At 72.6% G+C, this 55,602-nt stretch carries 54 protein-coding genes and 1 pseudogene (2 of these 55 cut by a window edge); 33 read left to right on the top strand and 22 right to left on the bottom strand.

What is annotated here, in order from left to right; genetic code table 11:
• Positions 1–588, top strand: the 3' portion of a protein-coding gene (locus tag AB0J21_RS07245) for a glycoside hydrolase family 64 protein (RefSeq protein ID WP_363144851.1). The gene continues 399 nt to the left of window position 1, outside the view; only the last 588 of its 987 coding nucleotides appear in the window; the start codon falls outside the window, past its left edge; its stop codon occupies positions 586–588.
• An 84-nt stretch (positions 589–672) separates the two neighbouring features.
• Here AB0J21_RS07245 and AB0J21_RS07250 read toward each other — a convergent pair whose 3' ends face one another.
• Positions 673–2,427 carry a helix-turn-helix domain-containing protein gene (locus tag AB0J21_RS07250; RefSeq protein WP_363144852.1) on the bottom strand — a complete coding sequence of 585 codons (1,755 nt, stop codon included), beginning with the start codon at positions 2,425–2,427 and terminating at the stop codon, positions 673–675.
• A gap of 132 nt (positions 2,428–2,559) precedes the next feature.
• On the opposite strand from AB0J21_RS07250, the gene AB0J21_RS07255 reads away from it, so the two are divergent.
• On the top strand, positions 2,560–2,790 hold the full coding sequence (locus tag AB0J21_RS07255) for a hypothetical protein (protein ID WP_363144853.1): 231 nt from the start codon (positions 2,560–2,562) through the stop codon (positions 2,788–2,790).
• Positions 2,791–2,820: 30 nt separating this feature from the next.
• On the opposite strand, the gene AB0J21_RS07260 is transcribed toward AB0J21_RS07255, so the two are convergent.
• Together AB0J21_RS07260 and AB0J21_RS07265 are read right to left on the bottom strand one after the other, a co-directional pair.
• The gene (locus AB0J21_RS07260) at positions 2,821–3,015 is read right to left on the bottom strand and encodes a hypothetical protein (protein WP_363145237.1); all 195 of its coding nucleotides are present in this window, start codon (positions 3,013–3,015) and stop codon (positions 2,821–2,823) included.
• Between the two features lie 41 nt (positions 3,016–3,056).
• Complete coding sequence (locus AB0J21_RS07265) at positions 3,057–3,302, bottom strand: hypothetical protein (RefSeq protein ID WP_363144854.1); 246 nt, start codon at positions 3,300–3,302, stop codon at positions 3,057–3,059.
• Positions 3,303–3,482: 180 nt separating this feature from the next.
• On the opposite strand from AB0J21_RS07265, the gene AB0J21_RS07270 reads away from it, so the two are divergent.
• From AB0J21_RS07270 to AB0J21_RS07290, 5 genes are all read left to right on the top strand, one after another.
• Positions 3,483–4,325, top strand: coding sequence for a helix-turn-helix transcriptional regulator (locus tag AB0J21_RS07270; protein ID WP_363144855.1), 843 nt, complete (start codon positions 3,483–3,485; stop codon positions 4,323–4,325).
• Between the two features lie 166 nt (positions 4,326–4,491).
• Positions 4,492–4,722: a DUF397 domain-containing protein gene (locus tag AB0J21_RS07275; protein ID WP_363144856.1), complete on the top strand. Its 231-nt coding sequence runs from the start codon at positions 4,492–4,494 to the stop codon at positions 4,720–4,722.
• Positions 4,723–4,809: 87 nt separating this feature from the next.
• Positions 4,810–5,343 (top strand): chloramphenicol phosphotransferase CPT, encoded by a 534-nt coding sequence (cpt, locus tag AB0J21_RS07280; protein WP_363144857.1) that lies wholly within the window; start codon positions 4,810–4,812, stop codon positions 5,341–5,343.
• Positions 5,344–5,677: 334 nt separating this feature from the next.
• Positions 5,678–5,944, top strand: coding sequence for a hypothetical protein (locus AB0J21_RS07285; RefSeq protein ID WP_363144858.1), 267 nt, complete (start codon positions 5,678–5,680; stop codon positions 5,942–5,944).
• A gap of 105 nt (positions 5,945–6,049) precedes the next feature.
• Positions 6,050–6,904, top strand: coding sequence for a hypothetical protein (locus tag AB0J21_RS07290; protein ID WP_363144859.1), 855 nt, complete (start codon positions 6,050–6,052; stop codon positions 6,902–6,904).
• Between the two features lie 119 nt (positions 6,905–7,023).
• Here the strand turns inward: AB0J21_RS07290 and AB0J21_RS07295 are convergent, their stop codons facing one another.
• From AB0J21_RS07295 to AB0J21_RS07320, 6 genes are read right to left on the bottom strand one after another with little or no spacing between them, the layout of a single operon-like run.
• A complete protein-coding gene (locus AB0J21_RS07295) occupies positions 7,024–8,004 on the bottom strand; it encodes a BadF/BadG/BcrA/BcrD ATPase family protein (RefSeq protein ID WP_363144860.1) in 981 nt (326 codons plus the stop codon).
• Between the two features lies 1 nt (position 8,005).
• Positions 8,006–9,277 (bottom strand): 6-phospho-beta-glucosidase, encoded by a 1,272-nt coding sequence (locus AB0J21_RS07300; protein WP_363144861.1) that lies wholly within the window; start codon positions 9,275–9,277, stop codon positions 8,006–8,008.
• A 2-nt stretch (positions 9,278–9,279) separates the two neighbouring features.
• Entirely contained in the window at positions 9,280–10,188 is a 909-nt protein-coding gene (locus tag AB0J21_RS07305) for a carbohydrate ABC transporter permease (protein WP_363144862.1), read from the bottom strand.
• A 1-nt stretch (position 10,189) separates the two neighbouring features.
• The gene (locus tag AB0J21_RS07310; RefSeq protein WP_363144863.1) at positions 10,190–11,167 is read right to left on the bottom strand and encodes a sugar ABC transporter permease; all 978 of its coding nucleotides are present in this window, start codon (positions 11,165–11,167) and stop codon (positions 10,190–10,192) included.
• The gene (locus AB0J21_RS07315) at positions 11,164–12,483 is read right to left on the bottom strand and encodes an extracellular solute-binding protein (protein ID WP_363144864.1); all 1,320 of its coding nucleotides are present in this window, start codon (positions 12,481–12,483) and stop codon (positions 11,164–11,166) included. The genes AB0J21_RS07310 and AB0J21_RS07315 overlap by 4 nt, the downstream gene beginning before the upstream one ends.
• Positions 12,468–13,286, bottom strand: coding sequence for a 6-phosphogluconolactonase (locus tag AB0J21_RS07320; protein ID WP_363144865.1), 819 nt, complete (start codon positions 13,284–13,286; stop codon positions 12,468–12,470). The genes AB0J21_RS07315 and AB0J21_RS07320 overlap by 16 nt, the downstream gene beginning before the upstream one ends.
• A gap of 153 nt (positions 13,287–13,439) precedes the next feature.
• Between AB0J21_RS07320 and AB0J21_RS07325 the strand changes: the two genes are divergently transcribed.
• On the top strand, positions 13,440–14,180 hold the full coding sequence (locus AB0J21_RS07325) for a GntR family transcriptional regulator (protein WP_363144866.1): 741 nt from the start codon (positions 13,440–13,442) through the stop codon (positions 14,178–14,180).
• A 139-nt stretch (positions 14,181–14,319) separates the two neighbouring features.
• On the opposite strand, the gene AB0J21_RS07330 is transcribed toward AB0J21_RS07325, so the two are convergent.
• Positions 14,320–15,087: an alpha/beta hydrolase gene (locus tag AB0J21_RS07330; protein WP_363144867.1), complete on the bottom strand. Its 768-nt coding sequence runs from the start codon at positions 15,085–15,087 to the stop codon at positions 14,320–14,322.
• A 220-nt stretch (positions 15,088–15,307) separates the two neighbouring features.
• Here AB0J21_RS07330 and AB0J21_RS07335 point away from each other — a divergent pair, with 220 nt between their 5' ends.
• Positions 15,308–15,847 carry a GNAT family N-acetyltransferase gene (locus tag AB0J21_RS07335; protein ID WP_363144868.1) on the top strand — a complete coding sequence of 180 codons (540 nt, stop codon included), beginning with the start codon at positions 15,308–15,310 and terminating at the stop codon, positions 15,845–15,847.
• A gap of 163 nt (positions 15,848–16,010) precedes the next feature.
• On the opposite strand, the pseudogene AB0J21_RS07340 reads toward AB0J21_RS07335, so the two are convergent.
• A pseudogene (locus tag AB0J21_RS07340) lies at positions 16,011–16,463 on the bottom strand (CU044_5270 family protein); the annotation flags it as partial.
• 151 nt (positions 16,464–16,614) lie between these two features.
• Between AB0J21_RS07340 and AB0J21_RS07345 the strand changes: the two are divergent.
• Entirely contained in the window at positions 16,615–17,049 is a 435-nt protein-coding gene (locus tag AB0J21_RS07345) for a VOC family protein (RefSeq protein WP_363144869.1), read from the top strand.
• Positions 17,050–17,097: 48 nt separating this feature from the next.
• On the opposite strand, the gene AB0J21_RS07350 is transcribed toward AB0J21_RS07345, so the two are convergent.
• The 6 genes from AB0J21_RS07350 to AB0J21_RS07375 all read right to left on the bottom strand — a co-directional run bounded on the left by AB0J21_RS07350 (position 17,098) and on the right by AB0J21_RS07375 (position 23,477).
• The gene (locus tag AB0J21_RS07350; RefSeq protein WP_363144870.1) at positions 17,098–17,448 is read right to left on the bottom strand and encodes a hypothetical protein; all 351 of its coding nucleotides are present in this window, start codon (positions 17,446–17,448) and stop codon (positions 17,098–17,100) included.
• Positions 17,449–17,463: 15 nt separating this feature from the next.
• On the bottom strand, positions 17,464–17,943 hold the full coding sequence (locus tag AB0J21_RS07355; protein ID WP_363144871.1) for a hypothetical protein: 480 nt from the start codon (positions 17,941–17,943) through the stop codon (positions 17,464–17,466).
• Between the two features lie 173 nt (positions 17,944–18,116).
• Positions 18,117–20,063: a glycogen debranching N-terminal domain-containing protein gene (locus AB0J21_RS07360; RefSeq protein ID WP_363144872.1), complete on the bottom strand. Its 1,947-nt coding sequence runs from the start codon at positions 20,061–20,063 to the stop codon at positions 18,117–18,119.
• On the bottom strand, positions 20,060–21,499 hold the full coding sequence (locus AB0J21_RS07365; RefSeq protein ID WP_363144873.1) for a trehalase family glycosidase: 1,440 nt from the start codon (positions 21,497–21,499) through the stop codon (positions 20,060–20,062). The genes AB0J21_RS07360 and AB0J21_RS07365 overlap by 4 nt, the downstream gene beginning before the upstream one ends.
• Complete coding sequence (locus AB0J21_RS07370) at positions 21,496–22,296, bottom strand: sugar phosphate isomerase/epimerase family protein (RefSeq protein WP_363144874.1); 801 nt, start codon at positions 22,294–22,296, stop codon at positions 21,496–21,498. The genes AB0J21_RS07365 and AB0J21_RS07370 overlap by 4 nt, the downstream gene beginning before the upstream one ends.
• 134 nt (positions 22,297–22,430) lie before the next feature.
• On the bottom strand, positions 22,431–23,477 hold the full coding sequence (locus tag AB0J21_RS07375; RefSeq protein WP_363144875.1) for a zinc-binding alcohol dehydrogenase: 1,047 nt from the start codon (positions 23,475–23,477) through the stop codon (positions 22,431–22,433).
• 199 nt (positions 23,478–23,676) lie between these two features.
• On the opposite strand from AB0J21_RS07375, the gene AB0J21_RS07380 reads away from it, so the two are divergent.
• The 6 genes from AB0J21_RS07380 (at position 23,677) to AB0J21_RS07405 (ending at position 30,145) form a co-directional block, all read left to right on the top strand.
• Positions 23,677–25,080, top strand: a complete 1,404-nt coding sequence (locus AB0J21_RS07380; RefSeq protein ID WP_363144876.1) for an extracellular solute-binding protein — start codon at positions 23,677–23,679, stop codon at positions 25,078–25,080.
• Positions 25,081–25,148: 68 nt separating this feature from the next.
• Positions 25,149–26,129, top strand: a complete 981-nt coding sequence (locus AB0J21_RS07385) for a sugar ABC transporter permease (RefSeq protein WP_363144877.1) — start codon at positions 25,149–25,151, stop codon at positions 26,127–26,129.
• Entirely contained in the window at positions 26,126–27,010 is an 885-nt protein-coding gene (locus AB0J21_RS07390; RefSeq protein ID WP_363144878.1) for a carbohydrate ABC transporter permease, read from the top strand. Before AB0J21_RS07385 ends, AB0J21_RS07390 begins: the two co-directional genes overlap by 4 nt.
• Before the next feature lie 100 nt (positions 27,011–27,110).
• The gene (locus AB0J21_RS07395; RefSeq protein ID WP_363144879.1) at positions 27,111–28,340 is read left to right on the top strand and encodes an ROK family transcriptional regulator; all 1,230 of its coding nucleotides are present in this window, start codon (positions 27,111–27,113) and stop codon (positions 28,338–28,340) included.
• Between the two features lie 149 nt (positions 28,341–28,489).
• On the top strand, positions 28,490–29,410 hold the full coding sequence (locus tag AB0J21_RS07400) for a Gfo/Idh/MocA family oxidoreductase (protein ID WP_363144880.1): 921 nt from the start codon (positions 28,490–28,492) through the stop codon (positions 29,408–29,410).
• Positions 29,411–29,560: 150 nt separating this feature from the next.
• Complete coding sequence (locus AB0J21_RS07405; protein WP_363144881.1) at positions 29,561–30,145, top strand: hypothetical protein; 585 nt, start codon at positions 29,561–29,563, stop codon at positions 30,143–30,145.
• Positions 30,146–30,263: 118 nt separating this feature from the next.
• Here AB0J21_RS07405 and AB0J21_RS07410 read toward each other — a convergent pair whose 3' ends face one another.
• Positions 30,264–30,494, bottom strand: coding sequence for a hypothetical protein (locus AB0J21_RS07410; RefSeq protein ID WP_363144882.1), 231 nt, complete (start codon positions 30,492–30,494; stop codon positions 30,264–30,266).
• A 228-nt stretch (positions 30,495–30,722) separates the two neighbouring features.
• Here AB0J21_RS07410 and AB0J21_RS07415 point away from each other — a divergent pair, with 228 nt between their 5' ends.
• Positions 30,723–31,424: a DUF4232 domain-containing protein gene (locus AB0J21_RS07415; protein ID WP_363144883.1), complete on the top strand. Its 702-nt coding sequence runs from the start codon at positions 30,723–30,725 to the stop codon at positions 31,422–31,424.
• Positions 31,425–31,594: 170 nt separating this feature from the next.
• Here the strand turns inward: AB0J21_RS07415 and AB0J21_RS07420 are convergent, their stop codons facing one another.
• Positions 31,595–32,182, bottom strand: coding sequence for a hypothetical protein (locus AB0J21_RS07420; protein WP_363144884.1), 588 nt, complete (start codon positions 32,180–32,182; stop codon positions 31,595–31,597).
• Positions 32,183–32,653: 471 nt separating this feature from the next.
• Entirely contained in the window at positions 32,654–34,102 is a 1,449-nt protein-coding gene (gene argG / locus AB0J21_RS07425) for an argininosuccinate synthase (RefSeq protein ID WP_363144885.1), read from the bottom strand.
• Positions 34,103–34,844: 742 nt separating this feature from the next.
• On the opposite strand from argG, the gene AB0J21_RS07430 reads away from it, so the two are divergent.
• The 7 genes from AB0J21_RS07430 to AB0J21_RS07460 are packed head-to-tail and all read left to right on the top strand — an operon-like array spanning position 34,845 to position 41,642.
• Positions 34,845–36,038, top strand: coding sequence for a Gfo/Idh/MocA family oxidoreductase (locus AB0J21_RS07430; RefSeq protein WP_363144886.1), 1,194 nt, complete (start codon positions 34,845–34,847; stop codon positions 36,036–36,038).
• Entirely contained in the window at positions 36,035–37,027 is a 993-nt protein-coding gene (locus tag AB0J21_RS07435) for a PmoA family protein (RefSeq protein ID WP_363144887.1), read from the top strand. The genes AB0J21_RS07430 and AB0J21_RS07435 overlap by 4 nt, the downstream gene beginning before the upstream one ends.
• Positions 37,021–37,806 (top strand): cupin, encoded by a 786-nt coding sequence (locus AB0J21_RS07440; RefSeq protein WP_363144888.1) that lies wholly within the window; start codon positions 37,021–37,023, stop codon positions 37,804–37,806. Before AB0J21_RS07435 ends, AB0J21_RS07440 begins: the two co-directional genes overlap by 7 nt.
• A gap of 5 nt (positions 37,807–37,811) precedes the next feature.
• Positions 37,812–39,131, top strand: coding sequence for an extracellular solute-binding protein (locus AB0J21_RS07445; protein ID WP_363144889.1), 1,320 nt, complete (start codon positions 37,812–37,814; stop codon positions 39,129–39,131).
• A complete protein-coding gene (locus tag AB0J21_RS07450; protein WP_363144890.1) occupies positions 39,128–40,081 on the top strand; it encodes a sugar ABC transporter permease in 954 nt (317 codons plus the stop codon). Before AB0J21_RS07445 ends, AB0J21_RS07450 begins: the two co-directional genes overlap by 4 nt.
• Positions 40,081–41,013 (top strand): carbohydrate ABC transporter permease, encoded by a 933-nt coding sequence (locus AB0J21_RS07455; RefSeq protein ID WP_363144891.1) that lies wholly within the window; start codon positions 40,081–40,083, stop codon positions 41,011–41,013. The genes AB0J21_RS07450 and AB0J21_RS07455 overlap by 1 nt, the downstream gene beginning before the upstream one ends.
• Entirely contained in the window at positions 41,010–41,642 is a 633-nt protein-coding gene (locus AB0J21_RS07460) for a hypothetical protein (protein ID WP_363144892.1), read from the top strand. Before AB0J21_RS07455 ends, AB0J21_RS07460 begins: the two co-directional genes overlap by 4 nt.
• Positions 41,643–41,819: 177 nt before the next feature.
• On the opposite strand, the gene AB0J21_RS07465 is transcribed toward AB0J21_RS07460, so the two are convergent.
• Positions 41,820–42,029 carry a hypothetical protein gene (locus AB0J21_RS07465; protein ID WP_363144893.1) on the bottom strand — a complete coding sequence of 70 codons (210 nt, stop codon included), beginning with the start codon at positions 42,027–42,029 and terminating at the stop codon, positions 41,820–41,822.
• A 315-nt stretch (positions 42,030–42,344) separates the two neighbouring features.
• Between AB0J21_RS07465 and AB0J21_RS07470 the strand changes: the two genes are divergently transcribed.
• From AB0J21_RS07470 to AB0J21_RS07510, 9 genes are all read left to right on the top strand, one after another.
• Positions 42,345–43,364, top strand: a complete 1,020-nt coding sequence (locus AB0J21_RS07470) for a LacI family DNA-binding transcriptional regulator (protein WP_363144894.1) — start codon at positions 42,345–42,347, stop codon at positions 43,362–43,364.
• 84 nt (positions 43,365–43,448) lie between these two features.
• Positions 43,449–44,747, top strand: coding sequence for an extracellular solute-binding protein (locus AB0J21_RS07475; RefSeq protein WP_363144895.1), 1,299 nt, complete (start codon positions 43,449–43,451; stop codon positions 44,745–44,747).
• On the top strand, positions 44,744–45,691 hold the full coding sequence (locus AB0J21_RS07480) for a sugar ABC transporter permease (protein ID WP_363144896.1): 948 nt from the start codon (positions 44,744–44,746) through the stop codon (positions 45,689–45,691). Before AB0J21_RS07475 ends, AB0J21_RS07480 begins: the two co-directional genes overlap by 4 nt.
• A 1-nt stretch (position 45,692) precedes the next feature.
• Positions 45,693–46,577, top strand: a complete 885-nt coding sequence (locus AB0J21_RS07485; RefSeq protein WP_363144897.1) for a carbohydrate ABC transporter permease — start codon at positions 45,693–45,695, stop codon at positions 46,575–46,577.
• 8 nt (positions 46,578–46,585) lie between these two features.
• The gene (locus AB0J21_RS07490) at positions 46,586–47,662 is read left to right on the top strand and encodes a glycosidase (protein WP_363144898.1); all 1,077 of its coding nucleotides are present in this window, start codon (positions 46,586–46,588) and stop codon (positions 47,660–47,662) included.
• Positions 47,659–48,873 carry a Gfo/Idh/MocA family oxidoreductase gene (locus tag AB0J21_RS07495; protein ID WP_363144899.1) on the top strand — a complete coding sequence of 405 codons (1,215 nt, stop codon included), beginning with the start codon at positions 47,659–47,661 and terminating at the stop codon, positions 48,871–48,873. The genes AB0J21_RS07490 and AB0J21_RS07495 overlap by 4 nt, the downstream gene beginning before the upstream one ends.
• Complete coding sequence (locus tag AB0J21_RS07500) at positions 48,870–50,492, top strand: glycoside hydrolase family 13 protein (RefSeq protein ID WP_363144900.1); 1,623 nt, start codon at positions 48,870–48,872, stop codon at positions 50,490–50,492. The genes AB0J21_RS07495 and AB0J21_RS07500 overlap by 4 nt, the downstream gene beginning before the upstream one ends.
• Positions 50,476–51,864 carry a phosphomannomutase/phosphoglucomutase gene (locus AB0J21_RS07505; protein ID WP_363144901.1) on the top strand — a complete coding sequence of 463 codons (1,389 nt, stop codon included), beginning with the start codon at positions 50,476–50,478 and terminating at the stop codon, positions 51,862–51,864. Before AB0J21_RS07500 ends, AB0J21_RS07505 begins: the two co-directional genes overlap by 17 nt.
• A 166-nt stretch (positions 51,865–52,030) precedes the next feature.
• Positions 52,031–52,669: a LysE family translocator gene (locus tag AB0J21_RS07510; protein ID WP_363144902.1), complete on the top strand. Its 639-nt coding sequence runs from the start codon at positions 52,031–52,033 to the stop codon at positions 52,667–52,669.
• A gap of 113 nt (positions 52,670–52,782) precedes the next feature.
• Here AB0J21_RS07510 and AB0J21_RS07515 read toward each other — a convergent pair whose 3' ends face one another.
• Positions 52,783–55,602, bottom strand: the 3' portion of a protein-coding gene (locus AB0J21_RS07515; RefSeq protein WP_363144903.1) for a S8 family serine peptidase. Its footprint extends 918 nt past the window's final position; 2,820 of the gene's 3,738 nt are visible here — the last part of the coding sequence; its start codon lies beyond the right edge, outside the window; it ends in the stop codon at positions 52,783–52,785.

The raw sequence follows: 55,602 nt of genomic DNA on the forward strand, positions 1-55,602 counted from the left end.
ATCGAGTTCACCGTCGGGGACGACGTCTTCAACGGCAACACCACCCGGGTCGACGCGTTCGCCGTCAAGCTGGCGATGCGGCTGCACGCCCACGACGGGTACGACGTCCAGGTCGGCGAGGACTACCAGACCTTCCAGGAGGACCGGGCGACCACCTTCCAGAAGTTCAGGGACGAGGTGCCCGCCGAGTTCAAGGCGCTCGCGGACGACGACACCCGCATCCCCGCCCCGGGCAGCAGCCCGGACTTCCGGGAGGGCGGGAAGTACGCCAACTACCTCAGCGACTACGCGAATTCGGCCGGGATCGACGCCCCCACCTCCGACATCTTCGGCTGCGCGGGCATCCTGGCCAACGAGCCGGGGAAGTGCTCCGCGGTCAACCGCCACGTCGCGGGGCTGCCGGAGGGCGACTGGTCGAAGCCGGAGCTGTACTACAAGGACGCCCCGGCCAACTACTACGCCAAGTTCTGGCACGACCACTCCATCAACAACCTGGCCTACGGCTTCCCGTACGACGACTACGCGGGCCAGTCCTCGTTCGTCTCGCACGGCGACCCGCAGTGGCTGGAAGTCGCGGTCGGCTGGTGACAGTTGGGCCCTGACACCCCACGCAGGGCCCGGCGCGGAGGGACGGCGCGGGCGGGCGGCGGAGCGGAGGGGCGCGGGCGGACCTCAGTCCTCCTCGCGCTCCGCCGTCCCCGCCGCCGCCCCCGCCGCCCGTGGCGGGAGCAGCCCGGCGGCGCGCAGCCCCAGGTCGGCGAGCAGCCGGGTGTCCGGGTCGGCGAGGTCGAGGCCGAACAGGTCGGACAGCCGCCGCAGCCGGTAGCGCAAGGTGTTGGGGTGCACGCCCAGCAGCCGCGCGGTGGCCGGGACGTCACCGAACCGGTCGAGGTACGCGGCGAGCGTGCCCGCGAGGTCCGTGCGGTGCGCCACGTCGTGCGCGAGCAGTTCCCGTACGGGCCCGTCGACGGCCGGGGACAGCGTGGAGACGGCGTCCACGACCCGCAGCGCGTCGAGCGCGGCCCGCACGTCGGCCTCCTCGGCGACCACCGCGGTCCGCTCCGCTCCGCCCGCCGGGTGCCGCTCGCGCAGCACCCGCAGGACGAGGTGGGCGGCGCGGCAGGAGTCGACGGCCTCGTCCAGTGCCTCGCGTACGGCGCCGACGGCGACGAGCGGGCGGAACCCGGCGCCGCGTACCGCACCGGCCAGTTCGCCGCCCAGCCGCCGCGCCTGGAGCGCTGCCGTGCGGTGCCGGCCCGGGCCGTCGGTCTCCGCCGCGCCCTCGGGACCGGGCAGCGGAAGCAGGACGTCGAGCCGGTCCCCGTCGCGCAGCGCGAAGCCCGCCGGGTGGTGCGCGGTCGCCTGGAGCGCCGCGAGGTGCAGCGCCCGTCCGGGATCGGCGGCGGAACCCTCGCCCGGCACGGCCAGGACGCTGAGCACGGCGCACGGGGTGCGCGGGGTGAGCCCGAGCGTCGCGGCGGCCGAGGCCACGTCGGGGGTCCCGTCGAGCAGCGCGCGCACGGCCTGCCTGCGCCGCGTCGACCCGGTGCGGCTGCGCAGCCGGTGGTGCAGGAGGTGCGGCGCGGCGGTACGGGCCGCCTCGCGCAGCGCCTGCCGGGCGCCGTCCCCGAGCGGGGCGCCGTCCGCCGCGACCCAGATCGAGCCGAGCACCTCCGCACCGGCGCGCACGGCGACGGCCAGCCGCTCGGGGAACCGCTCCTCGGCGGGCCGGTGCACGACGTCGTCGGTGGTCCACAGGGTGCGCAGGAACCCGCTCGCGGTCAGCTCGGCGAGCCGCCAGCGCGGCACCTGCTGCCCGAGGATCGTGAGCCGCCGCAGCGGGTCGGCGCCGTTCTCCGACCGCGAGAAGGCCAGCACCCGCGACTCCGGGTCCTCGATGGTGACGGCCCCGCCGACCAGCGTCGCGAAGACGTTGGCGAGCGCGGGCAGGTCCCCGAGGGGCACGTCGGTCGCCGGTTCGGCCGCCCCCGGACCGCCGCCGTACGCGAGACCGGCGCGCAGCAGCCCCACCAGCTCCGTCCACTCGACCCAGGGCGCCCGGGTCAGCAGCGCGGTCGGCACGACCCGCGCCACGTCGAGCAGCCGCTGCGCGGGCCCGGCCGCCCCCCGCCGTACGACGAGCGCGGCGGCCCCGGCCTGGGCGGCGGCCTGGAGCACCCCGGCGGCGGTCGCCGAGGAGGCGTCCACCCCGACCGCGACGAGCACGTGATCGCGGGCCGCGAAGGTCTCCCCGGGGTCGTACAGCCCCACCCCGCGCACCGGCACCCCCGGCCCACCCGGCACGGACACCACCTCGACGGCCTCCCCGGCCCCGGCGGCCAGCACACTCCCGAGGGTCGGGGCATCGGCGGCGGGCGCGGCGTGCTGCCCGGGGGAGGGCTCGGGGTTCGGGACGGGTACGGACATGCCGTCCATTCTCCCGCGTACGGAGCCCGGAAGGGGAGGGCGGCGACGGTGGGGGTTGCCACAGGGCGGGGCGGGGGAGAGTGCCGGGGCGGGGCACCGAGCTCACCTCCTGCCCTCACCGCCGACTGGCCGATGCCGAAGATCGGCTTCGTGTTCGACGGCGGCCGGATCGCCGCGCGCCGGCTCGCGGCGATCCGTCTCGACCCCGAGGAGCACGACGCCTGGGAGGTGCACTCCCTCACCGAGTGGCGACGCGCGATGCGCCCGCCGTCCTACGCCCGCCTGCGCGCGGTGGAGGAGGCCCGAGGGACGGGGCCCGCGTACCTGGTGAGCGGGGGAGGGGCGGGGGCGCCTCCTCCGTGAGGAAACGGCGCGCCCCGCGCTCCTGACAAGTCACCCGTGGTCAGGCGTTCTACTGCGCGCGTTGGCCAAAGCCACCCGGGCGCTGAGCACTTCGGCCGCGCTCATCGGCTCGACCCGGTCGGGCGCCACGTCCCACTCCCGCCCGCCGCCGAGCGGCCGCAGCCACACGTACCGCCCGAGCCGGCCCATGACGACGCCGATGAGCCCCCGTTCGAGGTCCCGCACGGTGTCCCCGACGCGCAGCGGCCCGGGGTCCCGCCCGTCCGTCACCGTGCGTTGCCCTTGGCGACGGCCTCGGCGAGGGCGTGCGCGACCGGCGCGGAGCACACGCCGAGCTGCACGAGCGCGTACCGGCTCTCGTCGCCGTAGGGCTTGCGCACATCCATGGCGGGCAGCTGGATCCCCGCCTCGGTCAGGGCGGCGGCGAGCGCGTCGCGGGCGTCCATCGCCTCCCGGATCTTCGCCTTCGGGTCCTTCTTACCGTCCTGAGCCGTGCCCTGTGAACCGTGCATGAGTGCTGATCTCCCGCCGTATGTCGGTGAATTGGGGCACCGGGCGCAAGGGGGTGCGTTACTCTGCGTGCGCCAGGCGTTACGAGAATGCACGGTGGGAAGTACGTGAAGGCGGTGGACACGGGGATGGTTCCACGTGGCGTGGCCCAACTTCCACACCGGCCACGGAGGGGAGCCCCCTTGCCGAACAGGCGCGTGATCAGCGACCACAGTCAGGAACCGCGTCTCCGGTTCGCGGAAGAACTGAGGCGACTGCGTATCGGCAAGGGCGTAAGCCTGCGCCAGCTCGGCGAGCGCCTGGGCTGGGACTGGTCCCTGTTCGGGAAGATGGAGAGGGGAAAGACGCTGGGCGGGCCCGAAGTGGTCCTGGCTCTGGAGCAGTTCTACCGAACCCGGGGCCTGCTGCTCGCCCTCTGGGAAGTGGCGGCCGGCGACAAGCCGCGATTCCAGGAGCGGTACCGGCGCTACATGTCCTTGGAGTCCGAGGCGGTGAGCCTGTGGCACTTCGGTGTCAGCGTGTTACCGGGGCTGCTTCAGACGCCGGGATACGCGGAGGAGCTTCTGGCTGCGGGCGGCTTTCGGGGGGAGGAGTTGCGGCAACAGGTGGAGGCGCGAGTGGGGCGCCAGGAACTGCTCACCGGCGACTACACAACGCCGTTCCGGACCATCCTGTCCGAGGCCGTCCTCCGTACGGCACTGCGCGATCCGGATTCCTGGCGCGAGCAGTTGGAGTACGTCATGGAAGTGGTGGAGCGCCCGGATGTCACGTTGCACGTGCTGCCGTTCAGTGCGGGAATGTATGGCCTGGTCAGCACGGACGTGTGGTTTCTGAGGCTGCCCGACGGGCGTACCGTCGCGTACACGGAGAACGCCGATCGAGGCCACCTGATCGAGGAGAGTGACGCCGTCGAACATCTGCAACGTTCCTATGACGCGGTCCGCGACCTGGCGCTTCCCCCGGCCGAGTCGCGGGAACTCATTGAGCGCGTCCTGGAGGAAGCACCGGTCTGCGCACGGACCTGACGAGCATTGTCCGTCCCGGGGCGGTCACAGCGACTCCGACGGTGGCGACGGGCGCGTCGAGACCGGCGACAACATCTCTGCCCCCCGGTCTGCCGATTGGCCCTCTTTCGTGAACGCGGTGAAGGCTGGGAAGCTGTCTGCCCAGGCATACTCGCGAGGAGGCACCGTGACTTCCACTGATCTGCCCGGAGTGAGCTGGCGCAAGAGCAGTCACAGCAACTCCGACGGCGGCGAGTGCGTCGAGGTCTGCGACGACTTCCCTTCCGTGGTCCCGGTACGTGACGGCAAGTGCCCGGAAGGGCCCGCCCTGGTGCTCGGGAATGTCCGGTGGTCCACTTTCGTGAACGCGGTGAAGGCCGGGACGGTGTCCGACCAGGCTGTGTCGCTGGTGCTCTGACCGTGAGGGTTCACCAGGCTGTGGCAGGTGGGCGGCGTTCGCGGAAATCCGTTTCGAGTGTTGCTGCGCTGCCTCTACTGTGGCGCGGTGACGACTGACGTGATCGTTCTCAACGGTGGTTCCAGCTCGGGGAAGTCGGGGATCGCCCGGTGTCTGCAGGCGGTCCTGCCGGAGCCGTGGCTGGCCCTCGGGACCGACACACTGGTCGACGCGATGCCCGCGTCCATGCAGGCGTCGGATGCGGGGATCGAGTTCGCTCCGGACGGACAGGTGATTGTCGGCCCAGAGTTCCGGACGCTGGAAGCGGCATGGATCGAGGGGGTTGCCGCGATGGCCCGTGAGGGCGCCCGGGTGATCATCGATGAGGTCTTCCTCGGTGGAGCGGACTCGCAGAAGCGATGGCAGAGGGCTATGGGCGAACTGCGGGTGCTGTGGGTCGGCGTCCGGTGTGACAGTGCGGTTGCCGCAGGCCGTGAGGTCGCACGAGGTGATCGGGTCGTCGGAATGGCGGCGTCCCAGGCGGATGTGGTCCACCGGGGCGTGGTCTATGACCTGGAGGTGGACACCACGCGTGCCGAGTCGATGGAGTGCGCACGGACCATCGCCGCACATGTCAGCTGATCGGCGGCCCGACTGTCTGCCGCTAGGACTGCAGTGCGGGGACGGACAGGCCGCTGCGGCCAGGGGCCCGTCCTCCCCACGTTGTCCACCGGACGTTGCCTGCCGGGCATTCCTCACGGGCCGGGTAGGTCAGTGAGCCGCCGTTGACCCGAATCGCTTCGCGCGCCGGTGGTGAGATCGGAGGGGATCGGGTGTTATGCCCTGAATCTGTAACGTGGTCAGCAGGGCGCAACGAGCGGGACGGCCGGCCCGTCTCGGTGATCGGCAAGGCACGCCGGGTGCCTTCGGCAGGGCCGGGTCTCGCCGTGTGGGGAGATCCGGGAAAGGGGAGTCCATGACCAGGACGAAGGCGCACGGCGACGACGACACCGCCGGGAACCTGCACCAACTGTGCCTGGAGGAAAACGGCTTCGGTCAGGGCCGGCACCAGGAGACGTGCAGTACCCCGGCCAAGGGCGATGCGCGGGTCACCGCGCAGGGCACGTCCGCGCGGCGCGGCAACCTGAGGTTCCGCGCGGTGCTGTACGGCCTGACCAGCAAGCACGACCAGAAGCCCGTCCGTCTGGCCGCCTCCGAGGTGGTGACGGTGCGCGTGCGCTGAACAGCGGTGGCAGTGCGGTGGCGGACGTTTGTCGCGCGCTGCCGTCCGGTCGGCAGGCGGACAGGGCTCACCCCAGGACGCGCGAACCGAAGTGCGAGGTACGAGATGGCGCAGGACGCGGATGACGCGGTCGACTGCGGGATGACCGTGGGCCTTTACGGCCGGTTGCGGCCGTACCCCTGGACCGGCGGCGAGGGCGGCGCCGACGACGGCGGCGAGGAACTGCGGGAGCGGCTGGTGAACCTCGCGCTGTCGCGGGCCGAGGCCTATGACTGGTACGCCCCCGCAGGGCTGCGGATGCGTGGCGGCAGGAGCGCCCATCCGGTGCCGGACCGCTGGTTCCTGTGCGATCAGGGCGGCGCCGACTGGACGGTGGGCGAGGACGAGACGGGCCCGGCGCGGGAACTCCTGTGGATGAGGGCCGACCTGCCGCGACGGATCGCGTCCGCCCGGCTTCCGCTGCTGCCGATGACCCGCACCGCCTCGGACGCCCTGCACCGCGCCGGGGACTTCCGGCTCGCCGCCCTGCGCGCCCACCTGCCGCTCCACGTCACGGCGGGCGAGGCGGACGGCGACTGGGAGGACATGCGCGACTGGTTCTCCCTGGCCGCCCCGGCGCCCACCGTGACCGTGCGGTGCGCCGTCGCCGTATCCGGTGAGGAGACGACACCGCCCGCCTGGCGATCCGGCGGGACGGCCGCAGAGGTCGGGGCCGTGTGGCAGACACTCCTGGGCGAGGCCGTCACCGTCGCGCCCGGCGCCCCGCCCGCCACCTCCGCGGCCGGTGGCGGCGTGCGCTACCGGCCGTACCTGGAACCGGCCCGGCCCGTGGCCGCGTACCGCTGCCGGGTCCGCGAGTGGACCGCCGACGCGGCCGTATGGCTCCTGGAGACGGCCGGCGAGGCCCTGCGCAGAACGGGGCACCGCGTCCCCGTCGAGCTGACCGCCGCCCTCGCGTAGGGAGACAGAGGGAGACGAGGTACCTCGCGCGTGTTCGTACCTCGCGCGTGTTCGTGACACGGGCACGCGGCGGCCGGGGCACGTCCCGGGGACGTGCCCCCTGACGGGGGGCGGCCCCGTCAGCCCAGCAGGTCGGCGACCTGAGCGGCCAGCGGCTCCAGTGGCACCTCGCGCGCGGCCCCCGGCGTACGCGCTGACGCCTCGTCCAGGGCGAGGGCCAGGGCCCCCACGACGGGCGGGGTGTCGGGCACGACGATGCGCGGATCGGAGTGCGCCGCGTGCAGGGCCTCCCAGATTCCGGTGCGGAGCCGGGCGCACCGTGCCCGCAGCAGGCCGCCGCCCAGGACCAGCGGTACGGAGTCCAGATCGCAGCCGAGCCGCTCGGTCGTGGCCGTGACGAAGGCGACGACCTCGGCGGCCATCCGGTCCACCAGCGTGCGGGCCACGGCGTCGCCCTCGTCGGCCGCGGCCAGGACCAGTGGCGCGAGCTGCACCAGCCGGGTGTGCGACACCTCGCCCCGGTGCACCGCCTCGGCGAGCTCCAGGGGCCGGGTCAGGCCGAAGTGGGCGGGCAGGGAACGTGCCAAAGAGGTCGGGGCGCCGCGACCGTCCTCGGCGCGGCAGGCCGTTCCCAACGCCTCCTCGCCGAGGTCGATGCCGCCGCCCCAGTCGCCGGTGAGCCGCCCCAGCGAGTGGAAACGGGCGGTGCGCTCCCCGTACCGGCCGCAGCAGTTGATGCCCGCACCGGCGACGACGGCGATCCCGTCGCCACGGCCTCCGGTGCGCAGCAGGGCGAAGGTGTCGTTGCAGACGGTGAGATGACGGGCCAGCCCGTGGGCGTCCGCCTCCTCGGCGAGCGCCGCCTCCTCCTCGGGGAAGTCGACGCCCGCCACGGCGAGGACCGCCCCCTCGTACCCGGAGTCCCGGCCGGTGATCTCCTTGGCCAGGGAACGCAGTTGGTCGTGGGCGGCCCTCACCCCGAGGGTCTGGGGGGAGCCGCCGGGCCCGGTGGCGAGGCCCAGGACCCGGCCCGTGGTGTCCGCGACGGCGAGGTGCGTCTTGGAGTTGCCGACGTCGGCGGCGAGCAGCAGTGCGGACATCTCAGCCCTGCCCCCTGCCGAACTGCGGCAGGTACGGCGCGCTGGTCTCCAGCAGGCGCGGCACCAGTTGCGAGACCAGGGGGTACTGGCCGATGAGGGGATGGGCCAGCAGCGCGTTGCGCAGGGTCCGCTCCTCGCCGGTGACGGCGGCCCGGGCGATCAGCCGCTCGTACGCGGTGACGTGCTGGACGGGGCCGAGCAGTTCCTCGGGGACGTGTGGCTGGGGCAGCGGGGTGGCGCCGGAGGCGTCGATGCGGCAGGGGACCTCGATGATGTCCTCGTCCGCGAGACCGGGGACGGTGCCGTTGTTGCGGACGTTGACCACGTGGGTCTCGCCCGCGTCGGAGACGAGTGAGGCCAGCAGGGCCGCCGCCGCCTCGCTGTAGTAGGCGCCGCCGCGCTTTTCGAGCAGCGCGGGGCGCTCGGCCAGGGCGGGATCGGCGTACATGTCCAGGAGGGTGCGTTCGACCTCGGCGACCACTTCTGCGCGGGGCCGCGTGGTGCGCAGCCCGGCCACCGTCTCGTCGTGGAAGTAGTAGTACCGCAGGTAGTACGAGGGGATGGCCCCGAGATCGGCGACCAGGTCCGCGGGGAACTCGTAGCGGTCGACGATGTCGGGCATCCGCTCGGCGAGCATCCGGGGCAGGACGTCGCGACCGTCGAGCAGTACCCGGCGTACCCAGGAGAAGTGGTTGAGGCCGACCGGGTCCACGGCGACCCGCTCCGGGGCGGCCCCGAGCAGCCCGGCGGCCCAGCGCTGCACGCCGATCGCGAAGTTGCACAGGCCGATGGCCCGGTGCCCGGCGTCGAGCAGGGCGCGCGTGACGATGCCGACCGGGTTGGTGAAGTCGATGATCCAGGCGCCCGGGGCCGCCCTGCGGCGCACCTCTTCGGCGATGTCCAGCACCACGGGCACGGTGCGCAGCGCCTTGGCGGCCCCGCCGGCGCCCGTCGTCTCCTGGCCTATGCACCCGCATTCGAGCGGGAAGGTCTCGTCCTTCAGCCGGGCGGCCTGCCCGCCGATGCGGAGCTGGATGAGGACGGCGTCCGCTCCGTCGATGGCGTCGGAACGGTCCGTGGTCAGGCGCAGTTTCGTCGGCAGGCCCTGCGCGGCGAGCATCCGCCCGGCCAGTCCGCCGACGACGTCGAGGCGGGGCCCGTCCGGGTCCATGAGGACCAGTTCGTCGATGGGCATGCGGAGACGGTGCCGGGCGAGGCCCGAGACCAGCTCCGGTGTGTACGTCGATCCTGCTCCGATGACAGCTACCTTCATGGTCAGCCCTTCACTCCGGTCAGTGCGATGCCGCGGACGAACGCCCGCTGGGCGAAGAAGAAGACGGCGACCACCGGCAGCACGAAGAGCAGGGTGGCGGCCATGGCGAGGTTCCACTGCACCTGGTGGACGGTGCGGAACTGGGACAGGGCGATGGACAGGGTCCACCAGTCGGGCCGGTCGCCGACGTACAGCATCGGGTTGAAGAAGTCGTTCCAGCAGTAGAAGAACGAGAACAACCCGCAGGCGGCGATGGCGGGGCGGACCATGGGGAGGAAGGCGGTCCACAGGACCCGCAGTTCCCCGGCCCCGTCGACGCGTGCCGCGTCGAGGTAGTCCTGCGGCACGGTGACGAAGAACTGGCGCAGCAGGAAGATGCTGAAGGCGTCGCCGAAGAGTGCCGGGACGATGAGCGGCAGCGGGGTGCCCGTCCAGTGCAGGTGCGCGTACAGGACGTACAGCGGGATCACGGTCACCTGGGGCGGCAGCATCATCGCCGCGACGAAGGCGATGAACAGAGTGGTGCGTCCCCGGAAGCGGAAGCGCGCGAGGGCGTAGGCGACCGGGACGCTGGAGACGATCGCGCAGATCGTGAACCCGCCCGCCACGAGCAGGGTGTTGAGGAAGTAGCGCACGAGCGGCAGCGTGTGGAAGACGTCCGCGAAGTTGGACCAGTGGAAGGGGTGCGGCCACAGGTTCTGGGTGAGTGCCTGCCGGTCGGTCATCAGCGCGGTGAGGCCGACGAAGACCAGCGGCCCGAGGAAGACGAGCAGCAGGGCGATCAGGATGCTGTGCCGGGCGACCGCCTCCAGGAACCGGCCGCCGCGTGGCCGCCGTCCCGGCCGGTGCCCGGCCCGCTCCGGCCGTGCGGGGGGCGCGGACTTCGCCCGGCGGTTGTCGAGGACCGTCATGTCAGCCCTCCGTCTCGGCGTGCACCAGGGTGCGGGTCGAGCGCAGGATCACCAGTGTGACGGCGAGGGTGCCGAGGAAGAGCACCACCGAGAGTGCCGAGGCGTAGCCCATGTTGAAGTACCGGAACCCCTGTTGGTAGAGCCAGATCGTGTAGGTGAGCGTGGAGTTCTGCGGGTAGCCGAGACTGCTCGCGGTCAGCCCCGACCCGTTGTCGACCACGGTCGAGGCGACGTAGGGCTGGCTGAAGAGCTGGAGGCTCTGGATCGCGCCGGTGACGACCGCGAAGAGCAGGACGGGGGAGATGCTCGGCAGCGTGACGGACCGGAACTGCCGCCAGGCGCCGGCGCCGTCCAGCCGGGCCGCCTCGTACAGGCTGACGGGCACGTCCAGGATGCCCGCCAGCATGACGATCATGGTGTTGCCGACGCCCCACAGGGAGAGCAGGACGAGGGACGGCTTGGACCAGTGCGGGTCGTTGAACCACAGGGGCTGCGGAAGGTGCAGCCACCCCAGGACCGCGTTCATGGGGCCGCTGCCCGGGCTCAGCACGAACGCGAAGGCCAGCGTGGCGGCGACCGGCGGCAGCAGCGTCGGCAGGTAGAAGAGGGTCCGGTAGACGCCGGCCCCGCGCTTGACCCGGGAGATCAGCAGGGCGACCCCGAGGGCGAACAGCAGCTGGATGGGGACGCTGACGACCGTGTACCACAGGGTGTTGAGGACCGCCGTGCCGATCTGGTCGTCCTTGTCGACCATGTACCGGTAGTTCGCGAGGCCGATGAACCGGGGCGGGTTGATGAGGTCGAAGTGGCAGAGCGAGTAGTAGACGTTGGCGACGAGCGGATAGACGAAGAAGACGGCGAGACCGACGAGGCCGGGGCTGAGGAAGGCCAGGACGGTGAGGCGTCGCCGACGCCGGGCACGGCCCAGGGTCGGGACGCTGCGGTCCGCCCGTCGCGGAACGTACGGCGCAGTGGTCACGGGGCGGTCCCCTCCTTGGCCTGGTGGATCTGTCCGTCCACCTGACGTGCCGCGCCGCGCAGTCCCGCGGCCAGGTCGGGGACGGCCCCGGACTGCCATTTCTGGATGAACCCGGTGACCGCCTCCTTCGGGGCCGTGGCGGCGGGCGTGCCCGGGACCGACACGGAGCGCGGGTTCGCGGCGATGTCCAGGAAGGTGTCGAAGGCGGGGTCGTCGTGGACCCTCGGGCTGGCCAGGGCGGCCTTGGTGGTCGGTACGTTGTGGAGTCCGCGCGCCATGGACACCTGCGCGGAGGTGTCCGTCGCGAGGTAGTGGGCGAGCAGCCAGGCGGCCTGCGGGTGGTGGGCCCCCTTGGGGATGCCGACCGTGGTGCCCGCGAGGTAGCCGGAACCGTAGTGCGCGGGCTCGGTGTTCGGCAGGGGCGCCGTCCCGTAGTCCAGGCCGGAGTGTTCGGCGGCGATGAACGAGGAGCGCCACTCACCGTCCACCGAGATGGCCAGCCTGCCCGTGTCGAAGGCGTTCTGGCTGGAGAACTCCTTGCCGACGCCGGTGACGAACCGCTGAAGGTCGCGGTAGCCGTAGAAGTCGATCAGCTTCCTCTGCCAGTGCAGCATCTGCCGCCAGTGCGGGTCGTGGGCCAGCGCCGAAGTGCCGTCGGGGGCGTACCAGTCGAGGTTCCAGCCGGCGGTCACCGTCTGGGCGTTGTTCTCGTAGAAGTCGAGGAAGGGCACGAACCCGGCGACCTTGATGGACCCGTCCGGGTTGCGCACGGTCAGCCGCTCGGCCATCCGCGTCAGCTCCTCCCAGGTCCGGGGCGGGTGGGTGAACCCGGCCTTGGCGAGCAGCGCCTTGTTGTAGTACAGGCCGTAGGTGTCCGCGAGCATCGGCATGGCGCAGCGTTTGCCGCCGCCCGTGGTGTATCCGGCGGTCGCGGCGGGGAACTGCCCGGTGTCGACGTGGTCGCGCCGGAGGTACGGACCGAGGTCCTGCCAGGCGCCGCTGGAGCAGTAGCTGGGCACCGCCTCGGTGACCTGGCCCAGTTCGATGTCGGGCGGGTCGGCCGCGCGCACCGCCTGGATCATGGTGTCGTCGTTCTGGCCGCCCACGTGCTTGACGGTGATCCACGGGTACTTCCGGTGGAAGCCCGCCACGGCCCGGTCGACGACGCCCTTCTCACGGCCGGTGAAGAAGCTCCACAGCTCGATGGTCACCGGGGTGCGGTCGGCGGTCCCGCCCTTCTGGGACACCTCCGCGAGCCCGCCGCAGCCGGTCAGCGTGAGGGCGAGGGCGGTGACGAGGATCAGGAGGCGGCGCATGCGGACTCCGGAGCCAGGTCGCCGGCCGCGGCGCGGTCGAGGTGGAAGGCGTGGCGAGGATGGGTGTGGACGAAGCCGGCGGGCCAGTCCGGAGTGAAGGTGCGCGGACCGGAGAGGGTACGGCGCACGGCCTCGCGCTTGCCCTCGCCGTGTGCGACGACGGCGAGTTCACCGGCACGGAGGATGGTCCCGAGGCCGACGCTGACACCGTGCGCCGGAACCTCGTCGAGGGCCCGGAAACCGGGGAAGGTGGCGAGGTTGTCGCGCCGGGTGGTCTCGGCGAGGGCCACGACCCGGGTACGGCTGTCGAGCGCGGTGCCCGGGGGGTTGAAGGCGACATGCCCGTCACCTGCGCCCAGGGCCACGAGGAAGAACGCCACCCCGGCCCCCTCGGCGAGCCGCTCCTCGTAGCCCTGCGGATCGGCCGGATCGGCCGCCCACACGGCGTCGGCGGGAAGCCTCCGCCCCGGGGGAAGGGCCGCGTTGAGCCGGTCGGCTATCTCCCGGCGGGCGAAGCCCAGACAGCTGTAGTGCGCCTCGGACGACACGGCCCGCCATCCCGCGCCGTCGTCCAGGACGTACTCGTCCATCATCGCGAAGGCGGCGTGGGAGAGGTCGAGCCGGCCCTCCCGCGCCCGCTCGGCCAGCGCGTCGAGCACCGGCAGCGGGGTGCGCCCGGCCGGCCAGCCCAGGACGCAGCGCTCACCCCGTCCGGCGGCCGCCGCGAGGTGGTGGGAGACCCGGTCCGCCACGGCGGTGCCCACCTCGGTGGTGCCCGGATGAATCCAGATGTCCGCCGGCACTTGTCGACCTCCTGAGCGTGACCGGGACGGGGCGGCGCCCCGGGTCTCCCGAAAGAAAAACGTGGCGCTACGTTAAGCGACTGGTCCGAATTGGTCTACGGTTGGTCCACTGGGTGTACCAACTCCTCTTATTGGTCTAGTAGGCAGGCAGACGTGACGGAATCCGCTTCCTCTCCTCCCTCGCTCGGAGCGACCGCCCGGGCCGCCTGCGGGACGCTGCGCTCACGCATCGGGGCCGGGCACTTCTCCGCCGCCGGCCGGCTTCCCGCCGAACGCGTCCTCGCCGCCGAACTGGGCATCAGCCGGGGCACCTTGCGCCAAGCGCTGGCGCAGCTCGCCCAGGACGGGCTGATCCTCCCGGCCCCGCAGTCCGGCTGGCACGTCGTGTCGGCCCCGCTGGGGGAACCGCCCCACACGCTGATCAGCTTCACGGAGATGGCCCGGCGCCGCGGCCTTGAGGCGCGGACCCGGGTGCTCGGCCGGCAGGCGCGGCCGGCGACCCTGGACGAGGCCGAACAGCTGAAGGTACCGCCCGCCTCGGCGGTCCTCGACCTGGAGCGGGTCCGCTCGCTCGGACAGACGCCGGTCTGCCTGGAACGGCAGGTCATCTCCCTGTCCAGGATCCCGGGCCTGGCCGACCGCGAGCTGCGGGACCGCTCGCTCTACGCCGAACTGGCCGCTCTCGGCGTCCGGCCCTACCGCAGCGACTTCAGCGTGCAGGCGGGCGGGGCCGACGCGCGGACGGCGGGGTATCTGGAAGTGGCGGAGGGCTGCCCCGTGCTGATCGGCACCGAGTCCTGCGCGGACGCGTCCGGCCGTCCCCTGATCCTCGGCAGGTCCACGTACCGCGGGGACTCCTACCGGTTCCAGGCGACCTTGTTCCGGCGCGGCTGACACGAGCGGGTGGGTGGCGGTGCGTGTTCGACGGCCGTGGGCGGTCGTCACGGGAACCGGTCCCGTGACGACCGCCCGGCTCGGCGGACGGCGGTCAGCGGCGCCCGGTACGTGAACCGGACGCCGCCGCCGCTCGTCCTCAGGCCGGTGAGGTGACCGGCCGGCCGAGGTGCCGGGCGAGGAACCGGGTCGCGCTGTCGGCCTCGAACCTGGGCAGTTCCCTGTGCTTGCCCGAGTTCACGTGCAACGACTTCTCCTTGGAGGCGAAGGCGTCGAACAGGGCGAGGACGGCCTCGCGCGGGATGTGCTCGTCGTCCCACTGCAGGGCGAGCTCGACCGGGACGGTGATCCGCTTCGCCGCCCCGGTCAGCGCGTCGGGCCACATCATGCCGAAGACTGCGGCCGTGATCCTGGGCTCGTCCGCCACCAGGGGCACGCCGAGCGCGGTGCCCAGGCCGATGCCGACGTAGCCCACCGGCCCCTCGGCGCCGATCTCCGGGAGTTCCTGGAGGGCGTCCAGGGTCGCCCGCCACTCGGGCACGGCGAGTTCCGCGAGGCGGGCGTTGTAGCGGACGACGACCGGGCCTCGCGGCTCGCCCGCCGCCTGCGCCTCGCGCAGTTCGGTGATCTCCCGCTCGTCCTGCGCCGTACGTGGCCGGTCGCCGTGACCGGGCGCGTCGATGACGGCGACGTGGAAGCCGCAGCCGGTCACGAGGAGACGGGCGCGGCCCGTCATCGCCCGGTGCTTCTTGTGGGTGCCGCCGCCGTGGCCCATCAGGACCAGGGGCGCGGGACCGGCCGGGCCGGACACCGGTGACCAGAGGACGCCGGGGACGCCGCCCACGGTGAAGTCGCGCTCGACCATGCCGTCGGAGGAGGACTCGGCGGTGAACTGCACACGATGCATGAGGTGTTGCCTTTCGGGAGTGCCCTGGTGTCGAGGCGCTCCCGGCGACACCTACGTCAGTCGCCGGCCGTGACGGGAAAGGGGGAGCACCCACGTCGATACAGCGTTCATGGGTCTCACCTCCTCGGGCGAAGTCACGGTCGACCGCAAACTACCAGCCGGTTCCTGGTGCCTCCAGTCCCTTTCTCCCGGGGCTCCTGCGCGCTGTTAGCCTGCGCGCATGTCAGATCTGGGAGCCGTCGCCTGGCCGCCTGCGCCGATCAGGACCGGGAGGCTCGTCCTGCGTGAGTCCGAGGCCCGGGACCGTACGGCCTTCGTCGAGTTGCTGGCGTCTCCGGAGGTGCACACCTACCTCGGCGGCCCCCGCTCGCGTGACGCGCTTGAGCACGAGCTGCCCGGGACGCCCGAGCGGTGGCCCGGGAGTCTCGTCGTGGATCTCGACGGGGCGATGATCGGCCACATCCTGCTGCGGCGCGCACCGGAGCACAGTCGCCCGGCTGCCGCCGGGAAGGCCGATCTCGGCTACCTGTTCCTGCCGCGCGTGTGGGGACTCGGATACGCCGCCGAGGCGTGCGCGGCGGCCCTCGACTGGTTCGACGGCGTCCTTCCCGGCGAGCCCGTGGTGCTCACCACCCAGACCGCCAACCTCGGCTCGATGCGCCTCGCGGCGAAGCTGGGGTTCACCGAGGTGGAGCGGTTCCACGCCTGGGACGCCGAGCAGTGGCTCGGCCTGCGGCCTCCGGTGACGCCGTCCGCCTGAGGTACTTCGGCCCACCGGACCGGCGACCGGGGCGGTACGGGCCCGCTTCTGGCGTCGCCGGGGCGCCGGTTGCGCGACGGCTCCACGGATCGTCGGCGGGCCACAGATGAGGCCCGCCGACGTGGCTGTCGTACGCGGCCGGCGAAGGCGACGGCACGCTGGTCTACGAGCGTGCCGCGCCCGGCGTCTGACCCGCCTTGTCGACGACGGCGTGCTCGATCTCCGCGCTGCTGGACAGGAGGGTCCCGGACTTTCCGTACGGGGTGTCCCGCGTCAGGTAGTTGCGGGAGCCGAGGAAGGAGTAGTCGTCCTTGTCGAAGACCCACTCGGTGCGGTTGCCGTACTGGGTGTCCTCGCGGGCGATGCCGAGGCCGCTGCGGCCGATCGCGTCCTTGGCCTCCGGTACTTCCCTGACGCCGGGGATCTTCGCCGCCGCGCGGTAGAGGGCCGCGGCCGTCTTCGGCGGGACGAGTCCGCCGAGCCAGGAACCGACCTGTTCGAAGACGATCTGGTCGGTCTCCTGGCCGGGCTCCTTCCTGACGTGGGCGTACAGGTAGGCCAGGAGCCGGTCCGGGTCGGTGGGCAGTGTCGCGAGCCAGTTGTAGGTGGGGCGGTACGGCCCGGCGGGAGTGCCGTCGTCGTCGCCGAGTTCGGCGTTGACGGGAAGGCAGCCGTCACCCCGGCCCGACCAGGCCGTTTCCGCGCCCGTCCCGGCCTCCTCGGAAAAGGGAGGGCTCGACCCTGGTGCCTCTTGCTATGGTGCGCCGATGTCAGTGATCAGGCAGGTCCAAGTCACCTTCGACTGCGCGGAACCGGAGCGCGTCGCCCGCTTCTGGTGCGAGGTGCTGGGATACGTCGCCCCGCCTCCGCCGGAGGGGTTCGCGAGCTGGGACGCGTACAACCTCACCCTCCCGCCCGAGAAGCGGGACGCGGGATTCGTGGCCTCCGACCCCACCGGCGCGGGCCCGCGCCTGTACTTCCAGCGCGTACCCGAGGGCAAGGTCGTCAAGAACCGGGTGCACCTCGACGTACGCGTCGGGACCGGGCTCAAGGGCGAGGAGCGCCTGGCCGCGCTGGAGGCCGAATGCGCACGGCTGGTCTCGCTCGGCGCGGTACGCGGGCAACTCCTGCTCGCCGACGAGGAGAACGAGTCCTGCCAGGTGATGCAGGACATCGAGGGCAACGAGTTCTGCCTCGACTGAGCCTGCGCCCCGGTGTCCTCCGAACGCTCCGCCCCCGGGGGCCTTCTCTCAGGGCAGCCTGCGCCCCATCTTCCCGGCGCGCCGGTCACCGTCCTTGGTGAACCACCACTCGTCGAACGCGGAGTGCACCAGGTCCAGGAGGAGGGAGAGACGGTCCGGGGAGGGGCTGGGGGAGTCGAAGAGGTCGGCGAAGGCCTTGTCGTCCCAGTGCAGGGTGAACTCCCAGTTCTCGGCAGTGCCACGAGCGGGGACGACGGTCACCGTGTATCTCAGGGTGACGGTGCGGTCGGCGTGGTAGTCCGTTGCCAGGTCGTTGACCCGGTACCCGACCGACTGGTCCCCGCTCCCCGTGGTGAAGGACGCGGCGAGGGCCGCTTCAGCCGGTGATCGAGGGGCCATCGGGGAAGGCACCCTTCAGCACTTCGAGTCGACGCCGCCGCCCGTCCCGCCCGCCCCGCTCGCTGCGGTGGTCACCGGGTAGGCGGTCAGCAGGTCGTTGCGGGCGGCCGGCGTACCGAGGATGGTCCGGAACTTCTCGACCGAAGGGCACTGGGCGGTATACGTGGAGAAGCCGCCCCGCCCGTTCGCCCGGCCCGAGTAGATCGCCGCGCCGATCTTCTTGTCCATGGTGGCGTTCCACCCGTGCCGGAGCTTGATGTGTTTCCACCCCCACGTCTTCGTCCCGCACCGGAGGGTGTAGCGGGCCGGGCCACGGAAGTACTCGCGGACGGTGTACGTCTGCCCGTGGCTCCGGCAGATCGCGTCGATGCTGGGAGCGGACGCGGACGCCGACGCGGACACCTCGGGGGAGGCGGCCGCGACGGTGCCGGAACCCGCGAGGAGCACCCCGGTCAGCACGTGGACGAGGCGCTTGGCGCGGTGTCGTTCCGTCATCACGATCAACCCCTTGCTGGTCCTTGCGTGTGACACCCATCAAGGCGGCAGCGGTACCGAGGGCGCAAGGGTGACGAGGACTCTTCATCCGAAGGGGTGAGAGACGGCCCCTGCCGCCGGGCAGGGGCCGCGTCGCGTCCACTTCCCCACCGGCCGGCGGGAGTGCACCTCGGTCAGGAGCGCCAACTGGTCAGCAGCGCCAGCGGAGTTGCCGCCGCCCACGCCTGCGGGGAGCAGGAGTGCGGGTAGGGGACCGGGCGGGAGTGCTCCGCGCGGCCGTAGCCCGCGAGGACCTCCGGGAGGCGGCCCGCGTGGTGGGTCGCCGCCTCGGTGAGGCCCGTCGTCAGGGCGCGTACCTCCTCGGTCAGGCCGTAGCGGGCCAGGCCCAGGGCGATGACCGCGTTGTCGTGCGGCCAGGCGCTGCCCCGGTGGTACGACAGCGGGTGGTAGCAGGGCTGGCCCGAGGCCAGGGTGCGGATCGCCCAGCCGGAGAAGAAGTCCTCCTCCAGCAGGCGCCGGCCGACCCGGCGGGCGCGCGGCTCGTCCAGGACGCCCGACCACAGCAGGTGCCCCGCGTCCGAGGCGAGGGCGTCCACCTGGCGGCCCGCGCCGTCCAGCGCGAGGGCCGGGAAGTCCTCGTCGGCCATCCAGAAGTCCCGGCCCAGCCGCTCCCGCAGCGCCGCCGCCTCCCGGTCGAGCCGGTCCGCGTACGCCGGGTCCGACCAGGTGTCGCGCGCCAGGCGGGCCGTGCGGACCAGGGCGTCGTACGCGTAGCCCTGCGCCTCGGCCACCGCGATCGGGCCCTTGGCCTGCGTGCCGTCGCGGAAGCAGATCGCGCCCTCGGAGTCCTTCCAGTTCTGGTTCACCAGGCCCTTCGGGTCCGGGCGGTACACGAGATAGCCGCCCTCGCCGAGGCCGCCGTCCCGGAACATCCACTCCACGGCCGCGCGCGCCTGCGGCTCCAGCGCGGCCGCGAGCGAGGTGTCGCCCGTGGTGTCCGTGTACGTGCCGAGCAGGACGAGGAACAGCGGCGTCGCGTCGATCGAACCGTAGTAACGGCCGTACGGGACCTGCCGGAAGTACGCGAGTTCACCGTGCCGGATCTCGTGCACGACGCGTCCGGGCTGCTCCCCGCGCTCCGCGTCGTACACCGTGCCCTGCGTCGCGGCCAGCGCGCGCAGCGTCGCGGCGGCCGGGGCCGGGCGGTACGGCAGGGTGAACAGCGAGGTCAGCAGTGAGTCCCGGCCGAACAGCGTGAGGAACCACGGCACTCCGGCCGCCGGCACCCGCAGCTCCTCGCCGTCCGGTCCCGTGGCCGGCACCCGCAGGCCCGCGAGGTCGGTGAGCCCTTGGTGGCACGCGGCGGCCAGACCGGCCGGAGCGTCCCGTGGGATCGCGAGCGACGCCTGCTCGACGAAGGCCGTCGTGTCCGCGTGGGCGAGCGCCGCCGCCTCCGAGGGACCGGTGACGGGGGAGGGGGCGGGCGCGCCGTGCGGACGTGCCTCGGCGCGCAGCAGGACCTCCGCGCCGCCGTGCGCGGGGAGTTCCAGGTCCCAGACGAGCCGGTGCGCCGTGTCGCCCACCGGTTCGACGGCGGAAGGCGAGGGGGACGCCGTGACCACCGTCTCCGCGTGCCAGGTCCCGGCACGGTCGTAGGCGAAGCGGACGCCGGAGGCGGTGGGGGCCGCCGAACGGCGGGCGTCCTCCTTCGCGTACACCCGGTGGTCCGAGCGCAGTTCGAACTGGTCGGCGAAATCGGCGTCGGCGAGCAGTTCGAGGCGGGCGAGCCCCGGCTGCGGCAGGTTGCTCACCAGCCGCAGCCGCTCCACCAACACGCCCGAAGCGAGGACGAGTTCGCGGAACACGGTGTAGGCGGGCGGCTCGTCACGGGTTCCGGGCGGGGTCAGTACGCAGGTGGCCGCGCCCGCGTCCTCGCGCAGCGGGACGAGGACGAGCGGCGTGGCGCCGTCCACCGTCAGCTCCCAGCGGCTGAGGTGACGCGCGTCGCGGCGGAACAGGCCGTCCGGGGTGCTGCCCCGGCGGCCCGTCAGCCCGCCGTCCGGGCCGAGGACGGCGAAGGTACCGGCGTGGACCAGCGTGGTGTCGGCGGTGACGGTCACAGGTGCACCGAAGTCCTCTCCCGCACACCGGAGTCGGTCGGCGTGCTGTCTCGTTCCGCCGCCCGGGGCGCGGGCGTGGCGGCCGCCCGGCGGGCGGCGAGCAGGTCCAGGGCCAGGGCCGCCGTCCACCCGAAGTCCCGGGTGCCGCGCGCCTCGGCGGTGTACGGATCGACGTACTCGGCGAACCCGCACGCGCCCGCGACGTCCAGCATCGCGTCCCGCAGGCCGTCCGCCTCCTGGCGTGCGCCCTGGACGCGCAGTCCGCGTTCCAGCAGCCAGTTGATGTTGAACCAGGCCGGGCCGCGCCAGTACCGCGAGGCGTCGAAGGCGTGTCCGCGCAGGTCGTACGAGGCGGCCATGGGCAGTTCGCCGAGCCGGAAACCCTCGCCCTTCGCGGTGGACAGCAGCGACTCGACGACCGGGGCGGGCAGGCCCGGCACGATCAGGGGCACGAGACCGGCCGCGCTGCGCTCGGGGACGAGCCGGTCGTCCACCAGGTCGCGGTTGAGGAACATGCCGTGCTCCTCGGACCACAGTCGCCGCACCAGCGCCTGGGTCAGGCGCGCCGCCCGCTCCTCGTGCGGGGCCGGATCGCCGCCCGTCTGGGCCGTGATGCGGGCGAGCGCGTGCTCGGAGGCGATCAGGAGCGCGTTGACGCACGGGTCCTCGACCGCGAAGGCCGACGGCGCCGCCTCCCGGTGGCCCGCGTCGCGGTAACCGCGGTCGCGGTAGTCCGCCGCGAGGCGCACGTACCGCCCGTAGTCGAGGTCGGTGGGACGTTCCGCCGACTGGCCGTGATCGAGGTCCGCGCGCCGGTAGGAGCCCGGGGCGACCGGCTCCACACGGGCCAACGGGCCGTCCCAGGCAGGGCTGTTGTCCATCCCCGGCTCCCAGGGGTGGACCATCGCGGTCAGACCGCCGCCGCCGAGATCCCGGGGCCCGGTCAGGTAGTCGTGCCACGCGGCCAGCCGGGGCCGCAGCCGCTCCAGGAAGCCCCGCCTGCGCGAGGTCTCCGGGTCCGCCGTGTGCACGAGCCACGCGGCCAGCGCGTGCACCGGCGGCTGCACGATGCCGGAGGTCTCGATCGCCGCCGGGGCACCGGCCCCCGCCCCCGCGCGCGAGGAGCGCCAGAAGTCGGGGCTCGGGAAGTACGCGTCCAGCGGCACCGCCGGGTTGAACACGATGTGCGGGACGCGGCCGTCCGCCCACTGGGCGGCGAGCAGCGTCTCCAGCTCCCGCTGCGCCCGGCGGACCGACAGGTGCCGCAGGCCGATCGCGATGAACGCCGAGTCCCAGCTCCACTGGTGCGGGTACAGGCCGCGCGAGGGAATGGTCGAGCCGCCGCGCCAGTTGGCGAGCAGAACCCGTGCCGCACCGCGCCGCAGGGTCAGGTCCGCGGCGGCGGTGGGCACGGGAGATTCGAGTAGCGTGCTCACGCCCCGGACCTCCGCAGGAAACCGGGGATCGAGCGGACCGCGTCGACCGGGTCGCCGGTCAGCCGGCACTCGGCGGCGAGGTAGCCGTCGAAGCCGATGGTGTGCAGCGCGCCCAGCCAGGCCGGCCAGTCCAGGTGGCCGGCGCCCGGCTGGAACCGGTTGGAGTCGCTGACCTGCGCGTGGCCGATGAACGGCGCGAAGGCCAGGATCGAGGCCGCCGGATCGGCCTCCTCGATGTTCATGTGGTAGCTGTCGATGCCGATGCGCACCGAGTCGAGGCCCACCGCGCCGATGAGTTCCGCGGCCTGCTCCAGCCGGTTCACCATGTGGTCCTCGTACCGGTTCAGCGGCTCCAGGTAGAGGGTCACGCCCTCCTTGCGCGCGTGCTCGCCGAGTTCGGCGAGACCGCTCAGCAGCACCTCGCGGTCCTGCCCCTCGGAGCGCGGCGGCTCGAACGGGGGCAGCCGGCGCGAGAACATGCCGTACGAGGCCGGAGTCTGGACGCCCAGCGCGCCGATCTCGGCGGCGACGCTGAGCTGCGACTTCATCTGCTCCAGGGCGTCCCGGCGCAGCTCCTCGTCGAAGGCGGCGAAGAAGTGCAGCATCTCCACGCACACCGTCGGCATCACGACGCCGTCCGCGAGCGCCTGCTTCAGCTCGGGCAGCCGGCCCTGGAAGTGGAAGTCGCCCTTGGAGCGCAGTTCGACGGCGTCGAAACCGGCCTCCTGCGCGAAAGCCCATTTCTCCTGGAGCGTGTCACCGGGGAGCAGTTGTTCCTGGCAGGCGGTCTTCATCATGACGGGGGCCTTTCAGCGCCGGGCGGGCGGCGCGGCGGATACGCGGGGAGCGGTACGGAGGGGCGGGCGGTCGCCGGGGGTTCAGCGCGATCAGCGGCTCGGGGGCCGGGGCTCGCGGGTTCCGGAACCGGGCTTCAGAAGCTCAGGACCATCTGGAGCGCCTCGGCGGGGCGTTCGTCGAGCAGCGCGTACGCCCCGGCCGCCTCCGCTACCGGGACGACATGGCTGACCAGGGACTTCACGTCGACCCTGCCCTCGGCGACGAGCGACAGGAAGGTGCGCTGGAGCCGTTCCACCGTCCACCGGCCGGACAGCTGCGGCGGCACCCCGCCGATCTGCGAGCACACGAGCTGCACGCGGTTGTGGTGGAACTCGTCGCCCAGGCGCAGCCCGATGCCGTCGCCCTGGTAGAAGCCCGAGGCCACGACCCGGCCGCCGACGGTGACCGAGCGCAGCGCCTCGTGCAGCGCGGGGTAGACGCCGCTGATCTCGATGGCGACGTCCGCCCCCGCGCCGTCGGTGGCCTCGCGGACACGCTCGGCCACGTCGTCCGTACGGGCGTTGAGGGTGCGGGTCGCCCCGTAGGCGCGGGCGGTCTCCAGACGGCCGTCCAGGGCGTCGACCGCGGTGACGCGGGCCCCGTTGAGCTGCGCGAGCCGCGTGGTGAGCAGGCCGATGACGCCCTGACCGAAGACCGCGACCTCCTCGCCGACGTGGATGTCGGCGGACAGCACCGCGTTGTAGGCGATCGCGCCGACCCGCGCGAAGGCGCCCGCCAGCGGCTCAAGGCCGGAGGGCAGGGTGTGGCCGATCATGCGCTCGACCGGGACGACGCCCTCGCTGCGGTGGCCCCAGATCCCCCAGACCAGGTCGCCCTTGGCCGGTACGCCCGGCTGCCCGGCCAGCTCCGGCGAGACCTCCGTGACCTCGCCGACCTCCGAGTAGCCCCAGCCGGCCACCGGGTACTCCATCCCGGCCGCCCCGTCGCGGAACAGCCGCGCCTCGGCGTCCCAGGTGCGGGTCAGGTACGGGTTCGTGCCGCGGTACGCGGTGAGTTCGGTGCCCGCGGATATCCCGCTGTAGTGGGTGCGCACCCGCAGGTGACCGAGGGGCAGCGCGGCACTCTCGTGCTGGGCGACCTCGACCTGTCGGGGGCCGGTGAACTGGACGACGCTTTCCACGGAAAAGCACTCCGGACGTGAGAGACGGGCATACGGGGCGGGGGCGGGCGATCGGGACAGGTGATCGCGACCGTGACCCCTCGGCGGCGACGGTGATCGCCGACTTCCGTCGAAGATATCTCAGAGTTATGTCTTGTCAATAAGCAAAAGTGATGTTGAGATGCAGCAGGAACAAACGTAAGTAGCGTGAGGACACAGCATGGTGATGAAGGGCCGAGGGACGAGGACGACCCTGTTCGGGCTCGCCGCGACCCTCGCCGCCGGACTGCTCGCCGGATGCGGGAGCGACAGCGGCGAGCAGAAGGCGGACCACCGGATCACGGTCTGGACGCAGGAGAACCTGCCGCCGCGCATGGCGGCCACGAAGAAGGTCGTCAGCCGCTTCGAGAAGGAGTCCGGCGTCCACGTCGACCTCGTCGGGGTGGACGAGACCCAGCTCCCGCAGCTCATCATGTCGGCCGCCGCCGCCGGGAAACTCCCCGACGTCATCGGCGCCGTCCCGATGGGCCAGGTCTGGCAGATGTACGGCAACGGGCTGCTCAACACGAAGGTCGCCCAGCAGGTCGTCGCCGACCTCAATCCCAAGACCTTCAACGCCAACGCGCTGTCCCTGACCGCCGACGGCGCCAGCCGCCTGGCCGTGCCCTCGGACGCGTGGCTGCAGATACTCGTCTACCGCAAGGACCTCTTCAAGAAGGCCGGCCTGAAGCCGCCGACCAGCTACGCGAGCGCGCTCAAGGCCGCCGCGGCGCTCGACAAGGGCGACCGGGCCGGCATGTCGCTGGCCACCGACCCCTCCGACGTCTTCACCCAGCAGAGCTTCGAGGACCTCGCGCTCGCCAACGGCTGCCGGCTCGTCGACGACAAGGGCGAGGTCGCCCTCGACTCACCGGCCTGCCGCACCGCCTTCAAGGCGTACGACGACCTGGCCCGCAAGCACGGCGCCCCCGGCACGCAGAGCGTCGACACCACCCGGGCCACGTACTTCTCCGGGCGCTCCGGGATGATGGTGTGGTCCTCCTTCCTGCTGGACGAACTCGCCGGGCTGCGCTCCGACGCCCTGCCGAGCTGCCCGCAGTGCAAGAAGGACCCCGGCTTCCTGGCCCGCAACACCGGTATCGTCACCTCGCTCCAGGGCCCCGACGGCAAGGAGCCCGCGCAGTTCGGCGAGATCACCTCGTGGGCCGTGACCCGCACCGCCGAGACCGGCGCCTCCCGCGCGTTCATCGAGTACATGATGGGCAAGGGCTACGCCGACTGGTTCGGCATGGCCCCCGAGGGCAAGATCCCGGTCCGCAACGGCACCGCCGCCGACCCCGACGTCTTCCGGGACGCGTGGCGCGGCGCGGACATGGGCGTCGACAAGCGGCGCTCCCTCCAGCAGGCGTACCCCGCCGGTCTGGTCGACCAACTCCTCAAGGGCGTCGGTGACATGCAGCGCTGGGGCCTCACCGAGGGGCAGGGCGCCCTGGTCGGCGCGACCAACGGCGAACTGCCCGTCGCGAAGGCCATCGGCTCGATGACCAGCGGACAGGAGTCGCCGGACGAGGCGGCCAAGGAGGCCGCCGAGGAAGTCGCAGCCCTGAAGAAGTCCCTTCAGTAGCCCACCAGGAGCCCCCACCGGCCCCCCGCCCCGCCCCCGCGCCCCCGCACGCCCCACGAGGACCACCCATGAGCTCAACCCCGAGCGACGCGAAGAAGCGCCGCACCCCACCCCTGTCGGCCGCCCGCAGGGAGAACCGCGCCGGACTCGCCTTCGTCACCCCCACCTTCGTCGTGGTGCTGGTCGTGGTGATCGTGCCCATCCTGTGGACCGTCCTGCTCGCCTTCCAGAACGCCAAACTGGTCGACATCCAGAGCAACGGCCTCTTCGGCCGCTGGACCCTGGACAACTTCCGGCAGGTCTTCGGCTCGCCCGGTTTCTGGAGCAGCCTCGGCACCACCGTGGCCTACACCGTCGGCGCCACCGCCGGGTCCATCGTCCTCGGCCTCGTCGCGGCCCTCGCCCTGCGCAAGCCCTTCCGGGGGCGCGGCATCCTGCGCGCCGCGATGCTGCTGCCGTACGTCGCCCCGGTCGTCGCCGTCTCCTTCGTGTGGGAGACGGCCCTCAGCCCCCAGTACGGCATCGTCAACGAATGGGGCCGCAAGCTGTTCGGCTGGGACGACCCGATCGCGTTCCTGTCCACCCGCTCCTACGAAGTGGGCCTGTTCGGGCTGCACTTCGACATCCCGCTCGCGCTGCTCACCGTCATCGCCTTCGAGACCTGGCGCTACTTCCCGTTCGCCTTCCTCTTCATGCTCGCGCGCCTGCAGGCCGTACCGGACTCGCTGGAGGAGGCCGCACGCGTCGACGGGGCGACCCCCACCCAGCGCTTCCGGCACATCCTGCTGCCGCAACTCATGCCGGTCATCGCCCTGTTGTCCGTGCTGCGCTTCATCATGACCTTCAACAAGTTCGACGACGTCTACCTGCTGACCGGCGGCGGTTCCGGCACCGACGTCGTCGCCGTCCGCGTCTACGACTTCCTCACCTCGCGCTTCGACGTCGGCGCGGCCTCCGCGCAGGCGCTCGTGCTGGCCGTCGTGCTCATGGTCCTGCTGGGCGTCTATTTCGTGTTCTTCGGCAAGAAGGTGCAGGAGGAGTCCGCATGAGCCGCGCGTCCCGCATGACCCGTACGCAGTTCGAGGAAGGGCTCTTCGGGGTCCTGCGCTGGGTCGTGATCGCCTTCCTGGCGCTCATCACGATCGTGCCCTTCTACTACATGCTGCTGCTGTCCCTGAAGCCCATCGACTCGCTGCTGCTCAACCCCGGGCAACTGTGGGTCTCCGCGAAGGACTTCACCTTCTCGACGTACGAGAGCGTCCTGAAGCCGACCTCCGAGGGCGGGCAGGGCTTCCTGGGCATGCTGCTCAACTCGGGGCTCGTCGCGATCGGTACGGTGCTGCTGACGCTGGCCGCCGCCGTGCCCGGCGCGTACGCCGTCAGCCGGCTCAAGTTCTTCGGGCACCGCAAGGTCGGCGCGCTGTTCCTGGCCGTCTACCTCTTCCCCTCGACCCTGCTGGCCGTCCCGCTGTTCGTGATGTTCGCGAAGATGGGCCTGTCCGGCAGCCTCGTCGGCCTCGCCATCGTCTACATCGCGCAGACCGTGCCGGTGTCGATCTACATGCTGAAGAACTACTTCGTCACCATCCCGTACAGCATCGAGGAGGCCGCCGCGATCGACGGCGCCTCCCGCTTCCAGACCGTACGCAAGATCATCCTGCCGCTGGCCCTGCCCACCCTCATGGCCACCGGGCTCTACGTCTTCATGATCGCCTGGAACGAGTTCCTCTTCGCCCTCCTCTTCCTCGCCGCCGATCCCGGCAAGTGGACCGTCTCGCTGGGCCTTCAGCAGCTCGCCAACGGGATAGAGGTCTCCAAGACCGTCCTCATGGCAGGATCAGTCGTCCTCACCATCCCCGTCGTCGCCCTCTTCTTCGCCGCCGAACGGCTGCTCACCGAAGGGCTGACCGCCGGCGCGGACAAGGGGTAGGACACGGGGCCGCCTTCGGCCCGAAACATGAGCAGGGCACCCTGACCGGCAAGGCGCCGGAGCGCGGGCCCGGCCACGAGGGACAGGACGGCAGAAGGCGATGGCGGGAAACCAGGCGAGCGCCGGGCACCTGCTGCGACTCATCCGCAGCGGCACGGCCACGACACGCGGAGAGTTGCAGGAGGCCACCGGGCTGTCCCGCTCGACCGTCGGCCACCGGCTCGACCAGCTGTTCCGGGCCGGCTGGCTGCGCGGGGCCACCGGCACCTCCACCGGCGGACGCCCCTCCGCCCGGCTGGAGTTCGACACCGACCACGCCGTCGTCCTGGTCGCCGACCTGGAGACCCGGCACGGCCGCGCCGCCGTCATGGACCTCGCGGGCCGGGTGCTCGCCGAACACAGCGGAGACCTCGTCATAGCGGACGGCCCCGAAGCCGTACTGGACCACGTCGCCCGCTGGTTCGGCCCGCTCCTGGAGCGGGCGGGCACCGCACCGGAACGGGTGTGCGGCGTCGGCCTGTCCGTGCCCGGACCCGTCGACCGGGACCAGGGCCGGCTCGTCCAGCCGCCCATCATGCCCGGCTGGGACAGCTACCCGCTGCGGGAGCGCTTCCGCGAGCTGTACGCCGAGCACGTCGGCGGCCACCGCGAGAGCGGGCCGCTGCCCGTCCTCGTCGACAACGACGCCAACCTCATGGCCCTCGGCGAACAGCGCACCCACCACGCGGACTGCCGCGCCTTCGTCTTCGTCAAGGCCTCCACCGGGATCGGCGCGGGCGTCGTCATCGACGGGGAGGTGTACCGGGGCATCGACGGCGGCGCGGGCGACATCGGGCACATCCGGCTGCACGACCGGCCCGACGTCCTGTGCATGTGCGGCTCGCACGGCTGCCTCGCCGCCGTGGCCAGCGGACGCGCCATCGCCGGGCAGCTCACCGAGGCCGGGGTGCGCACCACCTCGGGCTCCGGCGTGCGCGCGCACCTCGCGGCGGGACAGCCCGAGGCCGTGGGCCTCACCCGGCACGCGGGGCGGCGCGTCGGCGAAGTGCTCGTCACCGTCGTGACCCTGCTCAACCCCGGCGTGCTCGTCCTCGGCGGCGACCTCGCCAGCACCCCGTTCCTGACCGGGGTGCGCGAACTGCTCTACCAGCGCGCCATGCCCCGCACCACCGCCCACCTCCAGGTCCTCACCTCCGACCTCGGCGACCGCGCCGGACTCGTCGGCGCCGCCTGCATGGTGGTCGACCACCTGTACGCCCCCGACCGGGCCGACGCGCGGCTCACCGCCCTCGCCTCCCGCACCGACCCGCCCGCAGCCGTTCCTCTGTGATCCACCCGCAGCCGTCCCTTTGCGAACGACCCGCACTTCTGTGATCCACCCGCAGCCGTCCCTCTGTGAACGACCCGCACTTCTGTGATCCACCCGCACCCGTCCCTTTGTGAACCACCCGCACCCCTGTGAACCACCCGGAGCGCACCATGCACGACCCCGCCACCGCCACTCCCACCGGCCCCGGCGAGAGCGCCGCCCCCGTCCGCGTCGGGCTCGTGGGCGCGGGGCCCTGGGCCCGCACCATGCACGCCCGCGTCCTGGCCGCCGGACCCGAGACCACCCTCACCTCCGTGTGGGCCCGCAGGCCCGAAGCGGCACAGGAGGTCGCGGCGGCCTACGGCGCGCAGGCCGCCGGCTCCTTCGAGGAACTGCTCGACACGTGCGAGGCGGTCGCCTTCGCCGTCCCGCCGGCCGTGCAGTCCCCCCTCGCTGTCCGGGCCGCCGCCGCCGGGCGCGCGCTCCTGCTGGAGAAGCCGCTCGGCGCCGACCTGGCCGCCGCGCGCGCCGTCGCCGAGGCGGTCGCCGAACACGGCGTCGTCTCCCAGCTCGTCCTGACCAAGCGCTACCACCCGGCGACCCGCGCCTTCCTCGCCGAAGCCGCGAACCGCGAGGTCCTCGGCGCCCGCTCCTGCTACCTGCACGGCGCCTTCCTCGGCGGCGACCAGGCCACCGCCTGGCGGCTCGAACACGGCGCCCTGCTCGACCTCGGCCCGCACCTGCTCGACCTCCTCGACGCGGCGATATCCCCGATCGTCTCGGTCCGCGCCACCGGCGACCCGCGCCGCTGGACCGAACTGACCTGCACCCACGAGAACGGCGCGATCAGCCAGGCCTCCCTGTCCGGCGCGGTCCGCCTGCCCCGCGCCCGCACCCGCGTCGAACTCCTCGGCCCGGACGAGGAGCTGGTGTACGACACGGAGGGCATCGACCACGAGGAGTGCTGGCCCGTCCTGCGCCGCGAGTTCGCGCAGGCCGTCCGCACCGGCGTCACCCGGGCCCCGGACGCCGCGCGGGGCCTGCGCATCCAGGAACTCCTGGAGCAGGCGGTACGCAGCCTGGAGGCGTGAGGGCGGTCCGCATCCGTGCGGACGGCGCTGCGACCCCCTACTAGGGTAGGGGGTCGGTTTTGGCACCGGGGTATGAAGCCAACGAGGGTGCCTGGCTCTTAACTTCTGTTCGTCGGCAACGGGCCGGCCAGAAAGTGGGGGACGGACACCATGCCTTCCAGCTCCGCGCACCGCGCCGACGACGTTCTCGCGGCTGTTTCAGGTGCCACCCGTGCACGCTCCGCGCGCCGGATCGGGTACGCCGCCGCACTGCTTCCGGCCTCGTTCGTGACGGCCGCAGCGGTGGCCGCCGGGCGTACCGACAGGGCACGCGCATGGTGGGCCCGGGCCTGCGAGCAGGACCTGACGGCGCGGACGGCCACGCGGCGCCCCGGCGCGGCGCGACTGCTGGCCCACGCGCTGATGTGCGTGCCGCTCGGGTTCCTGGCGCTGATTCCCGTGGGCGTCGAGCTCCTGTTCGTCCTCCGCGGGGTCCTCTACCCGTTGGTCGTCCAGGGCCCTTACGACCACGCGTGGGGCGGCCCGAGCCTCGGCGGCGCGTGGCTCGCGCATTTCGGCCTCTCCCTGCCGCTCGCCTTCGCCGGGCTGGGCCTCCTGTGGCTGCTGGGCCGCCTGCACCTGCGCCTGGCGGGCGGGATGTGGGGCCGCGAGGTCGGCCTCTGGCCCTTCCTCGTCCTGGCGGTGGCCTCCCTCGGAGGCATCGCGCTGGTCATCGCCTGGAGCCACCAGATATGAGGCGGGAGACCGGCCTGCCGGCGGCGGACCGCGGCGCGGGACGACCGGCCACGGCCGCGGGGCTCCTGGCTCAGTCCGGGTGAGGCACTACGGCACCGGTTCCGTTCCTGGTGAGGTGCTACGGCACCGGCTTCGCGCCCACCGCGTCCGCCTCGTCCAGCAGCCGCCGTACGTCCTCGACGGACCAGCCCGTGATCCGGGAGACGTCCACCTCCGTCGGGGCGGGCCGGTCGCGGTGGGCCCGCAGCACGGCCACCGCCTCCACCACGAGATCGTCCCGGGCCGCCGACAGGGCCTGTTCCGCCTCCGCGTACCGCTGCGCCGCGAGTTCCAGCTTCGCCGTCTTCATGGGGGAGCGGATGCCCCCGCCGCGCCGTCCCAAGCGTGGGGCGGGGTCCGGTCACCCGCGCGGTGGCGAACCGTGCCCGTGAGGGTGTTCGTCCGCCTCGTTCGGGTCATGTCAGCGGGGTGGCGGCAGGGTCCGGGTCCCGGGTGGGAACGGTGTGGGGTGTGAGGGTCCGGGCGGTCGTTCGCCGGTCCGGGCCGCCGTCGTACCACCACCCTCGGGGGAAGTCCCTTGCGTATCCAGCAGACCCGCCACCGCGCCGCCCTCCTCGGCGCCGTCACCACCGCCGTGCTCGCCCTGGCGCTCACCGCCAACAGCGGTCAGGAGACCGGCACGGGCACCGCCGACCTGGGCCGCACCACGAACGTGGCGTTCACCGGGGCCGGTCACCCGCCGGCCGAGGGCACCGGAGCCTTGGCCGGGGGCGGGCAGGCGCGGGCGGGCGGCCGGGACACGGACGCCTACGCCTACAAGCACCCGTGCGACAACCGGAAGGTGTCGGTGCGGGTGACCCGGCGGGCCGGAGCCGCCGGGCAGCGGGTGATCGCCGTCCGCAACCTCGGGGACGGCGCCTGCGGTCTGAGCCACTTCCCCCGGGTCAGCCTGGGTGACTCCCGCGCCCGCGACCACAGCAAGGACGTCCGGCCGCTGGTCCCCAGCGGTCTCGGCGGCCGGCCCGCGTACCCGGTCCGGGCCGGGCGGACCGCCTACGCCGTGATCGACCTCAACCCGGGCGGGGCGCGCACCGGCACCGTGCGCGGCATCGACGAGCTGAACGTACTGGCCGACGGCGACCACATGCCGAACGCCGACACGCGGAACTTCCCCCTCGGCACCGGGGCGAAGGTGCTCAAGCCGAAGCTCGGCCTGTACCGGAGCACGGTCGCCGAGGCGGTGCGCTCGATGCGGCTGGCGGACGCCCCTCAGCGCTGACCCGGGCCGGGCGGGGACCGGGACCGTGACCGGGCGGGACCGCGACCGGGCGGGGCCTGACCGGGTGGGGCCTGACCGGTTCCGCTGTCGCGCTCCCCTTCCGGGGCACCGGGGAGCGTGACAGCGGAACCGCGTGCAGGTGTCGGACACCTTCGGCCGGCCTCGGCGGATCAGATCGGCGTGACGTCCACCCAGTAGCGGGTGTCGTTGCCGAGGGCGGCCGGGTCCGCTTCGATCTGGTCCCGGATCCAGTACACCGCGTTGCGGTAGTTGGCGATGTCCTGCGTGCCCGGGTTCTCGATCCCGGAGGAGCCGTTGCGGTGACCGGCGAACCACGTGTCGATCCCGTAGTGCGCCTGGCTCTCGTGCAGACACGTGAGGTCGGCGCCCAGATCGGAGTTGAGCACCGCCCCGTTGTCGTACCGGCCCGCGTCCTGTCCGGAGAACCGGCCGCAACCGTCGTGCAGCATCAGCCAGTTCTGCTTGAAGATCCCGAAGTTGGCCGCGTCACCAGTCTTGTTGTCGCCGTACGCGTAGTCGGAACTCATCCGGTCGCTCTCCAGCATCGCGATCGCCAGGTCGAGCGTGCTCGCGCCGGCGCCGCGCACCTCGGACTTGCGGGCGCCGAGTCCGTCGACCGCGTACGAACCGCAGGGCAGCCCGGCGGGACAGTCCGCGGCGGCGCGGGCTCCCGGCTCGGCGGCCTGCGCGGCCGGGGCCCCGGCCAGCAGGGAGGCGAGCAGAGCGAGCGCGCCCACCGCGGGCGCGGCCAGACGCTTCCTCCGGGTCGTGTTCCGCCGGGTCGTACTCCTCCGGATCGTGTTCCTCCGGCCCCTGTTCGTACCTGCCGTGCCTGCCGTGCCTGCCGTGCCTGCCGTGCCTGTCGTGCTCGTCGTGTTCGTGCCTGTCGTGCTCGTCCGTGTCGTGGAGGTGCCCATGGGTGTGTCTCCTCGTGGGGGGTACGGAGTGAGGGGACGGTCCGGCGGTGGCTCGACCGGTCCCGGTGCCCTCAAGGCGCCGCAGTCCGGCGCTCCGTGCGGGAGTTCACCGGCCATCCTCACCCAGGTGTCTGACATGTTCGCGACATGTCGACCCTTTCTTCACGACCCTTCTCCATGGCGGAAAGGACCGGAGGGGCGGCGGTGCGCCGCCCCTCCGGTCCTTTCGCTGTGCACGGCCGCGCGGCCCGGCGGTCACCGGGTGTCCGGACCGGGTCGGCGTCCGCCCGCTCAGTCGGTGCCCGCCTCCATGGCGACGCGGTCGAGCACCTCGTCCTCCTCGGAGACCTCGCCGCGCGAGGCGATGACGTCGGCGCCGCCGCGCGGCATCGCGCCGATCAGTCCGGTCGAGGCGGCCTGCGCGGCGCCGGTCAGCGCGTTGGGGGAGGAGCCGACCATGCCGAGGCCCGCGTACTGCTCCAGCTTCGCGCGGGAGTCGGCGATGTCCAGGTTGCGCATCGTGAGCTGGCCGATGCGGTCGACCGGGCCGAAGGCCGAGTCCTCGGTGCGCTCCATCGACAGCTTGTCCGGGTGGTAGCTGAAGGCCGGCCCCGTCGTGTCCAGGATCGAGTAGTCCTCCCCGCGCCGCAGCCGCAGCGTCACCTCGCCGGTCACGGCCGTACCCACCCAGCGCTGGATCGACTCGCGCACCATGAGCGCCTGCGGGTCCAGCCAGCGGCCCTCGTACATCAGACGGCCGAGTCGACGGCCCTCGTTGTGGTACGTCGCGAGGGTGTCCTCGTTGTGGATCGCGTTGACCAGCCGCTCGTACGCCGCGTGCAGCAGCGCCATGCCGGGTGCCTCGTAGATGCCCCGGCTCTTCGCCTCGATGATGCGGTTCTCGATCTGGTCGGACATGCCCAGGCCGTGCCGGCCGCCGACCGCGTTGGCCTCGGTCACCAGGTCGACGGCCGAGGCGAAGCGCTTCCCGTTGATCGTCACCGGGCGGCCCTGCTCGAAGCCGACCGTGACGTCCTCGGGCAGGATCTCCACCGAGGGGTCCCAGAAGCGGACGCCCATGATCGGGTCCACCGACTCGATCCCGGTGTTCAGGTGCTCCAGGGTCTTCGCCTCGTGCGTCGCGCCCCAGATGTTGGCGTCGGTCGAGTACGCCTTCTCCGTGCTGTCGCGGTAGGGCAGCCCGTGGTCGAGCAGCCACTCCGACATCTCCTTGCGGCCGCCCAGCTCGGACACGAAGTCCGCGTCCAGCCACGGCTTGTAGATGTGCAGCGCGGGGTTGGCGAGCAGCCCGTAGCGGTAGAACCGCTCGATGTCGTTGCCCTTGAAGGTCGAACCGTCGCCCCAGATCTGGACGTCGTCCTCCAGCATGGCCCGCACCAGCAGGGTCCCGGTGACGGCCCGGCCCAGCGGCGTGGTGTTGAAGTACGGGCGGCCGCCGGAACGGATGTGGAAGGCGCCGCAGGTCAGCGCCGCGAGCCCCTCCTCCACCAGCGCCTCGCGACAGTCCACCAGGCGCGCGATCTCGGCGCCGTAGGCCGAGGCGCGGCCGGGCACCGAGGCGATGTCGGGCTCGTCGTACTGGCCGATGTCGGCGGTGTAGGTGCACGGGACGGCACCCTTGTCGCGCATCCACGCGACCGCGACCGAGGTGTCGAGTCCGCCCGAGAAGGCGATGCCGACGCGCTGACCGATGGGCAGGGAGGTGAGGACCTTAGACATAGCAAGAGTATGCGTCATTCCGCATTGTCATGCAAAACAGGAGGGGAGTCGCAGGTCACGGGGCCGGGACGCCTTTGGGCCCCTTTGGCGTGGCCGCTGGCGCGGATGCTTCTCGCTCGCTCGCCTCCGGGGGTCACGCTCGCCTCCGGGGGTCACGCTCGGCCCCGGGGGTCACGCTCGGCCCCGGGTGCCGCGCTCGGCCGCGACGTCCGAGGTGCCGCGACGTCCGGGGTGCCGCGACGTCCGGGGTGCCGCGACGTCCGGGCCGCTCCCCGTTCCGCGCGTCCTCGATCCGCACATCCGCGTTCAGTGCGTCCTCGACCGCGTCCCTGCGTTCCGCGTCCTCGCGTCCTCGCGTCCTCGCGTCCCCGTTCCGCGCGTCCTCGATCCGCACATCCGCGTTCAGTGCGTCCTCGACCGCGTCCCCGCGTCCCCGCCGTCCCCCGCGTCCCCCCGCGTCCCCCCGCGTCCCCGCCGTCCCCGCTCTGCGCTCCCCGTTCTCCGCGTTCTCTGCGCCCCCCGCGTCTCGTTTCGCGCCCTCTCTTCCTCGCGCTCCGCTCCCCTTTATGGCTCCCGCGCGCGCTTGTACTCCATGCATCGATGTAAATACAAGCGGGCGTACTGGTTGAACTCCGGAAACGGACCGGCCTACGTTCGCCAGCAAGCGCTTTCTTCGCGCGCTGTGATATCTGAGCCGGTCAACCGTCCTGATGAGGTGTTCCCCACGTCCACGCCCAGCAAGATGCAGCAGACGCAGCGGAAAGTGAAGGTCGCGGTCGTCGGGACCGGTGGGATCGCCCGGGGGGCCCATCTGCCGGCCCTGCGCGCGCTCGCCGGGGAGGGGGAGGTGACCCTCGTCGCCGCCGTGGACGTCGACGCCGCCTCGGCCCGGTCCTTCTGCGAGGAGGCGGACCTCGGTCCCGCCCGCCCCTACACCGAACTCGCACAGATGCTGGCCGAAGCCGCTCCCGACCTCGTGGTCGTCTGCACCCCGCCGACCCTGCACCGTGAGCAGACGGAGGCCGCCCTGCGTGCCGGGGCCTGGGTGTGGTGCGAGAAGCCGCCGTGCCCGAGCCTCGCCGACTTCGACGCGATCGAGCGGGCCGAGCGGGAGTCGGGGGCCTACGCGGCCATCGTCTTCCAGCACCGTTTCGGCTCCGGCGCCCGTCATGTGCGCGGGCTCCTGGAGACGGGCGCGGTGGGGCGTCCGCTGGTCGCGCACTGCCAGACCACCTGGTACCGCGACACCGCGTACTACGCCGTGCCCTGGCGCGGTCGCTGGGACACCGAGGGCGGCGGGCCCGCGATGGGCCACGGCATCCATCAGATGGACCTGCTGCTCGACCTGCTCGGCCCCTGGGAGGAGGTCCGCGCGATGGCCGGCCGGCTCGTGCACGACGTCGAGACCGAGGACGTGTCCACCGCCCTCGTCCGGTTCGAGAGCGGCGCCCTGGCCACCGTCGTCAACAGCGTCCTGAGCCCCGACGAGGTGAGCCGCATCCGGCTCGACTGCGCGCGCGCCACCGTCGAGCTGAGCCACCTCTACGGCTACCGCAACGCCGACTGGCGGCTCACCCCCGCACCCGGAGTGAGCGAGGAGGAGGCCGCCGCCTGGCGGGACTTCGGCGCCGACGTGCCCAGCTCCCACCTCGCGCAACTGCGGGACCTGATCGCGTCCCTGCGCTCCGGGCAGCGGCCCCGCAGCAGTGGCGCCGACGGCCGCAAGACCCTCGAACTCATCGCCGCGCTCTACAAGTCGGCCTTCACCGGGGCGCCCGTGCGCGCCGGTGAGATCGGCCCCGGCGACCCCTACTACGCGGCCCTGCACGGCGGGGCCCCCGGCTGGGCGCCCGCCCCGGCCACCACCGGCACGACTGCCACCACCGGCACCCCCGCCACCACCACCGACACCGCGACCCAGGAGGCCACCCGGTGAGCCCCGCACTGCGCACCACCCACCACCACGGCGACCGCGTGACCGTCTCGGTGGAGGGCAGCGACGTCGAACTGCTCTCCTACGTCTACCGGCCCGAAGCGGCCTGGGAGGCGCCGAAGCCCTACCTGCACCCGATCCGTACGCTGTCCGGCGCCGTCGTCACCGACTACCGGCCCAACGACCACCGCTGGCACAAGGGCCTGCAGATGACCGCCTCGCACCTGTCGGGGCAGAACCTGTGGGGCGGCAACACCTACGTCCACGGCGAGGGGTACCTCGAACTCCCCGAGCGGGTCGGCTCCATGGCCCACCTCGGCTTCGACGAGCTGACCGCCGGCGAGGACCGCGTGACCCTGCGGGAGCGGCTGACCTGGCACCCGCACGACGGCGAACTGTGGGCCGAGGAGACCCGGAGCGTCGAGGTGCACGACGTCGAGGGCCCCGGCACCGCCCCCGGCACCACCTCCGCCTCCGGCACCACCTCCGCCTCCGGCACCACCTCCGGTTCCGGCTCCTGGGCGCTGACCTGGTCCACGTCCGTCACCAACCGCCGTACCGAGCCGCTGCGGTTCGGCAGCCCCACCACGCACGGCCGCGAGATGGCCGGGTACACCGGGCTGTTCTGGCGCGGGCCGCGCGGCTTCCGGGGCGGCACCGTGCTCACCGACCGGGACGAGGGCCCCGAGGTCATGGGCCGGCAGGCGCCCTGGCTGGCGTTCAGCGCCGAGCACGACCAGGTCGACGGGCACGCCACCCTCGTCTTCGCGCACGCCCCGGAGAACGACCACGCGGGCACCGCCGGTCAGCACCCCGCGCACTGGTTCGTGCGCAACGACCCCTTCGCCGCCGTCGCCCCCTCCTTCGCCTTCCACGAGGAACTCGAACTCGCCCCCGGCGAAAGCCTCACGCGCCGCTACCGCGTGGTCGTCGCCGACGGCCGCTGGGACCGCGAGCGGATCTCCGCCTACCTCAAGGACCACCCGTGGTGACCCCCGCCCCCGGCCCGCAGGCACCGGCCCGGGCGCGCTTCGACGGGCCGCCCGGGGCGGTCGCCGTGTCCCACCTGAGCGTCTACGACTGGCCCGCCGCCGACGGACTGTGCGGCGGCACCCCGCACCTCCACCTCACCTGCACCGAGGGCTACGTGGTGACCGGCGGCAGCGGCGCCGTGCAGACCCTCACCACCTCCGGGTTCACCAGCACCCCGCTCACGCCCGGCGCCCTGGTGTGGTTCTCGCCCGGCACCATCCACCGTCTCGTCAACGACGGCGGCCTGCGGATCTCCGTCCTGATGCAGAACAGCGGGCTTCCCGAGGCCGGGGACGCCGTCCTGACGCTCCCGCCCCGTTTCCTCACCGACCGCGCCACCTACGAGGCGGCCGTGGCGCTGCCCCCGCCCACCGAGGAGGACGCCTGCGCCGAGGCCGCGCGCGCCCGCCGCGACCTCGCGCTGGAGGGCTTCGCCGCGCTGCGCACCGCCTCCGAGTCCGGCGACCCCGGACCGCTCGCCGCCTTCCACCGCTCGGCCGCCGCCCTCGTACAGCCCCTCCTGGACGACTGGGAGCAGCGCTGGCACGCCGGGGCCGAGGCCGCCGCCGCGGCCACCGGCGAGCAGATCGCGCGGCTGCGCGCCGGGGACTCCTCGCACCTGGCCGAGGCCCGCGTCACCGCCCGCCACACCGACCCCGTCCGCCGGTTCGGGATGTGCGGACGCCTCGACGTCTACGACAACGGCCGGCCGGATCTCCGCCCGGCACCGGAGGACTGATCCCGATGCCCCACCGCAGTCGACAACGGCGTTGGCTGTCCCTGGCCCTGGCGGCCGCCACCACGACGGTGGCGGCCCTGGCCACGGGCTGCGCGAGCGGCACCGGTGACGGAGGGGGCGGTGTCACCCTCACCTTCGCGTGGTGGGGCAACGACGCGCGCGCCGACCTCACCACCCAGGCCGTGAGGCTCTTCGAGAAGAAGCACCCGGGCGTCACCGTGCGCACCTCCTCGATGGGCTACGGCGGATACGTCCAGAAGCTCGCGACGCAGGCGGCCGGGAACAACCTCCCCGACGTCTTCCAGCTCGACTACCGCCAGCTCGCGCAGTACGCCCGCAGCGACCGCCTGAAACCCCTCGACCCGTACCTGCGCGAAGGGACCGTGCGTACGAAGGAGTTCGACCCGACGCTGCTGCACACCGGCCGGTACGGGAACACCCAGTACGCCCTCCCCATGGGCGAGGGCACCACCGGAGTCCCGTACGACGCGAAGCTGTTCGCGAAGGCCCACGTGCCCACCCCCGAGCCCGGCTGGACCTGGCAGGACTGGGCCGACGCGGCCCGGAAGATCAGCGCCCTGCACCTCAAGGGGCCCGGCGGCGCCGACATACGCGGCACCTCCGACGTCGCGGGCAACGAGGACATGTTCGAGGAGTGGCTGCGCAGCCGGGGCAAGAAGCTCTACGCCTCCGAGAAGAAGCTCGGCTTCACCGCGAAGGACCTCGCCACCTTCTGGACCTTCACCAGCGGCCTGCGCCGCGAGGGCGCCGCCGCCCGCGCCAAGGACACCGCCCAGGCCACCGGCCCGCTCGAACAGACCCCGATGGGCCGGGGCCTCGCGGCCATGGACTTCAGCTGGGACGCGCCCTGGCTCGGGTTCCCGGCCATCCTCGGCGACAGCGTCCACATCGCGCCCGTCCCCACCACCAAGGGCCGGCCCGGTCAGTACCTCAAACCCAGCATGCTCGTGAGCGTCGCCCGCAACAGCGCCCACCCCCAAGTGGCCGCCCAGCTCGTCGACTTCCTCCTCAACGACCCCGAGGTGGGCAAGTTGTGGGGCTTCGACCGTTCCACGCCGCCCAACCGGAGGACGGCCGCCGCCGCGGGCGCCGCGGCGACCGGGCCGCAGAAGGAGATCTACGAGTTCCAGCGCAGGATCCGCGCCTACGGCGTCAAGGCGCCACCCCCGGCGCCCGCCCCCGCCGACGTGAGCCTCCTCAACGCGCTGGGGCGCCAGTACCAGCGCGTGGCCTTCGAGGAACAGACACCGGCCGAGGCGGCCCGCGATCTCGTCGCGGAAATGGAACGGGAGCTGCGCTCATGACGCTCACCGACACCCAGCCGGCCCCGCCGCACACCGGCACCGCGAGCGCCCCCACCCGCAAGCCGCGCCGCGAACGGCAGGGCGCCGCCTACGTGTTCCTCACCCCGTGGATGATCGGCGTCCTCGCGCTGACGCTGCTGCCCATGGCCGTCTCGCTGTACCTGTCCTTCACCGACTACTCGATGTTCGACGCCCCGAAGTGGATCGGGCTGCGCAACTACAGCGACATGTTCCTCCACGACCCGCGCTACTGGCGATCGGTGCTCACCACCCTCCAGTACGTCGTGATCGCGGTGCCCCTCAAACTCCTCGCGGCCCTCGCGGTGGCCCTGCTGCTCAAGAACATCCGTACCGGCAAAGGCTTCTACCGCTCGGCCTTCTACGCGCCCTCGCTGCTGGGCGCGAGCATGTCGATCGCCCTCGTGTGGCGCGCGCTGTACAACGACGGCGGCACCGTCGACGAGGTGCTGTCCACCTTCGGCATCCACCTCGGCGGCTGGATCAGCAACCCCGACCTGACCGTGCTGGTCGTCGCGCTGCTCAGCGTCTGGCAGTTCGGCGCCCCGATGGTCATCTTCCTCGCGGGCCTCCAGCAGATCCCGCCGGAGCTGTACGAGTCGGCCTCCCTCGACGGGGCGAGCAGATGGCGGCAGTTCGTGTCGCTCACCGTGCCGATGCTCTCGCCGGTCATCTTCTTCAACCTGGTCCTGGAGATGATCCAGTCCTTCCAGGTCTTCACCCCCGCCTTCGCCGTCAGCAGCGGCACCGGCGGCCCCGCCGACTCGACCAACTTCTACACCCTCTACCTCTACGAACGCGGCTTCACCGCGAGCCACATGGGCTACGCCTCCGCGATGGCCTGGGTGCTGCTGCTGGCCATCGGCCTGGTGACCCTCGTGCTGTTCAAGACGTCCAAGGCGTGGGTCTTCTACGCCGGTGAGGAGTCCTGATGTCCGCCACCACGCAGGACCTGGCCGGCGCGCGGGACCTCGCCGGCGCACGAGGCCCCTCCGGCCGCCCGGACCCCGGCCCCGGCGGGCGGCGCGCGCCCTGCGCCGTACGGCGCTTCGCCCCGCACCTGGCGATCGTCGTGGTGCTCCTGGTGCTGCTCTACCCGCTGGTGTGGCTGCTGGCGACCTCGCTCAAACCCGCCGACGAGGTGCTCACGAGCCTCAAACTGCTCCCGTCCCACCTGGCCTGGTCCAACTTCACCACCGCGTTCGACGGCATCAGCGGTGCCTCCATCGGCCGGCTGATGGCCAACTCGCTGATCATCTCGCTGGGTTGCGTGCTCGGGAACGTCCTGTCCTGCTCGCTGACCGCCTACGCCTTCGCCCGGCTGCGGTTCCGGATGCGGGGCCCGATGTTCGGCTTCATGATCGCCACGATGATGCTCCCGCACCACGCGGTGCTCATCCCGCAGTACATCATCTTCAACAAACTCGGCATGGTGGACTCGTACTGGCCGCTGATCCTGCCGAAGTTCCTCGCCACGGAGGCCTTCTTCGTCTTCCTCATCGTGCAGTTCATGCGGGGACTGCCCAAGGAGATGGAGGAGGCCGCGCGGATCGACGGCTGCGGGCCCTTCCGCGTCTTCTGGCTCGTCGTCCTCCCGCTGACCCGGCCCGCGCTCATCACCACGGCCATCTTCACCTTCATCTGGTCCTGGAACGACTTCTTCACCCAGCTCATCTACCTGTTCGACCCGTCCAAGTACACGATCACGCTCGCGCTGAGCACCTTCGTCGACCAGTCCAGCCAGTCCGCCTACGGGCCGATGTTCGCGATGTCGGTCCTGTCCGTCCTGCCGATCCTGCTGTTCTTCCTCGCCTTCCAGCGCTACCTCGTGCAGGGCATGGCGACCTCGGGGCTCAAGGGATGAGGCGGGCCACGGCGACCCCGTACCGGCGCGAGGCGGGAGAGCTCTTCGGGCCGCGCATGACCCTGTTCTCCGAACTGCTCGCCGTGGGTGTGTGCTGCCTGCTCGCCTCCCTGCCGCTCGTCACCGCGCCCACCGCCTTCGCCGCCGCGTGCCGCCTCCTGCGCGAGGCCGCCGAGGACGGGCCCTCGGCCACGGTGCCCCGCTACGTCCAGGCCCTGCGCGCCCACGGGACGGGCCGCACCCTGCGCGCGGGCGGCGCGCTGCTCCTGACCGGAGCGCTCCTGGTGGCCGATCTCCTGGTGACCCGTACCGGCTCCGCGGGCGCCGGGACCGCGCTGCCGGGCGCCGCCCTCCTGGGCCCCGCCCTGCTCGTCCTCGCCGCGCTCGCGCTGCTCGTCGCCGAACGCGCCGCCGCCGACCAGGACGTTCCGCGCGAGGGCTGGCGCCGCGCCTTCGCCCGAGCCGCGCACCGCACCCGGCGCGATCCCTCGGGCACCCTCCTGCTCGCCGTCGCGACCGTCCTGGTGGTCCTGTTCGTGTGGGTGCTCCCGCCCCTGCTGCTGCTCGCCCCGGGCCCGCTCGCCTTCGCGGTGACGGCGGTGGAGCGACGGGCCGGGCTCCTGGACTGACAGCGACAGACACCGAGAGCAACGCCCGCCAGCGAAGCGGGACTTCGGGCCGGTCGGCGCAGGACGCCGGCCGGCCCTTTCGGTTGCGCTGGCCCCTTCGGTTGTGCCGGCCTTTTCGGGTGTGCCGGTCCCATCGGTGTACCGGCCCCGCCCTCGGGGTGGCGCGACCGGCAGGTCTCACCGGCGCGCGGCGGCGTCCCTGCGCAGGTTGACGCAGATCCGCGCGCAGATGCCGGCCCAGGCCAGGGACACCACGGCCAGCCAGAGAGTGCCGGACGTCGGCCATCCGTCGACCAGCGCCACCACGAACCCGGCGGTCCCGCCCACGGCGAGGACCACCGCCACCGCCAGCGCGAACCAGGCCAGCCGCCGTGTCGTGACGCTCATCGGATATCTGCCCATGACCGTCGGCTACCCCCGCGAGCCCCGATGACCCGCCGGGGGGACGGCCCGGGTCCGCCGCAGAACCAGCCCGGCAGTCGTCCCCCGTCCCACATATCTGCCACACACCGGCCATCCCCGGCCGAAACCTCCCTCGCCCCAAAGCGGTCCAGATCACACCCCTTCGCCCATTGACGCCCGTCTTCCAAACCGGTTTAGTAAACGCCGGTCGATCGTTTAAACCGGTTTAGAAACTGGCTGGAAACGTTCGGTCTCCCCTCGACCGGTCCACCGGCGGTACTACAGAGAGCGGAAGGCGCCATGGCTCGCAGGCCCACCATCGCCGACGTCGCACAGCGTGCGGGCGTCTCGCGCAGCTCCGTCTCCTTCGCCCTGAACGACCGGCCCGGGATCGCCGAGGAGACCAAGGAACGCGTCCTCGCGGTCGCGGCGGAGATGGGCTGGACCCCGAGCCGCCCCGCGCGCGCCCTGTCCCTCGGCAAGTCAGGGGCCTTCGGTCTCGTCCTCGCCCGCGAACCCGACCTGATCGGCGCCGACCTGTTCTTCCCCGCCTTCATCGCGGGCGTCGAGGTGGCCCTCGGCGAGCGCGGCGACGGGCTCATGGTGCACCTGACCACCCCCGGGCGGGAGCAGTCGGTGTACGAACGGCTGGCCGCCGACCGGCGGGTGGACGGCGTGCTCCTCACCGACCTGCGCCACGAGGACCCGCGCCCCGCCCTCGTCCACCGGCTCGGCCTCCCGGCCGTCGTCGTCGGGCAGAGCGAGTGGAGCGACGGGCTCAGCTCGGTGAGCCTCGACGACCGGCCCGCCTACGTCGACGCCGTACGCCGCCTCGCCGAGCTCGGGCACCGCCGTATCGCGCACGTCGAGGGCCCCCAGGAGTTCCGCCACGCGCACCGGCGCCGCTCGGCCTGGGAGGAGACGCTGCACGCGCTCGGCCTGCCCGAGGGGCCCGTGCTGCCCGGCGGTTTCACGGCGGAGGGCGGCGCGCGGGCCACCCGCGAACTGCTGTCGCTGGCGCAGCCGCCCACCGCGATCGTCTACGGGAACGACCTGGCCGCGACGGCCGGTCTCTCCGTGGCCCAGGAACTGGGCGTCCCGGTACCGGAACGCCTCTCGGTGGTCGGTTACGACGACACCCCCCTCACCCGCTACACCCACCCGCCGCTGTCCTCCGCCCGCGCCGACGCGCGCGGCTGGGGGGAGGCGGCGGCCCGCGCCCTGGACCGGGTGCTCGCGGGGGAGGAGGTGGCGCACGTCGTGCTGCCGCCCGCCGAGTTCGTCCCCCGCGCCTCGATAGGCCCGGCACCCCGTGCCTGACAACCGGGTTCCCGGCCCTACGGGGCGCGGCAAGGAATTCCCGTCCGGCGACGACGCCGGACGTGCACAGTTCGGAGAGTTTTCATGCTGAGGAGAACGGCGTACTCGCTGCTCGTGCTGGCCATCGCGGGCGCCGCGACCGCCTGCGGCCGCTCGGCGCCGGACCAGGAGAGCGCCGCGCAGTCGCGCGGTCCCATCTCGATCTGGCTGTCGAACAACCCCCAGGAAGTGGCGTGGGGCAAGAACATGATCGCCGCCTGGAACAAGAGCCACCCCGGCCAGCACGTCACGGCGCAGCAGATCCCGGCGGGCAAGACCTCCGAGGAGGCCATCAGCGCCTCGATCATCGCGGGCACCAGCGCCTGCCTGGTCTTCAACACCGCGCCCGCCTCGGTGCCGACCTTCCAGAAGCAGAACGGCCTCGTGCCGCTCAGTGACTTCCCGGACGCCGACGCGTACATCGAGAAGCGCGGCGGCGCGCTGACCGACCAGTACAAGTCGCAGGACGGGAAGTTCTACCAGATGCCCTGGAAGAGCGACCCGGTGATGATCCTCTACAACAAGAAGATCTTCAAGAAGGCCGGGCTCGACCCCGAGCACCCGCAGCTCGCGACCTACGACCAGTTCCTGAAGACCTCCCGCACCCTGGTGCACAGCGGTGCCGCCAAGGCCGCGCTCTGGCCCGCGCCCAGCAGCGAGTTCTTCCAGTCCTGGAACGACTTCTACCCCGCCTTCGCCGCGCAGAGCGGCGGCAAGCAGCTCATCGAGGACGGCAAGCCGCAGTTCGACTCGCCGGCCGGCCGCCAGGCCGCCGCGTTCTGGCGCAAGCTGTACTCCGAGAAGCTCGCCCCGCAGGAGATGTACCCCGGTGACGCCGTGAACGACGGGAAGGCCGCGATGGCCACCGTCGGCCCGTGGGCGGTCTCCACCTACAAGGACAACATCGACATCGGCGTCGCCCCGGTGCCGACCGCCGAAGGGAAGTCGCCGCAGGACACCTACTCCTTCAGCGACGAGAAGTCCGCCGCGATGTTCAGCGCCTGCAAGAACCGGGCCACCGCCTGGGACCTGCTGAAGTTCGCCACCTCCACCCAGCAGGACGGGAAGTTCCTCGACGCCACCGGGCAGATGCCGATGCGCGAGAACCTGACCACCCGCTACCCGCAGTTCTTCGCGGACAAGCCCGTCTACAAGCCGTTCGCCCAGCAGGCCGAGCACGTCGTCGAGGTGCCCAACGTGCCGGGCTCCATCGACATCTGGCAGGCCTTCCGCGACGAGTGGACCAAGTCCGTCGTCTTCGGCGACGAGTCCACGGACACCGGGCTGCGCAAGGCCTCCGACAAGATCACCGACCTGCTCGACGAGTACGGGGACCCGTCATGACGAACCTCCGTCCCACCCCCGCCACCGCCACCGCCGGGGAGGCCGCGCCCCGCAAGGGCGCCACCACCCGCCACGGCAAGACCCGCTCCCGGGTCGGCGCGCTCTTCGTGACGCCGTACGTGCTGTTCCTGCTCGTGGTGTTCGCGGTCCCGCTGGGCTACACGCTGTGGATCTCCGTCCACCGCTTCTACTTCACCGCCCCCGGCACGCACGTCGACTCGCCGTGGGTGGGGCTGTCCAACTACCGGGACGTGTTCACCGACCCGGTCGTGGGCCGCGCCTTCCTCAACATCGCGATCTTCCTCGTGATCAACGTGCCGCTCACGGTGATCCTGTCGCTCGTGCTGGCCTCGGCGCTCAACGCGAAGATCCGCTTCCGCGCCTTCTTCCGCGCCGCCTACTACCTGCCGTACATCACGGCGAGCGTCGCGCTGGTCGCCGTGTGGCAGTTCCTGTTCGGCTCGGACGGCCTCGTCAACGACATCCTCGGCTCGCACGCCCCGGACCCGTCGTGGCTGGTCAACTCGCACCTCGCGATGCCGATGATCGCCTTCTTCGTCACGTGGAAGCAGCTCGGCTTCTTCGTGATGCTCTACCTCGCCGCGCTCCAGAACGTCGGCAACGAGCTGTACGAGGCGGCCTCCGTCGACGGGGCGGGCAAGGTGCGGCAGTTCTTCTCGGTGACCGTGCCCGGGGTGCGGCCCGCGACCACCCTCGTCGTGATCTACGCGATCATCACCGGCGCCAACCTGTTCAGCGAGCCCTACCTGCTGACCGGCGGCGGCGGACCCGACCACGCCTCCACCTCGCCCGTCCTGCTCATGTACCAGAAGGGCATCGAGCAGGGGCACCCCGACTTCGCCGCCGCGCTGGGCGTGGTCCTCGTGGCCTTCGTCCTCGTCATCTCGCTGGCCGCCCGCAAGCTCACCGAGAGGGGCAACTGACATGAGCGCCGCCACCCCGACACAGGACGCCCCGGCCCCCGGCCCCTCCGAGGGCGGGCGCCGCCGCTGGGGAACCGCCGTCAAGTACACCGTGCTCTCGCTCGGCGCGGTCGCCTTCCTCTTCCCCTTCTACTACATGATCGTCGGCTCGCTGCGGAAGACGACGACGGGCGACCTGTCCTCCGCCGTGCCCAAGGGGCTGACCGGCAACAGCTACACGGCCGTCAACGGCGCGATCTCGCTGGGCCGCTCGCTGCTCAACTCCGGGATCATGACGATCGGCGTCCTGCTGTGCACCCTCGTCTTCGGGGTGCTCGCCGGATACGCGCTCGCCCAGCTGAACTTCCGCGGCCGGGGCACCGTGTTCGCCTCGCTGCTGCTCGTGCAGATGGTGCCCTTCCAGCTGCTGACCCTGCCGCTGTACATCCTGGTCGTACGCGACTACGGGCTCGGCGACAACTACATCGGGATGATCCTGCCCTTCGCGATCAACTCGACGGCCGTCTTCCTGTTCCGGCAGTTCTTCCTCCAGATGCCCCAGTCCCTGTTCGAGGCGGCCCGTCTCGACGGAGCGGGCGAACTGCGCATCCTGTGGAAGATCGCCCTGCCGATGGCCCGGCCCGCCGTGCTCTCCGCGATGCTGCTGACCTTCATCGGCCCGTGGAACGAGTTCCTGTGGCCCTTCCTGGTCACCAAGAACGCCGACATGCAGCCGCTGGCCGTGTCCCTCGCGAGCTTCCTGTCCAACCTCCAGGGCTCGGTCGCCAACCCGACCGGCGCCCTGCTGGCCGGCGCCTGCGTGCTGGCCGCCCCCGCAGTGGCCCTGTTCCTGCTGTTCCAGCGCCACTTCACCTCGACCGACATCGACTCCGGAGTAAAGGGCTGATTCCCCCCATGAGCACCACCAGCGCCGCCTCGCGCATCCCCTACCGCCTGGTACGCAAGGGCCTGATCATGTCCCCGCTGCCCGGCGAGGCCAACGAGGCCGAGGGAGTCCTCAACCCCGCCTCCGGCCGCACCCCGGACGGCCGCCTGCACCTCCTGCCGCGCCTGGTCGCCGAGGGCAACGTCTCCCGCGTCGGCCTCGCCGAGGTCACCTTCACCGACGGAGTGCCCAGCGGAGTCGAGCGGCGCGGAGTCGTCCTCTCGCCCGACGAGGGCTGGGAGCGCGGAAAGAACAACGCGGGCGTCGAGGACCCGCGCGTCACCTGGGTCCCCTCGCTCGGCAAGCACGTCATGTCGTACGTCGCCTTCGGCCCGCTCGGCCCCAAGCCGGCCCTCGCCGTGTCCGAGAACCTGACGGACTGGACCCGCCTGGGGCCCGTCCAGTTCGCCTACCAGCCCGGCCTGGACATCGACCTCAACCTGTTCCCGAACAAGGACGTCGTCCACTTCCCCGAGCCCGTGCCCGGCCCGGACGGCGAACCCGCCTACGCGATGCTGCACCGCCCGATGTGGGACCTGTCCTGGTTCCGCCCGGGTGAGGGCGTCCACCTGCCCGCCGGCGTCACCGACGAACGGCCCGGCATCTGGATCTCCTACGTGCCCGTCGCCGAGGTCGAGGCCGACATCCGCGCCCTCGCCCGCCCGCGCGACCACCGGCTCGTCGCGCTGTCCGAGCACCCCTGGGAGGAGCTGAAGATCGGCGGCGGCCCCGCCCCGATCCGCGTCCCCGAGGGCTGGCTGCTCATCCACCACGGCGTGTCCGGCCACATCGAGGACCCCTTCGCGCAGAACCAGACCGTGTCCTACGCGGCCGGCGCGATGATCCTCGACCCCGCCGACCCCGCCACGGTCCTCGCCCGCTCCGACCAGCCGCTCATGGCGCCCGAGACCGAGGAGGAGCGCGCCGGGACCGTCCCCAACGTGGTCTTCCCGACCGCGATCGAGGAGATCGACGGAGAGCTGTACGTGTTCTACGGCATGGCCGACGCGCACATCGGCGTGGCCCTCCTGGAGCGCACGGCATGAGCCCCACGACGGCCCCGCTCGGCCTCGGACTGGTCGGCTGCGGCGGCTTCGGGGCGTACGTCCTGGACGCCGTGGCCGGCCTGCCCGGGCTGCGCCCCGTAGCCGTGGCCGACCCCGACCCCGTACGGGCGAAGGCGCTCGGCGAACGGCACGGCGTCCCCGCCCTCGGCTCCCTGGAGGAGCTGCTGGAGCGCCCGGACGTGGCGGCCGTCGCCATCGCCACCCCGCCCGCCGCGCACGCCGCGATGGCCACGGCCGCGCTGCGGGCCGGGCGGCACGTGTTCTGCGAGAAGCCGCTCGCCACCACGGCGCGGGACGCCCGCGCCGTGGCCGAGGAGGCCGCCCGCGCCGGACGGGCCCTCGTCGTCGACCACGTGCTGCGCTACAACCCGCTGCTGCGCGCCGTGGAACGGCTCACCGCACGCGGACTGCTCGCCCCGCCGCGCCGCTTCCTGTTCGAGAACGACGCCTCCGACCAGGACCTCGGCCCCGGCCACTGGTTCTGGGACCGCGCGCACAGCGGCGGCATCTTCGTCGAGCACGGGGTGCACTTCTTCGACGCGGCCCGCGCCCTGCTCGGCACCGACCCGCTCAGCGTGCGCGCCACCGCCGTACGCCGCCCCGGCGGACCCGTCGACATGGTCAGCGCCGACGTCCTCCACCCGGGCGGCGTCCTCGCCTCCCACCTGCACTCCTTCACCCACGCCCACCGCTGCGAACGCCAGCTCACGCGCCTGGACCACGGCTTCGCCGAGACCCGGATCGAGGGCTGGATCCCGGTGCGCGCCGAGATCTCCGCCTGGACCGACGAGGACGGCGCCAGGGACTGGGAGCACCTGCCCGCGCAGGCCGCCGCCCTGCTGCACGTCGACGGCTTCCGGCCGCACGGCGGCGAACGCGTCACCGTCACCGTCGAACGCGACGCGGGCAGCCAGGCCCCCGCACGCGGACGCGGAGAGGTACGCGTCGTACCGCACCACGTGCGCGCCGTACTCGACCTCGGCGGCGAGGCACGCAAACCCCACGTCTACAGCGAGAGCGTCCGCGCCGCCGTCGCCGACCTGGTCCGCGTCGCCCGCGACGGCTCCACCCCGGTCGCCGACGCCCTCTCCGGGCTGAGCGCCGTGGCCGTCGCCGAGGCCGCCACGCTCGCCGCCGACACCGGCACCGAACAACCCGTGCCCGCCCCGTACTTCCAGGAGCCCTCATGAGCTGGTGGCAGGACACCGTCTGCTACGAGTTGTACCCGCGCGCCTTCGCCGACTCCGACGGCGACGGCATCGGCGACCTCGCCGGGGCGACCGCGCGCCTGGGCCACATCGCGGAACTGGGCGCCGACGCCGTGTGGATCACGCCGTTCTACCCCTCGCCGCTCGCCGACGGCGGCTACGACATCGCCGACTACACCGGCGTCGCGGCCGACCTCGGCACCCGCGAGGACTTCGACCGGCTCACCGCCCGCGCCCACGACCTGGGCCTCAAGCTCATCGTCGACCTCGTGCCCAACCACACCTCCGACCAGCACCCCTGGTTCCAGGAGGCGCTCACGGCGGGACCCGGCTCCGCCGCGCGCGCACGCTACCTGTTCCGCCCCGGGCGCGGGGCCACCGGCGAACTCCCGCCCAACGACTGGCAGTCGGCCTTCGGCGGACCCGCCTGGACCCGCACCGCCGACGGCGAGTGGTACTGCCACCTGCACGCCCCCGAGCAGCCCGACCTCAACTGGCGCGACCCGCACGTGCGTTCCGCCTTCGCCGACATCCTGCGGTACTGGCTGGACCGGGGCGTGGACGGCTTCCGCGTCGACGTCGCGCACGCCCTGTTCAAGGCCGAGGGCCTGCCCGACGCCGGCCCCGGGCAGCACCAGGACCCGCTGCGCAACCACCTCATGCCGTACTACGACCAGGAGGAACTGCACCCGCTCTACCGCGAGTGGCGCGCCCTCCTGGACACCCACCCGGCGCCGCCCGGAGCGGTGCCCCCGCAGGACCGGCTCATGGTCGCCGAGTCCGCCGTGTTCGACCCCGCCCGGCTCGCCCGCTACATCCGGCCCGGCGAGATGCACCAGGCCTTCAACTTCGCCTTCCTGGAAGCCGCCTGGGAGCCCGTGGAGCTGCGCCGCGTCATCGACGCCTCGCTCTCCGCGCCCGGCGGCGGCTCCGTCACCTGGCTGCTCTCCAGCCACGACGCGGTCCGCCCCGTGACCCGCCTCGGCTCCGCCCGACGCGCCCGCGCCGCCGCCCTGCTCATGCTCGCGCTGCCCGGCTCCGCCTACCTCTACCAGGGCGAGGAACTCGGCCTCCCGCAGGCCCACGTCCCCGACGACCGCATCCGCGACCCCCTGTGGGAACGCTCCGGCCACACCGACCGGGGCAGGGACGGCTCCCGCGTACCGCTGCCCTGGTCCGGCGACCGCGCCCCCTACGGCTTCACCACGGCCGCCCCCGAACGCACCTGGCTGCCGCAACCCGAGGGCTGGGGGCCGTACACCGCCTTCGCCCAGGCACAGGACCCGGACTCCACGCTCACCCTGTACCGCGAGGCCCTGCGCCTGCGCCACGCCCACCCCGCGCCGGACCCGACGGCGGCGCCCCACTGGTACTCGGCGCCCGGCGACCCGCACCTCGCCTTCCGGCGCGGCGCGCTGGTCTGCGTCGTCAACCTCGGCGACCAGCCGCTGACCTGGGCGGAACTCGGCGTACCCGGCCGCCCGGTACTGGCCAGCGGCCCGCTCGACGGGGACACCCTGCCGCCCGACACCGCGCTGTGGCTCCTCGACACCCCCGATCCGCAGTCCCCCGAAGGAGACCGCCATGGCCACGCCCACTGACCCCGCCTCGCGACGCACCGACCTGTCCGGGCTCGTCAAGGCGTACGACGTGCGCGGCCTCGTCCCCGAGCAGTGGGACGAGTCGACGGCCGAACTGTTCGGCGCCGCCTTCGTCCAGGTCACCGGGGCGCGCTCCCTCGTGACCGGGCACGACATGCGCGCCTCCTCGCCGGGCCTGGCCCGCGCCTTCGCGCGCGGCGCCCTCGCACAGGGCGCGGACGTCACCGAGACGGGACTGTGCTCCACGGACCAGCTCTACTACGCCTCCGGCTCCCTCGACCTGCCCGGCGCGATGTTCACCGCCTCGCACAACCCCGCCCGCTACAACGGCATCAAGCTGTGCCGCGCGGGCGCCGCCCCGGTCGGCCAGGACAGCGGCCTGGCCGAGATCCGGGCCCTCGTGGAGCGCTGGAGCGACGCGGGCGCCCCCGCCCCGGCCGCCACCCCCGGCACGCTCAGCTCCCGCGACACCCTCCAGGACTACGCGGACCACCTGCGCACGCTCGTGGACCTGAGGGCGTCGCGTCCGCTCAAGGTCGTCGTGGACGCGGGCAACGGCATGGGCGGCCACACCGTGCCGACGGTCCTCGCGGGCCTGCCCCTCGACGTCGTCCCCGTGTACTTCGAGCTCGACGGCAGCTTCCCCAACCACGAGGCCAATCCACTGGACCCGGCCAACATCGTGGACCTCCAGGCCCGCGTCCGCGCCGAACAGGCCGATCTCGGGCTCGCGTTCGACGGGGACGCCGACCGCTGCTTCGTCGTCGACGAACGCGGCGAACCCGTCTCCCCGTCCGCCATCACCGCCCTCGTCGCCTCCCGCGAACTCGCCCGCAGGCCCGGCGCCACCGTCCTGCACAACCTGATCACCTCCCGCACCGTGCCCGAGGTGATCCGCGAGGCGGGCGGCACCCCGGTGCGCACCCGCGTCGGCCACTCCTTCATCAAGGCCGAAATGGCGCGCACCGGCGCCGTGTTCGGCGGCGAGCACTCCGCGCACTACTACTTCGCGGACTTCTGGAACGCCGACACCGGCATGCTCGCCGCCCTGCACGTCCTCGCCGCACTCGGCGAACAGGACGGCCCGCTGTCGGCCCTCACCCGCCGTTTCGAGCGCTACGCCGCCTCCGGCGAGATCAACTCCACCGTCCAGGACCCGGCCGAACGCCTCGCCGCCGTCCGCGCGGCCTGGAGCGGACGCCCCGGCGTCACCCTCGACACCCTCGACGGCCTCACCGTGAACGGCCCCGACTGGTGGTTCAACCTCCGCCCCTCCAACACCGAACCCCTGCTGCGCCTCAACACCGAGGCCCGGGACCCGCACACCATGCGGGAGCTGCGCGACGAGGTGCTGGCGCTGGTGCGGTCCTGACGCGGGAGACGGAACGGAGGCCGACGCACCCCGTGCCTCGCCGAAGGTGACGACGAACGCGTCGAGGGGCAGGGTCTTCGACGGCCCGGGGGACAGCGAGCTGTTCCCCGGGGCAGCGCGGGGGTTGGGCGCAGGCCGGACGGCGGGTGTCGTAGGCTGGCACTCCATGGCAATAAGCACCTCGCTGTGGTCCTTCGCCCTGGTGGTAGGGCTTCTCACTCTGACCCCCGGCCTCGACACCACGCTGATCCTCCGCACCTCGGCCCTCGGCCGGCGCAGGCGAGCCTGGGGCGTCGTCCTCGGCATCCAGTCCGGCACCCTGGTGTGGGGCGCGCTCACCTCCCTGGGCGTGACCGCGCTCCTCACGGCGTCGCACCTCGCCTACACGGCGTTGCGCTGGGCCGGTGCCGCCTATCTCGTCTGGATGGGCGCCCGCATGCTGCGGGACACCTTCCGGGGCGCGTCCCCGGCCGAGGCCGGCGGCCCCGGCCCCGTCAGCGGGAAGGACTCGGTCGCCGGGGGCTGGAGGCAGGGGACACTCACCAACCTCCTCAACCCGAAGATGGGCGCCTTCTACGTCGCCGTCCTGCCCCAGTTCGTCCCGGCCGGTGCGAGCCACCTCGCCACGGGGCTGCTGCTCACCTCGGTGCACATCCTCATCGGTCTCCTGTGGTCGGCCGCCCTCATCGGCTTCGCCCGCGTACTGAACGGCTGGCTGCGCAGGCCACAGGCCCGTCGACTGCTCGACCGGATCACCGGGACCGTCGTCGCCGGCTTCGGCATCCGGCTCGCCCTCGGCGACTGAGCCCCGGGCCGCGCCCCCGGCACCGGTGCCGCCACAGCCTGACGACCCGACGTGCGAGGGCCCGGCCCCGCCGGGCCGGGCCCCAAGTACGTCCTGCCGCAGGCGAGTCGACGTCAGCGCACCGCGAACGCGCGCACCATGGTCTGGCTCACCGTCGCCCCCTTCCCGTCGGTGAGGGTGATCTCCAGGTGCGCGAACGTGCCGGCCGGTGCGTCGCCCGGCAGGGTGGCGCGCCACGTGCCGTGGGAGTGCGTGACGTCGGCGGTCCGCCAGTCGGTCACCGCCTCGGTGGTGCTCTCGTCGCCGTAGGCGTACCGCACCGTCACGTGGTCCAGGGTCACCGGTCCGTCCGCGCCGTCGGCCACGGCGCTCAGCAGCACGTCCGTGCTCTCGCCCGCGGGCCGGGTGTTGCGCAGGTCGGAGGGCAGGTCGACCACCGGTACGAGCAGGCGCTGGGCGCCCTGGTCGGCCGGGCCCGAGGGGAAGGTCCACGCCGTGGCGTAGGCGAGCCCCGTGCGGTCCAGGGCCGTGGCCGGGCGCCGCCAGGTCTGGCGGAAGGTGACCTCGGCCTTCTCCTGCGGCAGCGTGTAGGTGCCCGAGGTCTGGGGCTGCGGCTCACCGTTCACGAGGAGCTGGCGGGTGGCGTAGTCGCTGGAGCCGCCGGTGTTGTCGTGCCCGCCCGCGTCACCGAACGGGGCGAGGGCGTAGCTCAGGCGGTCTCCGTCGCGCGTCATGAGCGTCCGGGCGTAGGTGTTGCGCACCGGACCGTACGGCGACTTGTACCACTGGGCCGTCGTGCGGCCCTTCGCGAGAGTGCGCGGGCCGTCGTAGCCGGTGCTCGTGTACGGGCCCAGGTCGCGGCGCATCAGCGTCGTCCACGTGAGGCCCTCGGCGCCGGACGGGGTGAAGTACTCGGTGCGCTGCTGCGGCGCGTGCAGCGGCAGCGTCGTGCCGCCCGCCCAGACCGATCCGATGCCCGGCAGCCCCGCCTGCACGTCGGACCAGTACGTCGCGTCGGCCGCGCTCTGGACGTGGTAGCGGGCGTCCGTCGCCGCGAGAGCGGAATCGCGCACCCGGAGGCTGCCCGGCCTGATCGACCCCTGCGAGCTGTACGCGAGGTTGTAGACGTACGGGCTGCGCGCGGTCGCCGTGCCCGACCAGGAGACGGTGGCGGTGCCCCGCGCGGCCTCCGCCTTCAGCGCGAGGGAGTCGGCCCAGGTGACGGTGGCCTGCGGTACGCCCTCGGAGCCGGTCACCTGGAAGCGCCCCGGGGTGTCGGGCTCGGCGGCCAGGACCCCGACGGCCCCGGCCTTCTCGGCGGCCGACGCCCACGTGTACCCGTTGCCGCCGCCGCTGCCCGCGTCGACCAGGGCGACCTTCCCCTTGAGGTCGTGCGCCGCGAAGTTGGCCTCGACGCCCTTGCCGATGGCGACGACCTCGGCCGTGCCCCTGCCGTCGAACTCGGTGCCCTTCTGCACCGGGAGCGGGTCCAGGACGCGGCCGCCGCCGGTGGTGAACGCGGCGGGCGGGGCGGTCTGCCGGGCGGTGGCGAGGAAGGTGAGACCGGCGGCGTGGGCGACCTTCTGCGCGTAGACGCCCTTCACGTACGACGGGACGGAGGTCAGGTAGCCCGCCTTGAGCTGCCCGCTGTCGTCGAGTCCTACGGCGAGACCGATCGCGAACCCGTTCGCCCGGCTCGGCCGGTCGGTGTCCCAGGAGATCCGCTGGGCCGCACGCGCGTCGAGGGTGACCGTCGTGTCCCCGGCGACCTTCACCCCGGGCTCGTAGAGCTGGGACACGGAGGCCACGCTGCCGAGGTTCCCGGCCGCGTCCCGCGTCATGATCACGCCGCTGAGCGCGTACGTGCCCAGCGGGACGCGGATCGTGGTGCTGCCCGGGTCCGGGTAGCCGATGGTGTACCGCGACGCGGTGTCGTGGTGGTCGTCGAACAGCTGGAACGCCGAGGGGGAGACGGCCGGTTCGCCGTGCCGGTCGAGGCCCTTGACGGTGAGGTCGGCGGACGGCTCCTCCATGCGCACGCCGAACGGCACGGTGACGCGGACGCCGTGCGCGCCGACACCGACGAGGCGGCCGGTCACGGTGCCGTAGTCGCCCGCGTCGAGCCGGACGCCCGGATCGATCCTGACCGGGACGTCGGCGCGGCCGTGGGCCGGGACGGTGACGAGGAGCTTGCCGGGACGGGCGAAGCCGGACAGCCGGGAGCCGTCGTCGCCGCGCACGTCCCGCACCGTGAGGGCGAGCGTGACGTCCTTGGCGGTGACGTTGGTCAGCGCGACCGCCTTGTCGACCGGGGCCAGGTTCTTCTGCGGGTACGCGAAGTCGCCGAGCAGCGAGGCCGGTTCACCGGCGACCGGCTCGGACGTCGCCCGCGCCACGTCCATCGGTCCCGCGCCCTGCTCCAGGACGGGCACGTCGGTGGAGGCCGCCGACGAGGTCAGCAGCGCCTTGATCCGTTCGGGGGCGTAGTCCGGGTGCTGCTGGACGAGGAGCGCGGCGCCGCCCGCGACGTGCGGGGTGGCCATCGAGGTGCCGGACATCGTCCGGTACGCCGCCGTGCCCCGGCCGCCCGCGCGTGCGGCGACGACGTCGACGCCCTGCGAGGCGATGTCGGGCTTGGCGCTCCTGCCGTCGACGGACGGTCCGCGGCTGGAGAAGGAAGCCGTCGCGCCGTGCCGGTCGAGCGCGCCCACGGTCAGCGCGCTCGGCGCGCAGCCCGGAGTGGAGACGGTGCCGCGCAGCGAGGCGTTGCCCGCGGCGACGACGAACAGCGCCTTGTCGCTGAGGCGTTGCACGGCGTCCACGTCCGGGCCCGCGCAACTGGTGGCGCCGTCGGAGCCGAGCGACATGGAGACGACGTCGGCGCCCTCGGCGACGGCCCACTCCATGCCCTCGACGATGCCGCTGAGCGTGCC

This window comes from Streptomyces sp. NPDC049954 (assembly GCF_040656295.1).
GTDB lineage: Bacteria > Actinomycetota > Actinomycetes > Streptomycetales > Streptomycetaceae > Streptomyces.

Bases quoted from the DNA above. Each gene is read 5' to 3' on its own strand.
- AB0J21_RS07500 (WP_363144900.1), top strand. From the start codon at position 48,870: ATGAGCTGGTGGCAGGACACCGTCTGCTACGAGTTGTACCCGCGCGCC.
- AB0J21_RS07370 (WP_363144874.1), bottom strand. From the start codon at position 22,296: ATGATGAAGACCGCCTGCCAGGAACAACTGCTCCCCGGTGACACGCTC.
- AB0J21_RS07490 (WP_363144898.1), top strand. From the start codon at position 46,586: ATGAGCACCACCAGCGCCGCCTCGCGCATCCCCTACCGCCTGGTACGC.
- AB0J21_RS07405 (WP_363144881.1), top strand. From the start codon at position 29,561: ATGCCTTCCAGCTCCGCGCACCGCGCCGACGACGTTCTCGCGGCTGTT.
- AB0J21_RS07485 (WP_363144897.1), top strand. From the start codon at position 45,693: ATGAGCGCCGCCACCCCGACACAGGACGCCCCGGCCCCCGGCCCCTCC.
- AB0J21_RS07510 (WP_363144902.1), top strand. From the start codon at position 52,031: ATGGCAATAAGCACCTCGCTGTGGTCCTTCGCCCTGGTGGTAGGGCTT.
- AB0J21_RS07470 (WP_363144894.1), top strand. From the start codon at position 42,345: ATGGCTCGCAGGCCCACCATCGCCGACGTCGCACAGCGTGCGGGCGTC.
- AB0J21_RS07395 (WP_363144879.1), top strand. From the start codon at position 27,111: ATGGCGGGAAACCAGGCGAGCGCCGGGCACCTGCTGCGACTCATCCGC.
- AB0J21_RS07460 (WP_363144892.1), top strand. From the start codon at position 41,010: ATGAGGCGGGCCACGGCGACCCCGTACCGGCGCGAGGCGGGAGAGCTC.
- AB0J21_RS07480 (WP_363144896.1), top strand. From the start codon at position 44,744: ATGACGAACCTCCGTCCCACCCCCGCCACCGCCACCGCCGGGGAGGCC.
- AB0J21_RS07290 (WP_363144859.1), top strand. From the start codon at position 6,050: ATGGCGCAGGACGCGGATGACGCGGTCGACTGCGGGATGACCGTGGGC.
- AB0J21_RS07300 (WP_363144861.1), bottom strand. From the start codon at position 9,277: ATGAAGGTAGCTGTCATCGGAGCAGGATCGACGTACACACCGGAGCTG.
- AB0J21_RS07250 (WP_363144852.1), bottom strand. From the start codon at position 2,427: ATGTCCGTACCCGTCCCGAACCCCGAGCCCTCCCCCGGGCAGCACGCC.
- AB0J21_RS07390 (WP_363144878.1), top strand. From the start codon at position 26,126: ATGAGCCGCGCGTCCCGCATGACCCGTACGCAGTTCGAGGAAGGGCTC.
- AB0J21_RS07410 (WP_363144882.1), bottom strand. From the start codon at position 30,494: ATGAAGACGGCGAAGCTGGAACTCGCGGCGCAGCGGTACGCGGAGGCG.
- AB0J21_RS07305 (WP_363144862.1), bottom strand. From the start codon at position 10,188: ATGACGGTCCTCGACAACCGCCGGGCGAAGTCCGCGCCCCCCGCACGG.
- AB0J21_RS07285 (WP_363144858.1), top strand. From the start codon at position 5,678: ATGACCAGGACGAAGGCGCACGGCGACGACGACACCGCCGGGAACCTG.
- AB0J21_RS07380 (WP_363144876.1), top strand. From the start codon at position 23,677: ATGGTGATGAAGGGCCGAGGGACGAGGACGACCCTGTTCGGGCTCGCC.
- AB0J21_RS07315 (WP_363144864.1), bottom strand. From the start codon at position 12,483: ATGCGCCGCCTCCTGATCCTCGTCACCGCCCTCGCCCTCACGCTGACC.
- AB0J21_RS07475 (WP_363144895.1), top strand. From the start codon at position 43,449: ATGCTGAGGAGAACGGCGTACTCGCTGCTCGTGCTGGCCATCGCGGGC.
- AB0J21_RS07355 (WP_363144871.1), bottom strand. From the start codon at position 17,943: ATGACGGAACGACACCGCGCCAAGCGCCTCGTCCACGTGCTGACCGGG.
- AB0J21_RS07255 (WP_363144853.1), top strand. From the start codon at position 2,560: ATGCCGAAGATCGGCTTCGTGTTCGACGGCGGCCGGATCGCCGCGCGC.
- AB0J21_RS07350 (WP_363144870.1), bottom strand. From the start codon at position 17,448: ATGGCCCCTCGATCACCGGCTGAAGCGGCCCTCGCCGCGTCCTTCACC.
- AB0J21_RS07445 (WP_363144889.1), top strand. From the start codon at position 37,812: ATGCCCCACCGCAGTCGACAACGGCGTTGGCTGTCCCTGGCCCTGGCG.
- AB0J21_RS07450 (WP_363144890.1), top strand. From the start codon at position 39,128: ATGACGCTCACCGACACCCAGCCGGCCCCGCCGCACACCGGCACCGCG.
- AB0J21_RS07265 (WP_363144854.1), bottom strand. From the start codon at position 3,302: ATGCACGGTTCACAGGGCACGGCTCAGGACGGTAAGAAGGACCCGAAG.
- AB0J21_RS07400 (WP_363144880.1), top strand. From the start codon at position 28,490: ATGCACGACCCCGCCACCGCCACTCCCACCGGCCCCGGCGAGAGCGCC.
- AB0J21_RS07430 (WP_363144886.1), top strand. From the start codon at position 34,845: ATGCAGCAGACGCAGCGGAAAGTGAAGGTCGCGGTCGTCGGGACCGGT.
- AB0J21_RS07295 (WP_363144860.1), bottom strand. From the start codon at position 8,004: ATGTCCGCACTGCTGCTCGCCGCCGACGTCGGCAACTCCAAGACGCAC.
- AB0J21_RS07335 (WP_363144868.1), top strand. From the start codon at position 15,308: ATGTCAGATCTGGGAGCCGTCGCCTGGCCGCCTGCGCCGATCAGGACC.
- AB0J21_RS07345 (WP_363144869.1), top strand. From the start codon at position 16,615: ATGTCAGTGATCAGGCAGGTCCAAGTCACCTTCGACTGCGCGGAACCG.
- AB0J21_RS07505 (WP_363144901.1), top strand. From the start codon at position 50,476: ATGGCCACGCCCACTGACCCCGCCTCGCGACGCACCGACCTGTCCGGG.
- argG (WP_363144885.1), bottom strand. From the start codon at position 34,102: ATGTCTAAGGTCCTCACCTCCCTGCCCATCGGTCAGCGCGTCGGCATC.
- AB0J21_RS07495 (WP_363144899.1), top strand. From the start codon at position 47,659: ATGAGCCCCACGACGGCCCCGCTCGGCCTCGGACTGGTCGGCTGCGGC.
- AB0J21_RS07385 (WP_363144877.1), top strand. From the start codon at position 25,149: ATGAGCTCAACCCCGAGCGACGCGAAGAAGCGCCGCACCCCACCCCTG.
- AB0J21_RS07330 (WP_363144867.1), bottom strand. From the start codon at position 15,087: ATGCATCGTGTGCAGTTCACCGCCGAGTCCTCCTCCGACGGCATGGTC.
- AB0J21_RS07455 (WP_363144891.1), top strand. From the start codon at position 40,081: ATGTCCGCCACCACGCAGGACCTGGCCGGCGCGCGGGACCTCGCCGGC.
- AB0J21_RS07465 (WP_363144893.1), bottom strand. From the start codon at position 42,029: ATGAGCGTCACGACACGGCGGCTGGCCTGGTTCGCGCTGGCGGTGGCG.